General features: G+C 42.9%; 42 protein-coding genes. 37 read left to right on the forward strand and 5 right to left on the reverse strand.

What is annotated here, in order from left to right:
* Positions 1 to 82 precede the first annotated feature (82 nt).
* The 5 genes from rpe (at position 83) to glmM (ending at position 5466) form a co-directional block, all read left to right on the forward strand.
* The gene (rpe, locus tag AB7E53_RS01540) at positions 83 to 733 is read left to right on the forward strand and encodes a ribulose-phosphate 3-epimerase (protein ID WP_446772361.1); all 651 of its coding nucleotides are present in this window, start codon (positions 83 to 85) and stop codon (positions 731 to 733) included.
* 6 nt (positions 734 to 739) lie between these two features.
* On the forward strand, positions 740 to 2332 hold the full coding sequence (locus tag AB7E53_RS01545) for a ComEC/Rec2 family competence protein (RefSeq protein ID WP_446773757.1): 1593 nt from the start codon (positions 740 to 742) through the stop codon (positions 2330 to 2332).
* Between the two features lie 37 nt (positions 2333 to 2369).
* Positions 2370 to 3419: a bifunctional oligoribonuclease/PAP phosphatase NrnA gene (locus AB7E53_RS01550; protein ID WP_350456154.1), complete on the forward strand. Its 1050-nt coding sequence runs from the start codon at positions 2370 to 2372 to the stop codon at positions 3417 to 3419.
* 79 nt (positions 3420 to 3498) lie between these two features.
* Complete coding sequence (locus AB7E53_RS01555) at positions 3499 to 4068, forward strand: DUF4827 domain-containing protein (RefSeq protein ID WP_079681864.1); 570 nt, start codon at positions 3499 to 3501, stop codon at positions 4066 to 4068.
* 9 nt (positions 4069 to 4077) lie between these two features.
* Complete coding sequence (gene glmM / locus AB7E53_RS01560) at positions 4078 to 5466, forward strand: phosphoglucosamine mutase (protein ID WP_446771956.1); 1389 nt, start codon at positions 4078 to 4080, stop codon at positions 5464 to 5466.
* 71 nt (positions 5467 to 5537) lie between these two features.
* Here glmM and AB7E53_RS01565 read toward each other — a convergent pair whose 3' ends face one another.
* On the reverse strand, positions 5538 to 6038 hold the full coding sequence (locus AB7E53_RS01565) for an NUDIX hydrolase (protein ID WP_079681866.1): 501 nt from the start codon (positions 6036 to 6038) through the stop codon (positions 5538 to 5540).
* Positions 6039 to 6314: 276 nt separating this feature from the next.
* Between AB7E53_RS01565 and AB7E53_RS01570 the strand changes: the two genes are divergently transcribed.
* Positions 6315 to 6740 carry a VOC family protein gene (locus tag AB7E53_RS01570; RefSeq protein ID WP_079681867.1) on the forward strand — a complete coding sequence of 142 codons (426 nt, stop codon included), beginning with the start codon at positions 6315 to 6317 and terminating at the stop codon, positions 6738 to 6740.
* Positions 6741 to 7030: 290 nt separating this feature from the next.
* Positions 7031 to 7864 (forward strand): hypothetical protein, encoded by an 834-nt coding sequence (locus AB7E53_RS01575; protein WP_446773759.1) that lies wholly within the window; start codon positions 7031 to 7033, stop codon positions 7862 to 7864.
* A 68-nt stretch (positions 7865 to 7932) separates the two neighbouring features.
* On the opposite strand, the gene fldA is transcribed toward AB7E53_RS01575, so the two are convergent.
* The 3 genes from fldA to AB7E53_RS01590 all read right to left on the reverse strand — a co-directional run bounded on the left by fldA (position 7933) and on the right by AB7E53_RS01590 (position 10196).
* Positions 7933 to 8445, reverse strand: coding sequence for a flavodoxin FldA (gene fldA / locus AB7E53_RS01580; protein ID WP_179399287.1), 513 nt, complete (start codon positions 8443 to 8445; stop codon positions 7933 to 7935).
* Between the two features lie 155 nt (positions 8446 to 8600).
* Positions 8601 to 9425: a LytTR family DNA-binding domain-containing protein gene (locus AB7E53_RS01585; RefSeq protein WP_446773761.1), complete on the reverse strand. Its 825-nt coding sequence runs from the start codon at positions 9423 to 9425 to the stop codon at positions 8601 to 8603.
* A gap of 15 nt (positions 9426 to 9440) precedes the next feature.
* Complete coding sequence (locus AB7E53_RS01590; RefSeq protein ID WP_421467685.1) at positions 9441 to 10196, reverse strand: LiaF transmembrane domain-containing protein; 756 nt, start codon at positions 10194 to 10196, stop codon at positions 9441 to 9443.
* 293 nt (positions 10197 to 10489) lie between these two features.
* Here AB7E53_RS01590 and AB7E53_RS01595 point away from each other — a divergent pair, with 293 nt between their 5' ends.
* The 29 genes from AB7E53_RS01595 (at position 10490) to AB7E53_RS01735 (ending at position 45456) form a co-directional block, all read left to right on the forward strand.
* A complete protein-coding gene (locus AB7E53_RS01595; protein WP_446773763.1) occupies positions 10490 to 11218 on the forward strand; it encodes an SDR family NAD(P)-dependent oxidoreductase in 729 nt (242 codons plus the stop codon).
* A 206-nt stretch (positions 11219 to 11424) separates the two neighbouring features.
* The gene (gene kduI, locus AB7E53_RS01600; protein WP_079681873.1) at positions 11425 to 12267 is read left to right on the forward strand and encodes a 5-dehydro-4-deoxy-D-glucuronate isomerase; all 843 of its coding nucleotides are present in this window, start codon (positions 11425 to 11427) and stop codon (positions 12265 to 12267) included.
* 12 nt (positions 12268 to 12279) lie between these two features.
* Positions 12280 to 13725 carry an MFS transporter gene (locus tag AB7E53_RS01605; RefSeq protein WP_446773765.1) on the forward strand — a complete coding sequence of 482 codons (1446 nt, stop codon included), beginning with the start codon at positions 12280 to 12282 and terminating at the stop codon, positions 13723 to 13725.
* Positions 13726 to 13740: 15 nt separating this feature from the next.
* Positions 13741 to 14535: a gluconate 5-dehydrogenase gene (locus AB7E53_RS01610; RefSeq protein ID WP_079681875.1), complete on the forward strand. Its 795-nt coding sequence runs from the start codon at positions 13741 to 13743 to the stop codon at positions 14533 to 14535.
* A gap of 7 nt (positions 14536 to 14542) precedes the next feature.
* Positions 14543 to 15685: a DUF4861 domain-containing protein gene (locus AB7E53_RS01615; protein WP_446773767.1), complete on the forward strand. Its 1143-nt coding sequence runs from the start codon at positions 14543 to 14545 to the stop codon at positions 15683 to 15685.
* A gap of 148 nt (positions 15686 to 15833) precedes the next feature.
* Positions 15834 to 16871: a TraB/GumN family protein gene (locus AB7E53_RS01620; protein ID WP_446773769.1), complete on the forward strand. Its 1038-nt coding sequence runs from the start codon at positions 15834 to 15836 to the stop codon at positions 16869 to 16871.
* Positions 16872 to 17154: 283 nt separating this feature from the next.
* Positions 17155 to 17868 carry an ATP-binding protein gene (locus AB7E53_RS01625; RefSeq protein WP_446773771.1) on the forward strand — a complete coding sequence of 238 codons (714 nt, stop codon included), beginning with the start codon at positions 17155 to 17157 and terminating at the stop codon, positions 17866 to 17868.
* A gap of 3 nt (positions 17869 to 17871) precedes the next feature.
* Positions 17872 to 19089: a radical SAM/SPASM domain-containing protein gene (locus AB7E53_RS01630; RefSeq protein ID WP_446773772.1), complete on the forward strand. Its 1218-nt coding sequence runs from the start codon at positions 17872 to 17874 to the stop codon at positions 19087 to 19089.
* An 11-nt stretch (positions 19090 to 19100) separates the two neighbouring features.
* Positions 19101 to 20657 (forward strand): polyprenyl synthetase family protein, encoded by a 1557-nt coding sequence (locus tag AB7E53_RS01635; protein WP_446773774.1) that lies wholly within the window; start codon positions 19101 to 19103, stop codon positions 20655 to 20657.
* A 19-nt stretch (positions 20658 to 20676) separates the two neighbouring features.
* Positions 20677 to 21549: a prenyltransferase/squalene oxidase repeat-containing protein gene (locus AB7E53_RS01640; RefSeq protein WP_446773776.1), complete on the forward strand. Its 873-nt coding sequence runs from the start codon at positions 20677 to 20679 to the stop codon at positions 21547 to 21549.
* Complete coding sequence (locus tag AB7E53_RS01645; RefSeq protein ID WP_446773778.1) at positions 21546 to 23273, forward strand: prenyltransferase/squalene oxidase repeat-containing protein; 1728 nt, start codon at positions 21546 to 21548, stop codon at positions 23271 to 23273. Before AB7E53_RS01640 ends, AB7E53_RS01645 begins: the two co-directional genes overlap by 4 nt.
* A 17-nt stretch (positions 23274 to 23290) precedes the next feature.
* Positions 23291 to 24496, forward strand: coding sequence for an outer membrane protein assembly factor BamB family protein (locus AB7E53_RS01650; protein WP_446773780.1), 1206 nt, complete (start codon positions 23291 to 23293; stop codon positions 24494 to 24496).
* 40 nt (positions 24497 to 24536) lie between these two features.
* A complete protein-coding gene (locus AB7E53_RS01655) occupies positions 24537 to 25958 on the forward strand; it encodes an outer membrane protein assembly factor BamB family protein (protein ID WP_446773782.1) in 1422 nt (473 codons plus the stop codon).
* A gap of 17 nt (positions 25959 to 25975) precedes the next feature.
* Complete coding sequence (locus AB7E53_RS01660) at positions 25976 to 27019, forward strand: hypothetical protein (protein WP_446773783.1); 1044 nt, start codon at positions 25976 to 25978, stop codon at positions 27017 to 27019.
* A 7-nt stretch (positions 27020 to 27026) separates the two neighbouring features.
* The gene (locus tag AB7E53_RS01665; RefSeq protein ID WP_446773785.1) at positions 27027 to 27602 is read left to right on the forward strand and encodes a ferredoxin; all 576 of its coding nucleotides are present in this window, start codon (positions 27027 to 27029) and stop codon (positions 27600 to 27602) included.
* Positions 27603 to 27609: 7 nt separating this feature from the next.
* Positions 27610 to 28890 carry a 4Fe-4S binding protein gene (locus tag AB7E53_RS01670; protein ID WP_446773787.1) on the forward strand — a complete coding sequence of 427 codons (1281 nt, stop codon included), beginning with the start codon at positions 27610 to 27612 and terminating at the stop codon, positions 28888 to 28890.
* Positions 28887 to 30632 (forward strand): outer membrane protein assembly factor BamB family protein, encoded by a 1746-nt coding sequence (locus AB7E53_RS01675; protein ID WP_446773789.1) that lies wholly within the window; start codon positions 28887 to 28889, stop codon positions 30630 to 30632. The genes AB7E53_RS01670 and AB7E53_RS01675 overlap by 4 nt, the downstream gene beginning before the upstream one ends.
* A 1-nt stretch (position 30633) precedes the next feature.
* Positions 30634 to 33024, forward strand: a complete 2391-nt coding sequence (locus tag AB7E53_RS01680) for an NAD(P)H-dependent oxidoreductase subunit E (RefSeq protein WP_446773791.1) — start codon at positions 30634 to 30636, stop codon at positions 33022 to 33024.
* A gap of 67 nt (positions 33025 to 33091) precedes the next feature.
* The gene (locus tag AB7E53_RS01685) at positions 33092 to 34057 is read left to right on the forward strand and encodes a 2Fe-2S iron-sulfur cluster-binding protein (protein WP_446773793.1); all 966 of its coding nucleotides are present in this window, start codon (positions 33092 to 33094) and stop codon (positions 34055 to 34057) included.
* A gap of 28 nt (positions 34058 to 34085) precedes the next feature.
* Entirely contained in the window at positions 34086 to 35231 is a 1146-nt protein-coding gene (locus tag AB7E53_RS01690; RefSeq protein WP_446773795.1) for an outer membrane protein assembly factor BamB family protein, read from the forward strand.
* 17 nt (positions 35232 to 35248) lie between these two features.
* Positions 35249 to 35920, forward strand: coding sequence for an ABC transporter ATP-binding protein (locus AB7E53_RS01695; protein WP_446773797.1), 672 nt, complete (start codon positions 35249 to 35251; stop codon positions 35918 to 35920).
* A complete protein-coding gene (locus AB7E53_RS01700; RefSeq protein ID WP_446773799.1) occupies positions 35917 to 39048 on the forward strand; it encodes an FtsX-like permease family protein in 3132 nt (1043 codons plus the stop codon). The genes AB7E53_RS01695 and AB7E53_RS01700 overlap by 4 nt, the downstream gene beginning before the upstream one ends.
* Complete coding sequence (locus AB7E53_RS01705; protein WP_446773801.1) at positions 39045 to 40316, forward strand: glycosyltransferase family 4 protein; 1272 nt, start codon at positions 39045 to 39047, stop codon at positions 40314 to 40316. The genes AB7E53_RS01700 and AB7E53_RS01705 overlap by 4 nt, the downstream gene beginning before the upstream one ends.
* A 29-nt stretch (positions 40317 to 40345) precedes the next feature.
* Entirely contained in the window at positions 40346 to 41620 is a 1275-nt protein-coding gene (locus tag AB7E53_RS01710) for an outer membrane protein assembly factor BamB family protein (RefSeq protein WP_446773803.1), read from the forward strand.
* 95 nt (positions 41621 to 41715) lie between these two features.
* The gene (locus tag AB7E53_RS01715) at positions 41716 to 42036 is read left to right on the forward strand and encodes an MIP/aquaporin family protein (protein WP_446773805.1); all 321 of its coding nucleotides are present in this window, start codon (positions 41716 to 41718) and stop codon (positions 42034 to 42036) included.
* Between the two features lie 109 nt (positions 42037 to 42145).
* Entirely contained in the window at positions 42146 to 42535 is a 390-nt protein-coding gene (locus tag AB7E53_RS01720) for an aquaporin (RefSeq protein WP_446773807.1), read from the forward strand.
* Between the two features lie 13 nt (positions 42536 to 42548).
* Positions 42549 to 43640 (forward strand): GTP-binding protein, encoded by a 1092-nt coding sequence (locus AB7E53_RS01725; protein WP_446773808.1) that lies wholly within the window; start codon positions 42549 to 42551, stop codon positions 43638 to 43640.
* Positions 43641 to 43678: 38 nt separating this feature from the next.
* The gene (locus tag AB7E53_RS01730; RefSeq protein ID WP_446773810.1) at positions 43679 to 44701 is read left to right on the forward strand and encodes a sensor histidine kinase; all 1023 of its coding nucleotides are present in this window, start codon (positions 43679 to 43681) and stop codon (positions 44699 to 44701) included.
* Positions 44698 to 45456 (forward strand): LytR/AlgR family response regulator transcription factor, encoded by a 759-nt coding sequence (locus AB7E53_RS01735; RefSeq protein ID WP_446773813.1) that lies wholly within the window; start codon positions 44698 to 44700, stop codon positions 45454 to 45456. The genes AB7E53_RS01730 and AB7E53_RS01735 overlap by 4 nt, the downstream gene beginning before the upstream one ends.
* Before the next feature lie 512 nt (positions 45457 to 45968).
* Here AB7E53_RS01735 and AB7E53_RS01740 read toward each other — a convergent pair.
* Positions 45969 to 47981: a beta-N-acetylhexosaminidase gene (locus AB7E53_RS01740; RefSeq protein WP_446773815.1), complete on the reverse strand. Its 2013-nt coding sequence runs from the start codon at positions 47979 to 47981 to the stop codon at positions 45969 to 45971.
* A gap of 345 nt (positions 47982 to 48326) precedes the next feature.
* Here AB7E53_RS01740 and AB7E53_RS01745 point away from each other — a divergent pair.
* Positions 48327 to 49581: ligand-binding sensor domain-containing protein (locus AB7E53_RS01745; protein ID WP_446773817.1), on the forward strand; the 1255-nt coding region annotated here is incomplete at its 3' end.

The following is a 49581-nucleotide window of genomic DNA, read 5'->3' on the forward strand; positions in this document are numbered from 1 at the left end:
CCGGTGAAGACAGCAGACAAATGTGTTGTTTTTATGAATTAAATTCCTTTTTGTCTATCTTTGCAAAAAACAAAAGGAATTTATGAATCATAAAATTGCACCATCTTTACTTTCTGCCGATTTTTTGAATCTGCAGCGTGATGTGGAGATGATAAATAACAGCGACGCCGATTGGTTGCACCTGGATATTATGGACGGAGTATTCGTTCCTAATATCTCTTTTGGTTTTCCTGTATTAAATGCTCTGAAGGATGTTTGTAAAAAACCGATGGATGTGCATTTAATGATTGTTGAACCACAGAAGTTTATTAACGAGGTGGCAGCTACAGGTGCATATATGATGAATGTACATTACGAGGCCTGTACACATCTTCACAGAACCATTACTGCTATAAAGGAGGCCGGTATGAAAGCCGGAGTTACTCTTAATCCCCACACACCTGTATCCTTACTTGAAGATATTATTCAGGAACTGGATATGGTATTGCTTATGTCTGTTAATCCCGGTTATGGAGGACAGCGCTTTATTGAGCATTCGGTGGAAAAGGTGAAAGAGCTAAAAAAACTGGTTGACCGTAAAGGGTTGTCAACTTTGATTGAAGTGGACGGTGGTGTGAATGCCGAAACCGGAAAACGTCTGGTTGATGCGGGTGCCGATGTGTTGGTAGCAGGTAATTATGTTTTTAAATCGCCCGATCCGGTCGAAACTATCCGGCAACTCAAGGCAATATAAATAGCAATGATAAATGAAATCAGAAAGCGGCCTTTTACGAGGCCGCTTTTTTTATTGTTAACCGGAATCTTACTTCAAATCTATCTTCCATCCTCCATATTTACGTGGACGTTGTTGATTGTGGGAGTGGGTGGTCTGCAGGTCGCTATGCACCCCAAAATCAAACCTTTATACAAATATAAATGGGTATGGGGAGCAGCTTTCTCTTCTCTGTTGCTTTTCCTTGCCATGCAAAATATGAAGTTTCATGAAGATAGGCTAAGATGGAATTTCCCGGAAGAAAAAAGAATGCAGGTGTGGGCTCAACTTGAGGATTCTCCGGTCGAGAAGAATAAATCCATCCTGTGCGAGATGAAGTTACTCTCCACTCCATCCGCTCAAAAGCGAATTTTAGACCGGCGTGTTCAGGTTTATTTTCCGAAAGACACTCTAATATCTTCTCTTTTACCAGGCGAAAAGCTTCTTTTAAATATGCGGTTTACTCCCGTTGGTCAGCGAAACGAGCCACAGGGTTATTTGCATTACCTTCGTTCTAACGGAATTGTGGCCACCGGTTACTGTGCCGATTATGCGATTATTGGTGATTTGGAAGAGAGCTCGTTATCGCTAAAGCATAAAGCATTGCGTTTTCGGCAGCGTTTGGCCGACCAGATCAATCAGTTGTCGCTTCCTCAAACGGCAAAATCAACCTTGGCAGCACTGACCTTTGGTCACCGAGCTACACTGGATAAAGAGATCCTGAAGGATTTTTCTACGACGGGAGTAATGCATATTATCTCGGTAAGCGGTTTCCATGTAGCAATTTTCTGTACATTTATCTCTTTTATGCTGTCAGCCTTTCCCAATACGGTCGGATTTCGTCTGATTCGGTTTCTGTTCACCATAACGTTCCTTTGGGGATTTGTATATGTGTCGGGTTTGTCGGCACCGGCAGTGAGAGCCGGACTTATGCTCACGTTCTTTCTTGTTGGCCGATTAATTTCCAGGCGTGCCGATAGTTACAATATATTGGCTGCTTCGGCTTTTCTTATGCTTGTGTACAATCCCTGGTTTCTATTTGATGCCGGATTTCAGTTAAGTTATATTGCGGTTTTCTTTATTTTGTATTTGCAGCCCAGGTTAAACAGTCTGCTCACTATCCGAAATCCCTTGCTTGCGACTCCAAGAGACTGGACATCCGTTACATTGGCTGCTCAAGCTGGTACAACTCCGCTGTGTTTATATGTATTCGGTAGGTTTTCATTGGTATTTTTATTTACCAATCTTCCCCTTGCCGCTTTATCCACATTGTTGATCCCATTAACCGTGGCATGGTCGTTGGTTTCTGTTGGCATGGGATATCCTGTATGGGGACAGGAAATCATCGAGCTTTTATGCAGATGGATGCTTTGGATTGTAACGTCTTTTGGCAGAATACCAGGAGCATCCGTGAGTTTTTCAATTGGATTTTGGGAGATGCTGGTCAGCTATGGCAGTATCGGGTTTTTCCTTTATTACCTGAAACGCCGTGCTCCATATGCTCTGCTGGTGGCACTTGGCTGTTTACTAATTGTATTTGTATTAATGCTAAAAGCCCGATTCGTATACGCTGGTCCATAAAAAAGTAGTACCTTTGCCCTAGTAAAAACAAAACTCTATGATTACAAAAATCATTCACGAAGACAAGATACAGAAAGCTCATAAATATATAGAAAAAGGAGAGAGCTTTGTAATAGTAACCCATGTTTCACCCGATGGAGATGCGATAGGATCTGCTCTTGGATTGTTCCATTTCCTTAATGCCTATGGGAAGGAGAATGTTTCGGTGATTGTTCCCAATGATTACCCCAATTTTTTGAAGTGGATGCCGGGAACCAAGGATGTAACAATTTACGAGAAGTATCCCGAATTTTCTGAACAGTTGATCAGTGATGCGGATGTGATTTTTTGTCTCGACTTTAACGATCCCAAACGAATTGAGAAACTGGCAGACCCGGTATTAAAGTCGGAAGCCCGTAAGGTGTTGATCGACCATCACCTGCATCCGGTTGAGTTTTGTAACGTAACGATGTCTTACCCCAACATTTCATCAACCAGCGAAATGGTATTCAGGTTTATCTGCCGCATGGGCTTGTTCGACCTGATTGATAAAAACGCAGCCGAATGTATCTATACAGGGATGATGACCGATACCGGAGCATTTACCTATAATTCCAATCACCCGGAAATATATACCATAATCGGTGAACTGATAAAATTAGGCATAGATAAGGATTTGATCTATCGGCGTATTAATCAGGTTTATTCCGAAGGACGTTTACGTTTGATGGGCTATGTGCTGTACGAGAAAATGAAAGTGCACCATGATATGCAGGCCGCAATGATTGCCTTGTCGGTGGACGAGCTAAACCGATTTAACTACCAGACTGGCGACACAGAGGGCTTTGTAAACTTACCCCTCAGCATCGAAGGTGTATCTTTTTCAGTCTTTATCCGCGAAGATTCCGACTACATTAAAATATCTCTTCGCTCGGTGGGCGATTTCCCCTGCAACGAATTTGCTGCCAAATATTTTAATGGCGGAGGGCACAAGAATGCTTCCGGTGGCGAGTTTTATGGTACTTTGGAAGATGCAATAAAAAGGTTTGAACAAGGTTTAACGGAATTTAATCCTAATAATACCGAAGATTTTATCAAACATAAGTAAGATGTTACGGTGATTATTTATCTTTGTCGTTCAATGTTAATATAAACGGGCAATCAGTCCTAACGAATTTAAATTAGAGATGAAAAAAAGTTTTAATATTCTGTTGATTCTATGTGCGGTACTGGCAGTTGTATCGTGTGGCGATAAAACCAAATCGTATACCGATATGCTGAATGCTCAGGAAAAAGCTATCGAGGCATTGATCCGCGACAGTGGAATTGTTGTATTGAAAAACTATCCTGAGAATGGCGTATTTAAGGATAAAGAATTTGTTTTGTTACCCAACGATGTTTATATGCATGTAATTGATTCCGGTAACGGAACCCGGGCCGTGCTTAGTCAAACAACTGTGCTGACAAGATTTAAAGGCCTTTTGCTGGATACTGATACCGTTATACCCTTCGAGAACTTCAGCAGCTGGAAATTTCCTGTAGAATTTAAATATGGAAATTACAGTACACAAGTAGATAATAATGCATTTAACGCTTTCCTGAGCGAAGGTTTGGGAACTCCGCTGCAATATGTGGGCGACCGTGCCAGAGTGAAACTTATCGTACCTTTCCAGGTGGGAAGTACAATCGGTACCTATTCACAGCAGAGCGCCGGTACTCCTGTCTATTATGATTTAGTGACCTATCAATTTGATTAAATATAACTTATGACACTGATTAAATCTATTTCAGGTATTCGGGGAACCATTGGAGGCAAGCCCGAAGATGGATTAAGCCCGCTGGCAATTGTTAAGTTTGTTGCGGCATACGCTACCTTTATTAGAAAAAGCACAAAATTGAACACCAACAAAATTGTGGTTGGTAGAGACGCCCGTATTTCCGGCCCGATGGTAAAACAGATTGTTCTAGGAACGCTTACCGGAATGGGATTTGATGTGGTAGACATTGATCTGGCAACTACCCCCACAACCGAGATGGCTGTTACAATGGAAAAAGCCTGCGGAGGAATCATCCTTACCGCCAGTCATAATCCTAAGCAATGGAATGCCCTCAAGTTGTTGAACGAAAGAGGTGAATTCCTGAATGCTGCCGAAGGGAATGAAGTATTGGAAATAGCTGCTTCAGAAGATTTTACCTTTGCCGATGTAGACTCGTTGGGAAAAGTTACTGTAGATACAACCTATAAACAGAAACACATCGAAAGTGTGTTGAATCTTGATCTGGTGGATGTGGAAGCGATTAAGGCTGCCAATTTCAGAGTGGCTATCGACTGCGTAAACTCTGTAGGAGGGGTTGTTTTACCCGACCTGCTTTATGCACTTGGCGTAAAGGAGATATTCAAATTACATTGTGCGCCTCATGGAAACTTTGCACACAATCCGGAGCCGCTGCCACAGCATCTTACTGAAATATCAGAGTTGATGAAACATGCAAAGGCTGATATTGGCTTTGTTGTTGATCCGGATGTGGACCGTCTGGCCCTGGTATGTGAAAACGGAGAAATGTTTGGTGAAGAATATACGCTGGTTGCTATCAGCGACTATGTACTGAGTCATACTCCCGGTAATACGGTAAGTAACCTTAGTTCAAGCCGTGCCTTGCGTGATGTAACCGAAGCACATGGATGTACCTATCAGGCAGCAGCTGTAGGAGAAGTAAATGTGGTAGCCAAAATGAAAGAAACCAATGCCGTTATCGGTGGCGAGGGCAACGGAGGTGTTATCTATCCTGCCAGCCATTACGGACGCGATGCTTTGGTAGGTATCGCTCTTTTCCTGAGTCATCTGGCAAAGAAAAAAATGAAAGCAAGCGAGCTTCGCGCCAGCTATCCTCCTTATTTCATCTCAAAACAGAAAGTTGAGCTTACTCCCGAAATTGATGTGGATGCCATTCTAGAAAAGGTAAAGGAAAAGTTTGCAGGCAACGATATTACAGATATCGACGGTGTAAAGATAGACTTCCCGGACAAGTGGGTGCACCTTCGCAAAAGTAATACGGAACCGATTATCCGTATCTATTCAGAAGCCCATACAATGGAGGAAGCCGACGAATTAGGAGGCCAGTTAATTAGCATCATTCACGAAATGTGTAAATAACAATCCAAAATACAAATCAAAAAGGAGAGTACGCAAGGCTCTCCTTTTTGATTTACAAAGATTACTTAGTGTTATAAGTCGGGTAACACCCTATCCAATTCTCCTTCAAAGTTGGGCGTAAAGATTCCTTTACCCATACCAGCCTTAACTTCGGCCAGCGTCCAGAAGCGTCCTTCTTCAATCTCGTCTTTGTTTGGCAAGATAACTCCATTGTAAGTAGTTTTGTAGGTATGAACCAGTTCACGCTCAATTTCCGATTCAAACTCATAGCATGTTACAAGCTGGGGAGTAAAACCAATAATTCCAAGTTCCTCCATAGCCTCCCTTCTAAGAGCGTCTTCTACTGTTTCACCCCAATCTACATGACCACCTACAGCTGTATCCCATTTACCCGGCTGTATATCTTTGGATTCGGAACGTTTTTGAAGGAACAGATCACCAGCATCATTAAAAACATGCAGGTGGATAACCGGATGCAGCAACTTACTTCCGCTATGACACTCTTTACGCGTTGCTTTTCCTATAACGGAACCATCGGAGTCGACCAACGGAAACCACTCTTCTTTTTGCATAGCTAATTATTATATGTATAGTATACTTCCCTTACCTTCATTAGCAAGGAAACACTCATTGATAAAATGCAAAGATAATGAACTTTATCTTTTACGATAGAATGATATATGTTATAGAAGATGTAAGAAAATAAATTAGAAATCTACAATACCCCGCAACTATTTTACAAAGTAAGCCGTTTTAAATGTAAGTGTTTGATTTACCGGCAAAAGCCTGTAATAGCTCAGCACGTTTTAAAGACCCTTATTTGATGTTTAACTTTTAAATTTAGTAAAATGACTAAAGTAACTGCCTATTTGCTATTTAATGGAAACTGTGAAACAGCTTTCAATTTTTATAAAGACGTTTTTGGAGGCGAATTGCATATTATGCGATATAAGGATATGCCTCAATCGGATCAACCGGTTCCGGATTCGGAAAAGGAAAAAGTGTTACACCTCAATCTTGATGTGAAAGGCGAGATGCTGCTGATGGGCTCCGATTGCTCCGAAGCATTTAGTCCCCCGGTAAAGTTTGGAGATAACATTGCCCTTACCATTAGTCCCGACAGCGAAGAGGAGGCTCGCCGGATTTTTAACGAGTTATCCGAGGGAGGAACAATCCAGATGCCGTTCGAAATAGCTTTTTGGGGATCATGGTATGGTATGTTTACCGATAAGTTTGGAATTAGCTGGATGGTAAACTATGATATTCCTAAATAAGTGATTGGGAGTAGAAGGTGAGATTAGATAAGTAATCGCACATTGTAATATATGAGATCAGAATTGGGTCACATCCATATCCTGATCTCATCTTTTAGTAAATAAACATATCGAGGATGCTAATGAAGACAAGATATCACTTGTTTTTGCATAAAGATAGGTTCAGATTGAAAGAAGAAAATAAGATCGGATATATTAATTCGTACTAATTTTCCGTTATTTAATTGGTCAGCTTAATTAAAATTGTATTTTTGTCCAAACTAAAATAAATGCAAGGTAAATATCTATATATGCCATGGATATTATGTGGTCTGGTCGCAGTGGTGCTTCTGGTACTGCAGGGAATACTGCTTGGAAAGAGCTATGAAATTCTTTTTAAGCATTTCACTCACGACATGATACTCCTTTATATCTCATCGTTGGTAACATTTATGCTTTTTATTATGGGAGCTTTTATTCTTGTTTATTCTTTTAACCACCAGCGGAAGATAAACCAGATTAAAATGGATTTTTATACCAAAGTATCATCTACCTTGCATACTATATCTCAGTCGGCCGCCAATGCCAACAACTCCAAGCAAGTATTCTCCGAACTCAGAAAGGGCGAGAACCGGATCCAGGCCATGTTGTTTATCGAAAAAGAACAAGAGGGGTTCTACGTACGGAATGTTTCTGAATTTAATATTATTGAGGCTCTACAAGAATTAAAAAACACCTGCATCAACGAAAGTACGATGCCTCTTACCATCCGCATTACCGACAGAATGGATTCTCCCCTGATAAAAGCCGATAAAGAGCATCTGATACGTGCTATATATATCATTGTTGATCAGCTGGTAGCTCTCTCGCCGGGTAATACATATATTCAATTGATAACAGAGAAAAAGAATCACGTATTTTCCCTTACAGTGGAGGGCGATGGCGTTCTTAATATCAAGCAAGATAGCAGAGCTAACCACCGGGTAAAAGCTGATAGTCAGGACCCGGAAAAGGAAAATGAGGGACAGGAAGAGGAGATTGACTATGTAAACTTAGTTGTTAAAGCACAAAATGGCTGGATAGAGTCGGGAAATCATTTCGGTCAAGGCAATGAAATAAGTATCCACTTGCCACAGTCTTCCTAATTATAAGCTGCGAATACCTTCCTTTATTTTGCAGAACTAAACTGCAGCATAAAGGAAGGAATCAAATATCAGCTGGCAGGACAATCCTTTTTGAGTAAATCAATCCATTTGTCAATTCTGCCGTTGGTGAGGGTACTTTCATTTGTTTCATCCAGAACCAGACCTACAAACTTCCCGTCCACAACCGATTCGGAATCTTCAAACTCATACTCTTCCGGATCGCTCCATCCATAAAATGTAACGCCGCTGCCCTGTAATTCGCGATAGAGTATACCCATACCACTGCAGAAAGAGTCGCTGAATGATCCCGAATCCCCCAATCCGAATAAAGCCACAGCCTTACCCGAAAGATCCAGTTTTTTTACTTTACCGATGGCATTATCCCAGTCATCCTGCAGATCGCCGCTACCCCAGGTGGAAGTACCCAATATCAACAAATCGTATTGAGTCAACACATTCAGATCCACTGATGAGATATCATATACATGCTCGCTGCCCAAACCGAGTTTCTCAGCAATACGTTCGGCAATTTCGCCGGTTGTTCCTGTTCCGGAACCATAAAATATACCTATTTTTTTCATACGGAGTTAATTTAAAAATGTAAACATGTAAGCTTTGTAAGACTACAATCTTGTTATTTCACAAAGATAGCAGACAAGCAAAGACTATAAAATCCCTATTTATAGGTATACTTTGGTTGTAAAATCATTATATGTAGGTATGAGCTGTGAGCAAGTTAGAGCGACAACCTGTCCTTTAGCAACTTATAACCGGCACTGCTGGCACGCAGGCATTTACCGTTTTTCAGCAAAACATGGTAGCTCTCTTTACCATATAATTCGACCCTGAGAATCTGTTCCACATTGATAATGTACGATCTGTGGATGCGAACAAACCGATGAGGAGGTAAACACGTCTCGAAATACTTCATCGTCTGCTCTTTAAGGTATTGCCCGCTTGCGGAGAAAAGCATCACATAATCACCTTCCGCCTGCAGGTATAAAAGCTCGTCCAATCGTACGATATGAATTCTTGTTCCGGATTTAACCGCAATATGATCTGTAATCTCGTGCTTCAGCAGAGATTCCTTCGGTTCTTCATTATCAGGTAATCCAGACGGTTCTGTAGTTGTCTGACAATTTACTTCAATGGAATCGTTTACATCCTTTAGTTTGCATAACCGGTACCACTGCAACAAGATAACCCAACATAAAATACCCAAAAGAACCCTGATAGGTAGAGTTCGAATGAAGTAATGGTCTATTTGTCCGTCGGCATAATCAAAGAAATAGAGACTGGCAAAAGAGAGAGACAGCCAAAGTCCCAGTGTTAAAAAAGCAACCAGCGCTTCAAGTAAAGGAGCCCTTGTTACATCAACCATGTACCATAGCAGATATCCCAGACAGGCAAAAAGAAAAACAGAAAACAAACTGTCGGCCGTAATCACATTGAATGGCATATCTACGTATAGATACAACAAGATCCATTGATTGGTTACGGCCAACAAAGTAAGCAGACTGATCGATACTTTTTCTTTCTTTGAAGCAAGAAATGGATGCATGGTACGAGCGTCTAATTATTTAATCTCTAAACTTCCAAACGTAACCGTACCCTTTATAACCAATGTCCGATCCGAATTAGCACTTCCGTGGTCCATCCGTTTATCATCCGAAGAACCCAGAAAAGGATGTGCTTCGTTCCGTATATTCCACTCACCCGGAATATATAATTCGATGCTTCCAAAGTAACAATTCACATCCAGCACCGTGGTGCCCAAAGGAAGAGACGTCTTTCTGAAATCAATACGGGTGGCTCCAAAACCATTTTCAACGTATCCACCGTTAAAAACAGGATCCAGTACAATCCGTTTTACATCGCCAAAGGTGTTCCGAGAATCCACATAACCGCCGGAATTTTCGTTGACTGTTGTGAATTTATTTCTGTGGTAATATTCGGAATCCTTGCTGCCTCTTTTAATAAGTATGCCAACACCTATAATCACAAATATTATCGGCCAGAAGGTGAACATGAAGCCGGATGAAAGCATTCCTATTTTTTCTGCCCAGAAGGCCGATCCAAGAAAAAGGACTACCAATCCGCCGGGATAATTTTTATTGGCTAATAAAAATATCCCGATTACTACCATCAGCGTTTGCCACGAAATAAACATTCCGAACAGCGTATTATCGATCATATTCAGATTTCTGAAAAGAAAAAGAATACCACCTATTATAAATAAAACGGGTAGAAGAACAGATTTGGGCATTCCGGGTTTGGGCTGTTCAGAGCGTTCGGAATCTTTGCGGTCTTGAGGAGGATTAATAATTTCCATATTTTTTAGTATTAAAATGAATATACCACAAAACTATATGGTATCTTTTGCTATATCAATAGTAAATAGGTAATTAGCTGCAAAAAAGCGATGAATAGCCGAAAAAAGCCGACAAACAAAGCTCAATTGCAAAGATAATAAAATACCCGAAGGTATATTATGAAGCTGCTACTAATCCATACCGATCTAATATAAATCAAAAAAGGCTCTTGCATAAAGGCTAAATTCAATTAATTTTATAACCAAAACCGGAGCAGACTTCCGGATATCATATTATTAATATAAAAGTACAAATGAAAAAAGTAATCATAATAGGGGCTACATCGGGTATTGGATACGAACTTGCCAAAGGATATGTAAAGAAGGGTTGGCGGGTAGGTGTGGCCGGGCGACGTATTGAAACGTTGGAGATCTTCAAATCTTCGGCTCCCGACCAGATAGAGATTGAGCAGATAGATGTTACGGAAACAGATTCTCCGCAACAACTGCAGAGGCTTATTGATAATGTGGGAGGGATGGATCTGTTTATCCTGAGTGCGGGGGTAGGGAACCAGAACCGGAAATTGAATCCGGATATTGAGCTTGCCACGGCCCAGACCAATGTGGTTGGCTTTATACGCATGGTAACTTTTGCTTGTCAGTATTTTAAAGAACAGCGCAAAGGGCATCTGGCAGTTATCAGTTCCATTGCCGGTACCAAAGGATTGGGGGTGGCTCCTGCCTATTCGGCCACTAAAGGATTTCAGAATCTGTATATAGATGCACTTGCTCAACTTGCACACATGGAAAAGCAGCCAGTCGTCTTTACGGATATCCGCCCCGGATTTGTTGAAACGGCCTTACTTAAAACGGGCACCTATCCCATGTTGATGAAACCGGACCGTGTAGCCCGCAAGATCATGAAATCGATCAAACGTAAAGAACGTGTGGTTGTAATTGATAAACGTTATGCCATAATTGTCTTTTTCTGGAGACTTATTCCCCGATGGATATGGGAGCGCATTTCTATAAGCAATAAATAGGTTACCATAGGAAAATCCCGACACTTTTCCGGATGCATAATTGAGCATGCCGGTGTATCTTAAACAACCAACACAGACCTTCAGGAAGCGGCAGCATCCTCTAAAATATCAATTTATTATACTATTTTGATATTATTTGCATTGTATTGAGTTAATATCTACATTTGAGCAAACCATATCACGAAAACCATATTAAAATAGAACATATGAAACTAAATTATGAGGTACGCTACGCCGCGCACCCTGACGATGCCAAAAGCTACGACACAACACGGTTGAGAAAAGACTTCCTTATCAGCAATCTGATGGTTGCCGACGAAATTAATTTGGTCTACACTATGTACGACCGACTGATTGTTGGAGGTGCTGTTCCTGTATCCGAAACGATGGAATTAACAGCTATTGATCCCTTACGCGCTCCCTTCTTTTTGTGGCGCCGTGAGCTTGGTATTATCAATGTAGGAGGTTCTGGTTTTGTAGAGGTAGACGGACAAACGTTCGAACTTGATTATAAAGAGGCTTTGTATTTGGGAAAAGGCGATAGAAACGTACGATTCAGCAGCAAGGACAGTGCCAATCCGGCGCACTTTTACTTTAATTCGGCTCCGGCGCATTGTACGTATCCCGACAAGAAGATTACCAAAGCCGAAGCGAATATCCTCGAACTGGGTAGCCTGGAAGGTTCTAACCACCGTGTGATAAACCGCATGATTGTACAACAGGTTCTTCCAACCTGCCAGCTTCAGATGGGGATGACCGAACTTAAGCCAGGTAGTGTTTGGAATACAATGCCGGCACATACACACCCCCGTCGTATGGAGGCTTATTTCTACTTTGAAGTGCCTTCAAGTCAGGCTGTCTGTCATTTTATGGGCGAGACCGACGAAACACGTCACATCTGGATGAAGAATGAAGAGGCGGTGATTTCGCCTGTATGGTCGATTCACTCGGCTTGTGCAACCAGCAACTATACTTTTATCTGGGGTATGGCCGGTGAGAATCTGGATTACGGCGATATGGATGGTTGTGCTACCGAAGATCTTAAATAATCAGACTATACCATGAATACACAAAATGAAAAAATGACAAACTACCGTTGGGTGATTTGCAGCATGTTGTTTTTTGCCACAACGGTAAACTATATGGACCGACAAGTACTTTCCCTGACCTGGAAAGATTTTATCGCTCCGGAATTTCATTGGACGAATGCCGATTACGGAAATATTACGGCCACATTTTCAATTATTTATGCGCTTGCCATGCTTTTTGCCGGGAAGTTTGTGGATTGGATGGACACCAAAAAAGGATATTTATGGTCCATCGGCGTTTGGTCTTTCGGTGCCTGTCTGCATGCTCTTTGCGGCATCGGTACCGAATGGGTGGTGGGATTAGATAGTGCCGAGGCATTACGTATTGCAGAGGGAGCCGACTTAGTGGCAAAGATTGCATCCATCAGTGTTACCTTCTTTATCATCGCCCGCTTTGTTTTGGCAGTAGGTGAGGCCGGAAACTTCCCTGCAGCAATTAAGGCTACTGCCGAATTCTTTCCGAAGAAAGACCGTGCTTTCGCTACCAGCATTTTTAATGCCGGGGCAACTGTGGGAGCTTTGGCCGCACCGGTAAGTATTCCCTTCATTGCCGCAAGTTTCGGCTGGGAGCTGGCATTCCTTATCATCGGGGCTTTAGGTTTCGTATGGATGGGTTTTTGGGTATTTATTTATAAAAAACCCGAGGCTCACCCCAGGGTTAATGCTTCCGAATTAAGCTATATCCGTCAGGATAACGACCACGAACCCGCAGGAACTTCAGAGGCTCCGGCCAAGAAAATGCCTTTTATGCAATGCTTTACATATAAACAAACCTGGGCTTTTGCATTTGGTAAATTTATGACGGATGGCGTTTGGTGGTTTTTCCTTTTCTGGACTCCGGCTTACTTAAGCTCGGTATACGGACTGGACTCCACGCAAAGTGCACCTCAGATATTTGTTCTTTACCTCATTACCCTGCTGTCTATTGTAGGTGGATGGTTGCCAACCTACTTTGTAGAAAAGAAGGGAATGCATCCCTATGCTGGACGTATGCGTTCGATGCTCATCTTCGCCTTTTTCCCTTTATTGGCATTGCTCGCACAGCCTTTGGGGGGGATGACCGAGGAGTTTGGTGCTTTGGCAGTCTGGTTTCCTGTGGTGATTATCGGTATCGCCGGAGCGGCCCATCAGGCCTGGTCGGCCAACATATTCTCTACCGTAGGTGATATGTTTCCCCGTTCGGCTATCGCTACCGTTACCGGTATCGGAGGAATGGCCGGTGGTGTTGGAGCATTTGTCATCAACATGAGTTCGGGGGTATTATTTGACCATGCCACAAATACTCAGATGCAATTTATGGGTTTTAAAGGAATTGAAGCAGGTTACTTCATCATCTTTTCTATTTGTGCTGTATCCTATCTGATCGGATGGGTAGTAATGAAAATGCTTGTTCCTACCTATAAAAAGATTAACTTATAATTAAACGTAAAAACTATGGTAAATTTTTCATTAGAAGGTAAGGTGGCACTTGTAACAGGAGCTTCTTACGGTATAGGATTTGCATTGGCTATGGCCTATGCTCAGGCTGGCGCAACCGTTGTATTTAACGACATCAAACAGGAGCTGGTAGATAAAGGTCTTGCCGCCTACGAAGCCGAAGGTGTAAAAGCGCATGGATATGTATGCGATGTAACTAACGAGGACCAGGTTAATAACATGGTTGCACAGATTGAAAAGGAGGTTGGAGTGATTGATATTCTGGTGAATAATGCCGGAATCATTAAACGTATTCCCATGCATGAGATGACTGCTGCAGAGTTTCGCCAGGTAATAGATATTGATTTGAACGGACCGTTTATCGTGGCTAAGGCTGTTATTCCTTCCATGATTAAGAAAGGACACGGTAAAATTATAAATATATGCTCGATGATGAGTGAGCTGGGCCGCGAAACGGTATCTGCCTATGCTGCTGCAAAGGGGGGACTTAAAATGCTTACCCGCAATATCGCGTCCGAATATGGCGAACATAATATACAATGTAACGGTTTGGGACCGGGTTATATTGCCACTCCGCAAACTGCTCCGCTACGTGAACCGCAGGCAGATGGAAGCAGACATCCGTTCGATTCTTTTATCATCGCCAAAACTCCTGCAGCCCGTTGGGGAACGCCCGAAGACCTTGCCGGTCCGGCTGTATTCCTGGCATCGGATGCTTCCAACTTCGTAAATGGTCATATTCTTTACGTAGACGGTGGAATATTGGCTTACATCGGAAAACAACCCAATTAAATTGCGTATGAAGCTTATTCTTAGTTTTTTATGTGCAGCCATTCTGTTTGGCTGCACTTCAAATAAAATAGCCACGCTTGCCGTACAGAATGTTTCTTCCGAACCGCGCGAGAATGAGATGGTGGAAATAAATGTGGATCCGCAGTGGACAACCGCTCCCTTTATTCTGACCGATTCTACTGGAAAGGAGATTCCTTATCAGCTTACCTATAATAATAAGCTGATATTTCAGGCCAGTGTACCCGCACGCAGTGAAATGCGCTACCAACTAAAAGCAGGTGTACCCCAGAAGGTGGATACCATCGTAACAGGAAATCAATATCCCGAACGGGTTGATGATATTGCCTGGGAGAACGACCGTATCGCTTTTCGTACCTACGGACCGGCTTTGCAGGCCAGCGGCGAAAAGGCTTACGGTTATGATGTCTGGGCAAAACGGGTGTCGTATCCCGTTGTGGCCGAACGTTACCGATTGGAATTAAAGGAAGGAATAACCTATCATAAGGATAATGGCAACGGCTGCGATTTCTACAAAGTAGGTCCTACGTTAGGAGCAGGAACTGCAGCACTCATGGTTGCAGATACGTTGGTGTATCCCTATTGTTATGATACGTTCGAGATACTGGATAATGGTCCGCTACGTTTTACCGTAAAACTTACCTACCATCCGCTTAAGATTAATACAGATACCGCTGTTGTTGAAACACGATTGCTATCGTTGGATGCCGGATCGCAATTAAATAAAGCAACAGTTTCGTATGAGGGACTGTCTACAGCCACTCCTTTGGCAGTAGGTATTGTATTACATGATACAACTACTAATTTGCAAGCTGATGCGGATCTGGGGTACATAGCCTATGCCGATCCGGTGGATCGTGATAACGGACAGCTTTATCTGGCAGCTATTTTACCGGGCGGAGAGGTTAAGTCGGCACAACCAGTCTACTTTACTGCCCAAGAGCAAAAGACGCGGGGAGCCAACGGCCATTTGTTAGCATGTACTACTTACCAGCCAGACAGTAGCTTTACATACTATTGGGGTGCCGGATGGAGTAAATGGGGCTTTGCCACACAAGATGATTGGTTTAATTTTGTGAGAAAAGAATCCGCAAAGAAGGCCGAACCTATGATGGTGATAGTCGTAGAGTAATAAGCACATAGTTATAGCTGGAACATGTTATCTTCTGAAGCATTGCAGAGGATAACATGTTTTGTTTTTTTTATCCTGTTTATTCGAATCTTATTTGCTTCGTATTATAAAATAACTAACTTTGAAGCTTTAACGAAATCTACAGGTTATGAAAAACTATTTTCCCTTTCTTTTGCTGATCTTCTTTACTCTCTGCGCCTTTGGTAAGGCTCCCAAAGAGGGCCTTTTATGGAAAATTTCGGGCAACGGCCTAACCCAACCCTCTTATCTATTTGGCACATGGCACGGAGATACCGAGCTCCGCAATCAGTCTTTTCTTGACAGTGTTCCTGGTTTTCATGCCTCTTTTCGCTCCGTAAAGCAGTTTATGTGCGAAAACAGATTTGCTGTATTACCAAAAGCTACTAATTCTTCCCAAGATAAACTTAGGGCACTGATATTGTTGCCCACGGATACTACCTATAGCGATCTGCTGGATAAGTCACAAATAAATGTACTTGATACCTTTCTAACAAAGAAATTAAAGGTAACCTCGGACAAAATGAACCTGCGACCCAACGTCTTATCTTTTATGTTTTATCAGATGATATCTGAAGATACGGTTAGAAGCCGGATCCGGCAGAAGGTGATGATTCTTGAAAGTTCAACCCGTCTTCCTGATTCGGTTGTAATTGCCAGAAGAAAACAACTTTATAGTGAACAGGATATTATGGATATTGCCTTACTTAAAAAAGCAAAAGCAAAGGGGTTGGAATTAATAGGATTGGATGAACTTATTGGATATGAGCCTAACACAATATTCACTACTGATATGACATTGAAACAACAAGCCGATTCCCTTGTTCAATTCATAAATCGTTCAGGCTTTGATGATATTGTAAATACCAAGAATCTTATGGTCGGTGGTGTTCGGGATGCTTACCGCGAACAGAACATCTACAAAGTGAAAGATGAAAAACAGAAACTGATTGATGAGATTGTTAAAATGGATTCAGGGTTAAAAAATCAAATGGAAGAAACAAGACAATCATTGGGTCCAGATAGAAACAGAGATTGGATGAAGCATATTCCAACATACATTAAGAATAAATCTACCTTTATTGCTGTAGGAGCAGCTCATCTTCCCGGAGAGGAAGGACTTATCCAGCTACTTCGTGATGCCGGATATACGGTGGAGCCCATGTAGATGATTTAAAGGAATCTATGTTATAAGTAATTCTAATATGCCCAAGAATAGCAATCGATATAGATTGCTATTCTTGGGCATATTAGAATTACTTGACGGCCACTTTAGTTATTGAATTGTCAGAATTAGGATAAAATCTTTAGTAAAAGATTTAGAGACAATAAGCGCTGATTAATAGTTTTAGAATCTTTCGTGTTTACCCTTGCTTTTTTCCTTTTCATGAACGAATAGGTACATAGCTTTATGCTTTTTTACATATTTGTGTATCTAACTAATTCAAATCATGATACAAAATAAGAAAGTGACGATTTGTGCTTGCGCGTCGCGCTCTTTTGTCAATAAAGATAAAGTGGCCGTAATTGCTGCTATATTGAGAAATGAAGAATACTCAGTAACCGTTATACCTGATCTTTGCGAAAAAGTGATACAGACATCGTCCGAAATAACGGAAATAGCTTCCTCTCTTATTATTGCATGTTATCCCCGTGCCATTCGCTCTCATTTACACAGACTGAATCTAGTTGCAGAAAGAATTTTGGATATCCGAAATTCGGGTTGTGACGAAATTCTAGACCAATTACAGATAAAACCTTGTTCTGATAAAGAAAATTTACCCGGAAAAGAATCCACCCGAAAGGAAATAGATGCCTTTCCTGTAGAAAACGGTACGGATGCCTGGTATCCTGTTATAGATAAAGAAAGATGTTCGGAATGTGGAAGGTGCCGTGACTTCTGCCTGTTTGGTGTATACACTTTCGAAAATAGACAAATAAAGGTGGCCCAACCACAAAACTGTAAAAACAACTGCCCGGCATGTGCCCGCATGTGCCCAAGTAAAGCTATCATATTTCCAAAATACGAAAAATCTCCTGTAAATGGTGGTCTGGACGAAGAAGAACACTTCGCTTCCGAAGAAATGGACGCGATGTACAGAGAAAGACTTAAAATGCGCCTTGCCCAACGTAAGGCAGGCGTTTCACTACTCAAAGATCAGTAACGTATGACGTATAAAGAATATATAACAACGGCAAAGACTTCGCTGCGCGTTGCAAGGGAAAGCTCCCCCCGGCTGATATGGAAGTTTTTCTACAACTTCGGATGGCAAAGTGTAATGAATATGAACCGGTTTGAAAAGAGGCAGAAAGAAGGCAAACCTTTTTTTCCGGCTTTTGTGATGATTTCTGTAACGGAGACTTGCAACCTGGCTTGTAGCGGCTGCTGGGTATCGAAGGGCGGAAAACAATCATTGTCCATGCAACAGCTCGAAGGGGTTATTGAAAGCGGCAAAAAGAAGGGGTCCTATTTCTTTGGAATACTTGGTGGAGAACCATTGATGTATAAGGGTTTGCTGGAAGTGCTGGAGAGACATCCGGAATGCTACTTCCAGCTGTTTACCAATGGAACGCTGCTTACTGAAGAGTTGGCTATGCGTCTTAAAAAGGCCGGCAATATTACACCGCTTATCAGCATCGAAGGGCTGGAAGAGGAGAGTGATGCCCGCCGCGGAAAAAACGATGTTTTTGACCGGACATTGGCTGGCGTTAGGGCTTGCCACAAAGCAAAATTAATTTTCGGTGCGTCAGCCAGTATTTGCAAAAGCAATTACAACGACCTGGTGAACCGTAGCTATATCGAATTGCTTGCCAAAGAAGGTGTTCATTACCTTTGGTACTATATATATCGTCCTGTAGGAAGCGATCCACATCCGGAAAATGCGCTTGACAAGGAGCAGATTAGGGAATTTCGCCGTTTTATTGTTGAACAACGCAAGGATGCTCCGTTATTTCTTATCGAAACTTATTGGGACGACAAAGGCAATGCAATTTGTCCGGCTGCCACAGGAATGAGTCACCATATCTCTCCTTCGGGAGCTGTGGAATTTTGTCCTCCTTTACAGATGGCAAAGGATTATATCAATGAAGATGCCTCCAATCTGGCGGAGTTATTCGAAAATTCAACCTTTTTGGCTGACCTTAGAAAGATGACTGCCGAAACTTCAAGGGGATGTATCTTGCTGGAGAATCCTCAAAAGCTGGCGGAATTTCTCGAAAAACATCAGGCAACGGATACTACCAGCCGTGGTACCGTGCTGAAAGAATATAAGGAAATGACCTCTCTGGCTGGTCATAATATGGAGGGTGAAGAAATACCTGAACAGAGTATTTTCTACAAACTGGCTAAAAAGAAATATTTTTTTGGTTTTGGTGCTTACGGTTAATTTGAATAAGTATGAAAAACAAAATGTTACATACCGTACCGGATACATACAAAAAGCGCAGCGAACTGCGAACGCTTATTAATTCCTTTATCGGCAGCCGGTTGCTCAGACCTCCCTTGTCGATGGATGATCTGTCTTCCCTGGCCGACGGAATGATAAAAGAGCACTTACTTGATCCGGAAATTAAAGGCTGGATGATGGTTGAGATTAACAACTGTGTGTGGCAGGAGACTGTTTCGTCAGTTCCTTATGAAAAACGAATATTGCTGCTTCCCAAATGTTTAAGCAACTCTTCAAAATGCGAGGCTGAGGTAGATGAACTGGGATTGTTGTGCCATAAATGCAACCGTTGCTCTATACCAGATTTGCAGGATAAAGCTGACAGCCTTGGTATGATGAGTCTGGTTGCCGAAGGTTTTACCTCGGTGATCGGGTTGATTGAGAACAGGGTGGTGGATGTGGTCATTGGGGTGAGCTGCCTTGAGTCGCTGGAAAAAGCTTTCCCGCTACTCATAAACAATGCCGTTCCGGGTCTTGCCATTCCGCTGAATAAAGCCGGATGCAAGGATACGGATGTGGATTTAAATTACGTAAGTAGCCTGATGAGCATGCTTTCGGACACTGAAGTCACGTTACTGGATTATAATCACCTGAAATCGACTATCAGGGAATGGTTTTCGACCGACAATCTGAAGCGGTTACTTTCTCCCGCGATGGAGCAAACTTCACAAATTTCCGTTGATTGGCTTGGGGGAGACGGGAAACGGTGGCGTCCTTATTTGCTGGCGGCAACTTACCAGGCACTGAGCCACGACAACGAATTTCCGAATGCGGTTCAGCTGGCGGCTGTTGCTGTGGAATGTTTTCATAAGGCATCTCTCGTTCACGACGATATTCAGGATAATGACTCCGAACGATATGGTAAACAGACTGTTAATTCTGCCTATGGAGTTCCCGTTGCCATCAACGTTGGCGACATGCTTTTAGGGGAAGGTTATCGTTTGCTCGTAGAAACGGGAACAATGGAACTGATAAAGGTTGCTTCCGAAGCACATATTGCCCTCTGTAAAGGACAGGGTATGGAATTGGAATGGAGTCTTTCTCCTCGTTCGCTTACGATGGATTTTGTGATAGATATCTTTTGTAACAAGACTGTGCCGGCCTTTGATGTTTCTTTAATCATGGGCATCATTTGTTCCGGCGATGATTTAGCACTTCGCGGCGTTTTGCATAAATATTCCCGTGCGTTGGGAATTGCTTACCAATTGCTGGATGATATAGAGGATTTTGAAACGGATCAACCGGTAGAGTTGCGCCCGTCGTCGGTACTGGCTGCTCTTTGTGAGCAATCGGCAGATCCTGTGTTTATCGAAACGCTCTTACAAACAGAAAACCTGAAAGCCTTTTTGTCGCTTCCCGAGAATAAACCTTTGCTGCTTGCCGCTATCAGTCGGGTGGAACAAATGGCTGATAATTACCGTGATGAGACTTTAAACGCATTGCAGGAAGTATCCAATATTGAATTGAAACGGTTGCTTTTCAGAGTAGCCAAACGGATTTTGAAATAAAGAAGCCGACAATAAAGTGATGAAAGACACCCTATCCATAAAGCTATTCAAGACCCTGCAAAAGGGAAAAAAGAAGCTCAGCGAAGAAGCCCTCCACCGGATGGCGGACTTTGTTAATTCGCAAAGGACGGATGTGGACAGTTTTATGAATAAAAGTGGAAGGGAAGATATCTATTATACGTTGTTCGGCTGGATGCTTTCTTACGTGTTAGGAGTCAGGCTGGATACAAAAAAAATGACTGCTTACCTTACCAGACAAGATATGGGGCAGATGGATCTGATTCACTACGCTGCTTGTATGCATTGCCGTATGATGCTGACCCTGATGGAAGGGGGTATTTCCCGTTTGCTGTTTAAAAGAATCTCTTCGGTTGAGGTGAAGCCTTTGTCTGAATTTAATGGTGTGCCGCATAACGATCCGCAGTCGCCTTATTCCCAATATATCTGGTTGTCGTTGCTCGAGGATACGGGGAATTCAGTAAAAAACAAAGAGACTGTGCTTGATTCCTTGTCGGAATACCATGTGCCTCTGGGAGGATATGCAAATGTACCGGGCAGCGAAAGGGCAACTACAAATGCGACAGTGGCAGCTCTGGCTGTAAGAGGAGCTTTGGCGAATTACAGGAAAAACGAGGATATTTTATATTTACAGGGGCTTCAGGAGAAGACAGGAGGATTCAGTGCTGCTATAGGTTCTCCGCTTCCTGATCTTTTATCGACTGCTACTTCGCTTTTTATGCTGAAGTGTTACGAGGTAAAACCTACTTTTTCTCCCAGCCATTTTATAGAAGCCCATTGGCTGGATACAGGAGGTTTCTCTGCCACGCTTTTAGAGGGGAACAGTGATGTGGAATATACTTTCTACGGACTTTTAGCATTAGGAGCAATATGAATAAAAGAAACGAGATAGAAGAGATGATCAGAACGCTGCGTGCCGAACTTTTGCAGGCGCGTACACCGGGGGGAATGTGGAAAGGACAGCTGTCTTCCAGTGCCATTTCAACCTCTGTGGCTGTTTTTGCGTTGCATCTGATTGATGAGGAGAGGTATGCTTCCTATATCCGGAAAGGTGTGGAGTGGTTGAAAAACACGATGCAAAACAACGGTTCCTGGGGCGACAGTATGGAAAGTCCTTCTAATCTGACTGCTACGTTGCTTAGTTACGCTTGTCTTTATGCGACTGATGGTGCGCCATCGCAAACGAAAGAATACCTGTCGGTCCGATTTGGAGGAACAACAGATCAGGATATCATAAAGGGAGTACTGGCTTATTACGGTAAAGACCTAACTTTCTCGGCTCCCATACTTGTTATGTGTGCTTTGGCAGGTGTCATAAGAAGCTGGAAGGAGATTCCTCAGCTTCCCTTTGAGTTGTCGGTTTTGCCTCAACAACTGTTCCGTTTCTTGCAGCTCCCTGTGGTGAGTTACGCTATTCCGGCGCTGATTGCCGTGGGAATCATGCGGTACAGAAAGGGTAAGAAAGGGATTGATTCGCCAATACGTGAAGCATTTATAGGCAGGTCGCTGAAGGTATTGCTAAAGTTACAACCGCTTCACGGCGGATTTCTCGAAGCGGCACCTCTTACTGCTTTTGTTGCCATGTGTATGACCGGAGCAGGTTACCGGGAACATGTAGCCACACAAAGGGCTGCGGGTTTTCTTACAAATACGGTTCGTGAAGATGGTTCATGGCCTATCGACACAAATCTCTCAAGCTGGGTTACGTCATTAAGTGTAAGGGCATTGGGTGATGATATAGAAGATAAACAGGTATTGGCAAATTGCATCAAACGAAATGCTTTTGCTTCCCGGCACCCTTTTACCGGTGCCATGGAAGGCGGCTGGGGTTGGACAGATTTACCCGGTGCAGCACCTGATGCGGATGATACCTCCGGTTCACTGGTTGCATTACATATACTCATGGATGGAGCTTATTGTCAGGAAGTCGAAAAAGGAATTAAATGGTTGCTGGCTTTGCAAAACAGGGATGGTGGCATGCCTACTTTCTGTAAAGGATGGGGTAAGCTTCCTTTCGACAGGAGTTGTGCCGATATTTCCGCTCATGCGTTGCTGGCCATGCAGTTATGGATGGATAAACTCCCGGAAGTATTGCAAAAGAGATGCAGAAACAGTGTGCAAGATATGTTGCAATGGATGCAGAAAAACCAAGCGAAAGATGGTTCATGGATGCCGCTTTGGTTTGGAGATCAGCATGCTAAAGATGAACGTTCACCAGTTTACGGTACGTCAATGGTGGTCGAATATCTTGCCACTTCGGAAGAACCTCTGGCCCGTGAGATGAGAGAGAAAGGATTAAAATACATCCTGGCCGTACAAAACGCCGACGGTGGTTGGGGAGGAGCTAAAGGTGTACCCTCTAAAGTGACGCTCACATCCCGCGCGCTGAGTGCGCTTGCCTCTTACCTGATTTCCGAAACGGAAAGAGGAGCCATGGAGCAGGCTTTTGAATACCTCCGTCGTAAATATGAAGCCGGACAGTTGTTTCAGGCCGAACCAATTGGACTTTATTTCGCCCGTCTCTGGTATTCGGAGAGGCTGTATAATATAACATTCGCGCTTAATGCGCTGAAGAAGTTTCAGACAGTATTTGATTGATAATAAATAATAGAATCATGAAAAAAAGACTAATCGCAATTTTATCTCTTGCTTCGTTGACATTGTTTGCGCAAGACAACATTCAATGGAGAGGTACCGATCGTACGGGGATTTATACTGAAACCGGTTTAATGAAATCCTGGCCTGCTGCAGGTCCGGCAATGTTATGGAGTTACGATGCCCTGGGCGAAGGACATTCTTCGGCAGCCATTGCTTCGGATAAGATTTACCTGACAGGGATGACTGATGGCAAAGGTTATCTGTACGTATTCGACCTGAAAGGTAAGTTGCTGAATAAAAAGATGTACGGACCGGAATGGAATGAAAGTTACAACGGTCCCCGTGGCACTGTTACCCTGAACGATGGAAAGCTTTACCTGATGAGCGGGGTGGGCGATCTTTATTGTTTCGACGTAGCTACGCTGAATGTGGTCTGGAAAAAGAACATACTGAAAGAATTCAAGGCATCGAATATTGTCTGGGGTATAAATGAAGCTCCACTGATTGTCGGCGACAAGGTTATTGCAACCCCTGGAGGCAAAGAACACAACATGGTGGCTCTTAATAAGAACACCGGGGCTTTGGTATGGAGCAGCTTGGGTGAAGGTGATGCAGCTGCCTATTGCTCGCCATTATATATAAAAGACCAGCAGGTTCCGCTTATCGTAACGATGACAGCCAATCATATACTTGGTATCGACGCTAACACGGGCAAGGAACTATGGTCGCATGAGCACACAAACCGTTATTCCATCCATGCCAACACACCGGTTTACGGAGATGGTATGATTTTGTGTACCAGCGGATACGGATCAGGCTCTATTATGTTACGCCTCAAAAACGGAGGTAGAAGTGTTGAGCAGGCATGGTCATCCAAAGAAATGGACAATCGTATCGGGGGTATGGTGAAAATAGGAGCTTATGTTTATGGTTCCGGAGATAACAACAGGTTCTGGTTCTGTGCGGATTGGAAAACAGGTGCAATAAAATACAAAGAAAAAGGTTTCGCGATGGGTAATATCATTGCTGACGACGGTATGTTGTACTGCTATACGGACCGGGGAGACATGGTTCTTGCCAAAGCAAATCCAGTAAAGTTTGAAGTAGTAAGCCGTTTTCAGATTACAAAGGGAACAGAACAGCACTGGGCGCATCCGGTAATTTATAAGGGAGTTCTTTATGTGCGTCACGGCGATAGTTTAATGGCCTACAAAATCAAATAAAGGAGCATTGCTTTCAATTAATTAAATTCCGAAGTATATCGTGAAAGAAAAAAAAATAATTGTTAGTGTTACCGTCTTGCTGGTGCTTATTTATGCCGGAGCCATCATAGGCTGGCATCTGTATGCGCCCCGCGAAAATATATTTGTCCAGGCTCCGGGAGCCGACAATCGTCCGGAAGGGTCTGCACGGAAAGCTGATGACGTACTTATCGGCGAGTATTTTATGAAATATGGAGAGACCTCTTCGTCTCTTACCGGAAAATGGAGCAGCTTTCGGGGCGAACGTTATGATAATCTGATTGAGACTGCCGAAAAGATAAATACTTCCGCGAATGAATATCCTGTCTTATGGAGCTTTGAAACGGGAGAAGGTCATGCCGCCCCGGTTATTTACAATGGCAGGGTTTATCTGCTGGATTATGATGAGGGATTAAAATCGGATGCGCTTCGCTGTTTCTCTCTGGAAACAGGTAAAGAGCTTTGGCGCAGATGGTACCGTGTTCCCATCAAACGAAATCATGGTTTCTCCAGAACCGTTCCGGTGGTGAGTGATACGTACGTTATCACGATTGGACCGCAAGGGCATGTGATGTGTTGCGACCCGTTGACAGGCGATTTGAAATGGTCGCTCGATATGCAGAAGACTTTTAAAACAGAAGTGCCTTTTTGGTACACAGGACAGTGCCCGCGTGTGGAGGATAATACACTGATACTCGCTCCTGCGGGAGAAGAAACTTTGCTGGCAGGAGTTAATTGTGAATCGGGGGAGGTGCTTTGGCAAACCCCCAATTCGGTGAAGTATAAAATGTCGCATTCGTCTGTGATGCCTATGACGTTGGGAGGTAAAAAAACATATGTCTATGTTGGAGTAGGCGGTGTGTGTGGAGTTTCCGCAGAAGAAGCAGATCGTGGAACGCTGTTATGGGAAACCAGCAAATGGCAGCCGTCTGTTGTTGCCCCGTCACCTCTGAAAATTTCCAGCAACAGTCTCTTTCTTGTAGCCGGTTACGGAACAGGAGGAGCCTTATTGCAGGTAACAAATTCGGGTGGAAAATGGACAGCCTCGGTAACGGACCAATACAAGCCGAACGAAGGTTTATCAAGCGAACAGCAGACTCCTGTTCTCTATAAAAATATGATCATCAGCGTAATGCCAAAAGACGGTGGAGGTCAGCGGGAGAGATTGGTTTATTATTCGGCATCCGACCTGCACACTTTGGTGTGGAGTTCGGCATCCGACGAACGCTTTGGATTAGGTCCTTACGTGGTTATAAATAACCTGCTTTTTGCATTTAAGGACGACGGAGAACTTTACGTGTACGAATTACAGGCCCGGAGCATGAAACTATTGAAGAAGCAACGTATCATGGAAGGAGCCGACGCTTGGGGTCCATTGGCTTATGCCGATGGAATGCTGATCGTACGGGATGCTCATACGGTAAAGTGTCTGAAAATTGTATAAATCTACTAGAATATAATATGAAGCCTGAAATAAATAATAATCGCGAACTGTCTCGCAGAAAGTTTCTGCGTACTTGTGGTTCTGTAGTCGCAGGAGGAAGTATCCTGGCTGTTTCCGGAGTGTTGATGCATAGGGCATTAGTTCAGCCTGAAAATCATTCTGTAGGAAGTAATGGTAGCCAGTCGGATTCTTCCGTGCAATCAGGAGAAGGTGGCTTTAAATCGCCTTATAAATTAGCCTCTTCATTTAAAACCACTGATCCGATCGAGGGTTTTGAATTCTCCGGAGACCGGCTGATTGTGGCAACCTCAAAGAAAGTGTCCGTCTATGATCTGTCTGGTAACCTATTGCATCAATTTGCCGCAGGGGATACCATCCGTGATATCGTTGCAGAAAAAGAAATGATCTATGTTCTTTACCCTACCCGGATTGAAGTATTTAGTATGACGGGCGAGCGCTTGCGTGAGTGGGAAGCATGCAGCGAAGAATCTGATTACTGCTCGTTGGCTGTCGTTCCCGGATTTATATTTGTAACAGATGCATCTAATAAAAACATCTGCAAATATACAACCGAAGGAGGTTTTGTCAAATTCATTCAAAGTCCCGAAGGCTTTGTTGTACCCAGCTATTGTTTTGGTATTACCTATGCCAACGGAAGTATCTTCTGTTCAAATCCTGGCAGGCACCGAGTGGAAAATTACACCCTGGAAGGAGAATTTATAGCTTCCTTCGGAAAGTCAGGAGCAGCTCCAGGAAACTTCTGCGGATGCTGTAATCCCGTTTATCTTAGCTTTAATGCCGGCGAAATAATTACCTCCGAAAAAGGGATTCCCCGTATCAGCTGTTACAGTCCGGAAGGAGAGTTCCGGACCATTTTATTAGATAGCAAAAGTCTGGGTGGAGGGAATGTTGCCTTCGATTTTAGGGTAAACAAGGACAAGATATATGTTGCAGCAAAAAATAAAATATCCACATTCCAATACGATCTGCAAGCGGCGGAAGAAACGGCCTGTTCGTCATGCTCTGTCGATTGCCCGTTACGTAAAGGAATAAATATTTGATTGAAACATGGAACAGAAAAAAGAGAATAAAAACAGTCCGATAGCCCGCCGAAAGTTCCTGCGTGTACTTGGAACGGCTGTGGCAGGAGGATCCATACTGGCTGTGTCGGGTGTATTGGCAAGCAGGTTGAAAAACGAAAAAGAGGCCAGCTATTACTGGCAGATAGATCCTCAGAAATGTACCCATTGCGGACGATGTGAAACCGATTGTGTACTGCAGGTATCGGCAGTCAAATGTTTTCATGCAAACAAAGTATGTGGTTACTGTGACTTGTGCGGCGGTTATTTCCGCTCCAATGCCAAAGAACTGAATACAGCGGCCGAAAACCTGATGTGTCCTACAGGTGCTATCCAGCGCAAATTCGTTGAGGATCCTTATTTTGAATATACCATTGACGAGAGTCTGTGCAACGGGTGCGGTAAATGTGTGAAGGGATGCAGCTCGTTTGGGAACGGCTCGCTTTACTTGCAGATTAAAAGAGATCTCTGTACCGATTGCAACGAATGTAAAATTGCCAGAGTATGTCCGTCGGATGCCATCACCCGCGTTTCAATGGATACGGCCTATAAACTTAAAGACTAATAGAATTATGAATAAAATACTGTATATCTGTCTATTTCTTCTTATTCTTGGAGAAGGTATGGCACAAAACAGGTTTCCGAAACCTGATTTTGAGTCGGGATACAAGTATCCGGAAATTCACCACGCTATTCCCAATGAAGAGCTGCTTGTAGCGATAGATATCATCCTGCTGGTGGCGTTAATGGGTATCGTATCCTGGGCTGTAATCAAAAAGCGCACCCGGGGACCTATTCTCTGGGTTTCAGTTATATCTGTGGCATACTTTGGATTCTTTCGCAAGGGGTGTGTCTGTAGTATCGGATCGGTACAGAATGTAGCTCTTGCGCTGACGGACAATACGTATGCATTGCCCTTGTCCGTTTTACTGTTTTTTATCTTGCCAGTTTTGTTTGCCTTCTTGTTTGGCCGGGTTTTCTGCGCAGGTGTATGTCCTTTCGGAGCTTTACAGGAATTGGTTAACATAAAGAATTACAAATTGCCAAAAGCGCTCACTACCGTATTAGGCATGATGCCCTGGTTTTACCTTATTTTTGCTCTGCTTTATGCTGTAACAAGGAGTAGTTTCATCATCTGCCGTTTCGATCCTTTTATAGGTATTTTCCGTCTGGGCGGTGATATTGGCATGATTACATGCGGTGTCATACTGCTGATTATGGCCATGTTTACCGGAAGGCCATTCTGTCGTTTCTTTTGTCCTTACGGTGCTCTGCTCAGTATATTCTCCTCCGTATCCATATGGAAAATTAAATTGACGGACAAACCGTGCATCAATTGTGAACTTTGCCACAATGCCTGTCCGGTTGATGCTATCAGACCGCCCTATGCCAACAAAGCGAAAGAGAGCAGGCTGCGGGGAGTAAAAAGACTTTTAAATTATTTTGTTCTCCTGCCTCTCCTGATACTCTGCGGAGCTTTTTTAATGCGTTCAGTAAGCAGTGAACTCAGCCGGGCCAATAAGGAAGTAAGACTGTATGATATGGTTATGCAACACGAAGCCAATCCGGGGGATGTACTTTCGCTGGAATTAGAAGCCTTTTACGGACAAGGAGATTCCATTGAAGGATTAACGCAAAGGTATGAAAAGGTACAGGCTGATTTTAAACTATATACAACGATTGCAGGTGCCCTAATGGGATTGGTTGTAGCAATCACGCTGATTGGCCTTTCGGTGAAACGCACACGCAAACAATATGAAATTGATCATGCTGCCTGTGTAGGATGCGCCAGATGTTTTAGTTATTGTCCACAATATAAAATAGGAAACGAATCAGGAAATATAGCATTATGAAAAAAGCGATTCTAAGAAATATAGCCATTGTTTCGGCTCTGTTTATAGTAACCTTCTCAATCATGTTGATTACCAATTATTTTCAGGTAAGAGACACGACACCTCTCCAAACAGAAGTGGTGGAAACGTTGAAACAATTGAATGATGCGAATAACACTAATCTCGCACTGCAGGAGCAGATACGTCAACTGGATTTGTTAGCCAGAAAAGCCTATTTTGTGAGGCTTGATCATTTGATGGCTGGTGTTTATATACTTTTGGGCATGCTGGTTGTGTTCATTGTCAGCGCCCGTTTTTACTTTGCAAAAGACAAAAACATTCCGGTTAAAACAATAGATCCGGTTGATGAGTGGGTTGATAAAACCCAGGCACGCAAATATGTTGTTTGGGTCGCTTCGGGGATGACTGCCGTAGCCTTGGTTTTTGTATTGCTGAGTTCTCCTTATCTGACCACGAAAGAGAAAACATCGAAAGATGGTGCGGCTGAGACAAATCCGCAGGAAACAGCCTTGGTTGCAGAAGAATCCGCAGTACCTGAAGCGGGAGCAGATACGTTGCAAACAGCCGCTGAGGAGGCAGTATCGGAAGTCGCAGCCTCAAAAGTTACCCACAATTCTTTCCGGGGAAACAATTCCAATGGAATATCTGCGGCGAAAGGAGTTCCTGTTAAATGGAATTTAAGCAGTGGTACACATATAGCCTGGAAACAAAGCATACCTCGCAAAGGATTTAATTCGCCTGTTATTAATGGGAATAAAGTCTTTTTTTCCGGAGCTGATGATCAGGCCCGCGAACTCTATTGTTACGACCTGAATACAGGGGAAAAGCTTTGGTCACTGGCGGCAGTCAATATCAAGGGTTCTCCCAAACAGATGCCAAAAACAACGAAGGATACCGGATTGGCTGCATCCAGTGTGGCTACAAACGGCAAGCAGGTCTGCGCTATTTTTGCCACCGGCGATATTATATGTGCAGATATGGATGGAAAGCAATTATGGGCTAAGAATCTGGGTGCACCGAGCAACCATTACGGATATGCCTCCTCTTTGCTGGCATTTGGAAACGAGGTTTTTGTACAGTACGATAACCAGAACTCTCCCAAAGTGGTAGCATTGGATATGGCTACCGGCACTGAAAGATGGAGTAAAAGCCGTACGGAAAAGATAACCTGGAGTTCGCCTGTTATCGCTTATGTTAATAACAAACCTCAACTTGTTCTGATGGGTAACCCGGCAATCACCGCCTATGATCCCAATAACGGAAAGCAACTTTGGCGTGTTGAATGTCTGAGCGGAGAAGTAGGTTCCAGTGCTTGCAGTGCCAACGGAATCGTGTTTGGTGCCAGTGAATATGCTAAGTTGGTGGCAATCAATGCTACGGATGGAAGTGTGCTCTGGGAATCTAACGATTACCTGCCGGAGGTATCCAGTCCGGTAGCCACAAAAGACAATCTGTATCTGGCAACCAGCTATGGTGTAGTAGCGTCTTTTGATACCAAAACCGGACAAACCGGCAAAGTGCATGAACTGAATACGGAGTTTTATTCGTCTCCGGTAATTGCTGAGGGAAAAGTTTATCTTTTCAGCAACGATGGAAAGATGTTTGTATTCTCGGCCGACAAAGAATTCCGTCTGCTGGATTCGTTCGAAACGGGTGAGCATACTTTTGCAACACCAGCTTTTACCGACAATAAAATAGTGGTGCGTACCGAAAATAGTATTTACTGTGTAACTGCAAATTGATATGGCATGTAATTGTGAAAACAACATCGTTGAAGCTAATGAGGAGATGATAGCCAAAGTCGACGCTATTATTGATCGGATTGGCACATCACGGCAGATTATTATTCCGTTGTTGCAAGCTTTGCAGCACGAATTCAGTTATCTGCCTTCGGCTGCTCTCGAGCATATTTATGAACGGACGGAGATAGACCGGGCTCAATTGATCAGCGTTTCAACATTTTACTCCCAGTTCCGTCACATCCCTTACGGAAAGCATCTTATCAAGGTATGTACAGGAACCGCCTGTCACGTAAAAGGGGCTGGAAACGTATATGATTCGTTTCGCAGGGAATTGAAAATGGAAGGCGACAATATTACTTCGGACGATCAGCTTTTCTCCATTGAGAAGATAGCCTGTCTGGGTTGTTGTACATTGGCCCCAGTGGTTCAGATTGATGAGAAAATATATGGTCATGTGCAACCTGGGAAAGTAAACGAAGTGATAGAGGATTTCCTTGGATTTCAAAATAAAACAGAGAAAGAGGAAACTAAAAATAAATTACGAAAGATAGCCGGTGAAATCCGTCTCGGGATGGGATCGTGTTGTCAGGCCAGTGGTTCGTCCGACATATATAAGGAGCTGCAAAAAGCTTCTGGGGAGTTGGGTATCGATGTGAACATCAAGCCGGTGGGCTGTGTAGGTGTATGTAATAAGGTCCCCCTAATAGATGTGGTGCATGCTGATGGTTCAATTACCCGTTATCCGAATGTAAAAGCAGTCGAAATAAAAGAGATCCTGCATTATCATTTTAAACCATCGGGTTATCTCAAGCGTTTGAAAAACAGCTTCTTTAACCAAGTTGATACATTTCATACCGATTCCACGTGGGATAATGTGATATGGAAGCCCGAAAACGAACGAACAGGAGTGATAGACAGTTTTCTGTCTGGACAGAAACACATCTCAACACAGGGATTCGGATTTCTGGCGCCGCTTAACATTGACGAATACATTTCTTACAGCGGTTTCGATGCCCTCAAGAAAGTTCTCTTTACCAGTAGCACTACCGAAACAATTAATACCATTCTGAAAAGCGGCATCCGCGGACGTGGAGGAGGCGGCTTTACAACAGGAAAGAAATGGGAAATTGTGGCTGCTTCCGGGAAGAAAGATAAGTATGTTATCTGTAACGGCGACGAGGGCGACCCAGGTGCTTTTATGGACCGCATGATGCTTGAATCCTATCCATTCCGTGTGATAGAAGGCATGATTATAGCCGGATATGCCGTGGGAGCCAATAAAGGAATCTTTTATATCCGCGCCGAATACCCGCTTGCGGTTGTCCGAATTCGTAGGGCTCTCGAAATGTGCCGCGAACATAATCTTGTTGGTGAGAACATTGCCGGAAGTGACTTTTCATTCGATATAACCATCTTTGAAGGAGCCGGCGCGTTTGTGTGTGGAGAAGAGACTGCACTTATCGCCTCTATCGAGGGGGAACGAGGTTTCCCGAAACAACGACCTCCTTTTCCTGCTGTGGCAGGATTGCACGGTTTGCCTACACTGGTGAATAATGTGGAGACGTTGAGTCAGATTTCGTATATAGTAAATAACGGAGCGGATTATTATCGCCAGATTGGCACCCCAAGCAGCAAAGGCACCAAGGTTTTTGCGTTGGCCGGTAAGATTCGTCACGGCGGACTGATTGAAGTACCCATGGGAATAACCCTCAATCAGATTATCGAGGATATCGGAGGCGGACTGGAACATGGCGAGAAGCTGAAGGCCGTACAGATTGGTGGTCCGTCGGGTGGTTGTATTCCTGCTCATCTATGCGATGTTGAGGTGGATTTCGACGCCTTTAATCAGATGGGAGCCATGATGGGTTCCGGAGGATTGGTGGTGCTGAGCGAAAGCGATTGTATGGTTGATATGGCCCGTTACTTTTTGAGTTTTACTTGCGACCAGTCCTGCGGAAAATGTACATTTTGCCGGGTGGGTATCCGCCGAATGCTTGATATACTAGACAAAATATGCAGTGGAAGAGCGGAGATGGCCGATCTCGACAAGTTGGAACAACTGGCATTGAACATAAAGAAGGCTTCTCTTTGCGGATTGGGAAAAACAGCCCCCAACCCGGTGCTGACAACCCTGAAGTATTTTCGCGAAGAATACGAAGCTCACGTGAACGGAATATGCAAAACGGGAACCTGCAAAGAGATGGTTAAATACGTGGTTACGGAACAATGTATCGGATGTACCCGATGCGCGAAAGCTTGTCCGGTAGACGCCATACCTTATACGCCTTATGAGGTTCATACGATAGACGTAAGTAAGTGTGTTCTGTGCGGATTGTGTGTAAACGAATGTAATTACGATGCCATTCGGAAAGTGCCTTTAAAGGCAAACTGATGGTATGTCCGGTTTGGATAATACCTGATACGAAACAGAGAAAGAATCAATACAAAATAGAAATAATATGGTGATTACGATAGATAATACCAATGTTGAAGTATTGGAGGGCGAAACCTTGCTGGAAGTTGCCCGCAGAGCCGGATATACAATCCCTTCGCTTTGTTATGCAAAGGGAGCCAGGCATAAATCTTCGTGCATGGTATGCGCCGTAAAGAACTGTTCAACAGGACAAATTATACCCTCATGTACCACCACTCCTGTGGGAGGAATGCAGATCGAAACTGATAGTGAAGAGGTTCGGCTTGTACGTACCTTGTCGCTCGAATTGCTCCTAAGCGACCATAGGGCAGATTGCGAAGCACCCTGTACTTTGGTCTGCCCCCAGGGGTTAGATATTGAACGGATGCTGGGCTATTATGACGCGGACCGGAAGAAGGAGGCTTACGATACCCTTGCTGCTGCCTTTTCACTTCCGGAGATAGCCTGCGACAACTGTAAAGCTCCTTGCGAAAAGGCCTGCCGCCGTGGAACGGTGGATGAACCTGTATCAATCCGTGTGATTATCCGTGAGGTGGCAGGGATGGCCGATGCTGAGTCTGCAGCTATGGAAATGAGCTTCCCGAAACCGGATAAAAAAGCTTTTTTGTCTCGTTTGGGACGGTTTACGGAAAAAGAAAGAACCTTTCTAAAAGTGAACATTCATTCGGCGTCCAATTGCCTGCACTGTGCCTGTTCGGGACGAGGGGATTGTAAATTAAGGTATTATTCCACTTTGCAAGGAATAAAACGATCACGGTATGAAGCCAGTTCGGCTTTACCGGCCATGACCAAAATACATATTGTTGGAAATTTATGGTACGAACAGGCCAAATGTATTCGCTGCGGATTATGTGTTTATAACAGTGAGAACGGCTTTACCTTTAGAGACAGAGGGTTCGGGATGCAAGTAGTGCTTCCGGAAGAAAACCGGAAGAATATAAAGGAAGAATTAGCGGAATTGTGTCCTACGGGAGCATTGTACAGAATTTGAAAAACAAAACAAAATTCAGGTAGTAAATATGAAACGATTGGTTCTGTTTGCAGGAATGGTGTATTTATTGATGAGCTGTGCCGGAAGTCCCGGTTTCTCCGACGGTAAAGGCGACATGGACTGGCAGTTATTCCGTGGAGATGCCGCTTTGAGTGGGTATACAGATACCCCTCTTCCCGAGGATCCGGTGTTGTTGTGGAGCTACAAAGGGAATACCCGGACGGTCTCTTCGCCGGTAGTGGATAAAGGAACAACCTATTGGTGCGACAAAAAAGGTCACATCCAGGGGATAGATATAAAAGGAAATCCGGCTTTCAGTTATGATCTGAATACAGCCGTCGAAGCCACTCCGATGATCCACGATTCCATTCTCTATATTGGACGCATCGATGGCTTTTTGAGTGCTGTTTCTCTAAGTAAGAAAGACACCCTTTGGAATTTTGAGACCATGGGACAGGTATCAGCCACACCCAATACAGTAAATTTCGAAGGCAGGCAGTCGGTTGTGTTCGGCAGTTACGATAATTTCCTTTACTGTGTGGATGCCCGCGACGGGTCCGAAATAAACCGCTTCGAGTCCGGATACTACCTGAATGGAGCTGTTGCTGTCTGGAAGGAACATGTCATATTCGGAGGTTGCGACTCTTGGTTGCGCATCATAAACACCCGTACAGGTATGCCGACAGATTCGTTGTTGCTCGACGCTTATATACCTGCATCGCCAGCCATTATGGGCGATTTCTGCTATGTTGGCGATTATTCAGGCAACATCTACGAACTTCTGCTGGAAAAGGGAAAGATTGTCCGTCACAAGAAAATAATGAAATCAACGAATGAGAACAGCTCATTTGTTTCAGTCTTATCCATCACCTCCGAAACAGTGTACGCGCTTTCCTACGAGCGATATTTGTATTCGATAAACCGTAAAGACGGAAAGGTGAACTGGAAATATCTGTTGAAAGGAAATGTTGGCGAAAGCTCTCCGCTGGTCTGCGATGATAGAGTGATCGTATGTACCAAAACCGGTATTGTCACCATCCTGGACACCCAAAAAGGAACATTGGAATGGGAATACGATACGGGCGAACAGATTATAGGATCGCCGGCCGTTATTAGAGATCATTTTTTTGTGCTTACGACAAAAGGTACGCTTTTATGTTTTGGAAATAAATAGTCGAAATATGTAAATATATGTCATTAATCAAACTATCAAATGTAAAAAAAAGCTTCCGGGATGGAGAAAATCAGCTGAATAACGTGCTCCGTGGAATAAATATGGAGATTGGAAAGGGTGAGTTCGTTGCTATAAAAGGAGCTTCAGGTTCGGGTAAAACAACACTGTTGTCTATTCTGGGAACGTTGCTTCAACCCGATGGCGGTAGTTATTTATTGGATGATACGGAAATGACTACAGCAGGAGTCGATCATTCAATGGTTCGCAATAAACAGCTCGGTTTTGTATTTCAGGATCATCGGCTGATGCCTCAATATACTGTACTGGAAAATATTTTACTGCCAGCTTTGGCATACGCTTCACGCACTGGAAAAGAAGAAACTGAATATGCACTCAAATTGCTGGAACTAACGAATATATCCGGTGTTGCACATCAATATCCCTCAACCTTATCAGGAGGGGAAGCAAGCCGTGTGGCTGTTTGCCGGGCTTTGATCATGAAGCCCAAGCTTCTTCTTGCCGACGAACCAACCGGACAACTGGATGCCGATAATGCGTGGAATATTGCTTCGTTACTCTCGGAAATCAACCAGAATTTGCAGACAACGATCGTGATGGTTACACACTCGGAAGAAACCTCCTCAGTAGCGCACCGCATCTTAACTCTTAAAGAAGGTATTTTGAGATGAATATAAAAAATCTGGCTCGTAAGAATATCTCCTTTTATATACGCTATTATAAATTAATAGCAGTAGCTTCACTTATTACCGTTGCCGTAATCGTGGGTAGTCTGGTTGTAGGGGATTCAGTCCGGATGACTTTGGTCAGGCAGGTGGAGGAACGTTTTGGAGATACTGAAATTGTTATCTTCTCAAGAAACTCTTTTATGTCTTCCAACCTGCTTAAAACATCCCTTTTAAAAGAATCAGCCAGAGGTATCTTGCTGACAAATGGCTTTGTTTCGCAGGGACAAAAGCTAATTCCAGTATTTGTTTGGGGAGTAGACGATATGTCTATTTCCAAAGATTCTGTCATGATGAACTCTGCATTGGCTGATGAACTGAAGCAGGAAGGAACGGCTGATATCGTACTTCGTCTGCCGGCAAAAGGATTGGTTCCATCTGGTTCTCTATTTGTAACCGAAAACTACACAACCAGTCTTCGCCTATCATCTTGCGGGGTTGTGGATGCGAAATCCGGTGGCAACATCAGCATGAAAAACGAGCAAATCATTCCGTTTAATATTTTTGTAAACCGCGACAAACTGGCAGAAGTTCTTGAAGTGGAAGGGAAAATAAACCTCATACTGAACAACAAGCCCTTATCTGATGCAGATCTGGCCAAAGTCTGGGATTATACCAGTTCCGGACTAAAGGTGGACCGAAAGAACGGATATACGGAAATTACATCCGACCGGGTTTTTCTGCAGGAAGAAGTAGTGGAAACAATACGGCTAAATAACCGGGAGACAAATAGGATGTTCTCTTATTTTGCCAATTCAATAGAGTTGGACGGGGCTTCCATTCCTTATTCTTTCGTAACAGCGACAGACCGGTATAATGGAGATTTATTGAAGAAGAATGAGATTATTCTTTCCGATTATTCGGCCCGCAGGCTGCATGCCAGGGTGGGCGATACCATAAAGGTTTCTTATTTTACTTCCAAGGAATTAAAGATATTGCATACGGATACCATCCAATTTCAGGTGCGGCAAATTGTTCCATTGGCCCAATTGCGGCAAGACAGCACCTTGAGCGCCGAGTTTCCGGGCCTTTCTGATGTGGAACGGTGTACCGATTGGGATAGCGATCTTCCCATTAATATGGATCTGATAACTGATGAGGACGAAGACTATTGGAAACTTTACCGAAGTACTCCCAAAGCTATTATTGCTTACGATGCAGTGGCGAAGGAGTGGGGCAATGCTTATGGAAATGCTACAGCCGTTAGGGTGGCCAATGCGGAACCCGATCTGTCGGAACTTACTCCGGCCATATTTAGTATTCAACTTATTTCGCCCCGCGAAGCAGGATTGGATGCCGCAAAGAATGGCGTAGATTTCTCCGGACTTTTTCTTGCACTCGCTTTCTTTATTATAGTTTCCGCAATGATGCTGATGCTGATTCCGTTGACCGAAATGCTTTATCAGCGGAGGCATGAAATAGAACTGCTTCAATCACTTGGCTATACGCGGAAACGTATTGTTAAAATCCTTTGGATTGAATTGGCTCCTGTTGTACTGGTAGCATCGGTTGCCGGGGTCTTGGTCGGATTGCTATATACCAGCCTGGTGATGTGGATGCTTGGAAATGTGTGGATAGGAGCCACACAAACAGGTGGTTTTATTGTATATCCGGATTTGATTACTATACTTATTGGCTTTTTTGCAGGTATCACGCTGTCTTTGGTACTGCTTCGTCTGATGCTTGTAAAGATGATGAAGGAGAAACAGAAAGTATCCGGACGAAAAAAAGGAAGTATCCGAACTAAAAGAGTTTTGCTTATCCTTTCGGGTGTGCTGGCGATAGGTATGATAGGCATCAATGTGTTTTTTCTACATTCAGTAACCCTTTTTGTAACAACGGGAGTTGTGCTGATTGGAATGGCAGCTTTGTGGGGGGACTTCCTTATTACCCGCAATGCATCTGCTGCGAAGGATAATTTTCATGTTTCCAGCCTGACATGGTCTACCTTATATGCTGGCAAAAAGCAGGCTATGTTATCTTTTCTGGCTTTAGCAACCGGTGTGTTTATCGTCTTTTCTGTAGGACTAAACCGGAAAGGGTTTGCCGACAGTTCGCAGCTTCGTACCGGAACGGGAGGATATGCGCTCTGGTGTGAAAGCAGTGTGCCTATTTATCATTCCATGGCAACGCAGGCAGGCAGGGAAAAACTTTCGCTTACAGATTTGCCTCCTGATACGGAAATACTCCAGTGTTTACGGTATAGTGCCGATGATGCAAGTTGTCTGAATCTTAATAAAGTAAAGAACTCTACAGTGCTGGGGATTGATATGAACGCTTTGTCTGCCAGTGATTTTCAGATTGAACAAAGTTTGTATCCTCTGGAAAGAAAAGCCTTTTTCGAACAGATGAAGGCGCGTAATGATTCTGTTTATCCGGCATTAGTCGATGCCACCGTACTTACCTGGGGTTTGAGGCTAAATTTGGGAGATACCCTTTGGTATGAAGGAGACAAGGGACAACGGGTTGCCATACAGCTGGCCGGAACGTTATCTAATTCCATCTTTCAAGGGAATATTTTGATAGACCAGGCCTTGTTTCGGGAAATATGGGAGGAAACAACCGGCAGTGAGGTATTTCTTCTTAAAGTGGATGAAGCAGAGAAAGAAGAGGTTAAAAGTCTTCTCTCTCAAGCGTTGAATGAATATGGCGTGCGGATTTTAACTACAAACGACCGACTCAGACAATTCAATACCGTGACAGACACCTACCTGACCATTTTTATGACGCTTGGATGTTTAGGATTATTGCTGGGTATTATGGGCTTTGTTATCGTGATTCGTAAAAATCTTTCCATGCGGATGAGGGAAATAAATATGTACCGTACATTGGGGTTTACAGACAAGAGAATAGAGATGCTTTTGTATAAAGAAAATCTGCTTGTCCCGTTGTACGCACTTGCCACAGGTTTTATAAGTGCTTTAATAGGGGTAAGCAGTACATTTACAAATGCAGGTATTTGGATATGGTTATTAGCTTTGATCTTTATAATTGTCTTTATGGTCTTCGTATTGGTTTTTGTAAAGATATCGGTTAAAGAAGAAATTGAAAAATCAAAACGGTTGTTCGTATGAAGATATTATTTATCATACCCGGCTCCGGCGACTCCTTTTATTGCGGGAATTGTTTCCGTGATAATCTACAGGCATCGGCATTACGCAAAGCCGGACACAAGGTAATTATTATGCCGCTTTATCTACCCCTTAAACATAAATCGTTTCAGGCTGATGCCCCTTTGTTTTTCCCGGCGACTACTTTCTATACAGCACAAAAGTTTTTTTGTAAAAGAAAGATGCCCAAGTGGCTGGAACGTTTTACCGCATCGAATGCGATGTTGAATATTGCTTCTTCCATGTCGGGTACAACTTCGGCTCAAGGTGCGGAGGCGATGACATTATCCATGATCAACGGTGAGGATGCGGTGTTTCAAGAGCAGGTTTCCCAATTGATTCAATGGATCAAAGAGCAGGAAAAGCCGGATATCATCCACCTTTCCAGTTCGTTATTGCTAGGTATTGCCCGGATGATTCGCTTGCAGATGGATATTCCCATTATCTGTTCTGTGCAAGACGAAGAGGTGTGGATCGACAGCATGAATAAAAAGGATGCTTCGGCCGCTTGGCAGGGAATTATTGATAATAGCCGATATGTAGACCGATTTATTACAACCAGCCAATTCTACAAGGAGTTCATCCGGCAGCGCCTTCCTCAACTAACGGAGATAGATGTGATTTATCCCGGAGTAGACAGGCAAAAATATGCCTCCACGGGTTATCCCGAAGATCCGGTAATCGGTTTCTTCTACCGGATGAATCGTGAAAACGGACTTGATATACTGGCTGATGCGTTTATCAAGCTAAAGGAAAGGGGGACAATCAAAAACCTCAGACTAAAAATAGCAGGAGGTTATACCGGAAAAGACAAGCGCTTCATGAAGGAGATAAAGCGTCTGCTTTCGCCCTACAAAGAGGTGGTAGAGATAGTCGATGATTACAGTCTGGAGGATCATGCTGGTTTTTACAACTCAATATCCGTACTATCTGTACCTATCACCTTTGAAGAAGGAGTAGGACTGTATCTGTGTGAAGCATTTGCGGCTGGTCGCCCTGTCGTGGAGCCAGCAACCGGTTCCTTTCCGGAAATTGTGGGTGAGGCCGGTATACTGTACGAACCCAACAACTCCGACGCATTGGCAGATGCCCTTGAAAAGCTATTGACCGATAAGGAATTATATGTCAGTTACGCTGAGAAGGCTGTTGATTTATCCGCCTCACGATACAATGAACTTGTGATGGCAGAAAATTTACTCATGCTTTATACTCAATTTACAGGTAATCAATAATAATTTGTCTAACACTAATATAAATCAACATGAAGACATCAGATCAAAAAAAGAAGTTTTGTTATTTAGGAGTAGCCTTGGCTTGCCTGGTTACTGTCGAGGTAACCGCTCAATCGCCCTACAGTTGGAGAGGTCCGGAGCGTAATGGTAACTATTATGAAACCGGTCTGCTTAAAACCTGGCCAACCGAAGGTCCGGAGCTCATATGGGAAACCCTGGATGCAGGAAAAGGATATTCAAGTCCTGTAGTTTTTGGAGATCGCTTGTATGTAACCGGAATGAATGAAGATGAAACCAAGGAGATTTTCTCTGCCTATACATTGACGGGAAAAAAGATTTACGAGATTGTTTACGGTTCTCCTTGGGATAAAACCTATCCCGAAACCCGTACCACACCAACCATTGAAGGAAATAAGGCGTATGTAATCAGTGGAGCAGGTGAGATTGTGTGTATAAATATAAAAGACGGTGCCATCGTTTGGAAAGTAGATGGAGCCAACGAATTTAAAAGGAAAACCGGAATCTGGGGAACATCCGAAAGTCCGCTTGTATTCGATAACAAAGTGATTTATACCCCAGGAGGAGATGTAACAACTATGGTTGCCCTGAATGCGGAGACAGGCAAAGTTGTATGGAAAAGCAAACCATTGAGTGATAACGGCTCTTACGTTTCACCTCTGCTAATCATGAATAACGGCAAAATGAAGATCATTGCAGTTACGGGGCATAATGTGGTGGGTGTTAATCCGGAGACAGGTAACATTGAGTGGACATTTAACGATTGGGGCAGCAAGGACGCAGGAAGAGAAAACATTGCTACCAATACACCGATTTACGACAATGGATATCTTTTCTTTTCTTTTGGTTACGATATAGGAGCCTTTATGTTAAGACTGAATGTCGATGCCACGAATGCAAGCCTTGTATGGCGTAATAACGACCTTGACACTCATCACGGTGGATTTGTTTTGCATAATGGCATTGTGTTTGGTTCAAACTGGATTAATAATAACCAGGGAAACTGGGTGGCTGTTGACTGGAAAACTGGAAAGACTCTCTATGATAATCCCTGGAGCGGGGGAAAAGGTAAAGGTTCCATTGTCGCAGCAGATAACATGTTGTATTGTTACGACGAACGTCGCGGTACGGTAGGGTTGGTAAAGCCCAGTGTCGAAAAGTTTGATGTAGTAAGTGAATTCCGTGTTACTAAAGGCGAAGGACCTCATTGGGCGCACCCTGTAATACAAAACGGAGTGCTTTACATACGCCACGGCAATGCCCTGATGGCTTATAAAATCAAATAAAAATCGTACAGACTAACTTTTATAATTGAATCACAAAAGAGTTTCCGCTTTTTTGTGATTCAATTCAGATACTATTACTTAAATCGGATATTAATATGATGAAAGAATTTGTTGGCGAATTTTTGGGGACATTTATTTTAGTACTGTTTGGATGTGGTTCTGTAGCTTCGTCTGTTTTGTTTGGAGAATATAACAGTATTTTCCAGATTGGGATTGTATGGGGTATCGGTGTAATGCTGGCAATTTATCTGACCCGCCATTTATCATGCGCTCATTTAAATCCTGCTGTATCCGTAGCCATGGTAATCAGTAAAAGAATGCTTGCAAGGAAACTGCCGGTTTACTTAAGTGCCCAATTCCTTGGTGCTCTTTTAGCAGGGGGGGGTAGTTTTTATGTTATTCTCTCCTTCCATTGAGGCTTACGAAAGTAGCCGTGGAATTGTAAGAGGTACGGAGGCTTCGATAGAGACGGCGAAAATGTTTGGGGAGTTCTATTCCTTTTCTGGTTCAAAAGCTGTTGTATCTATGAATTTGGCAATGGGGGCCGAGGCGTTTGGAACATTTCTTTTGCTGTTACTAATTTTTGCGCTTACCGAAGGTTGTAACGTTGGACGTCCCAGCGATACGGTTGCACCGGTGTTTATCGGTCTCGCGGTAACATCCATAATTTGTCTGCTAGCTCCCCTCACCCAAGCTGGTCTTAATCCGGCGCGTGATTTCGGTCCGCGTATCGTGGCTTGGCTTACTGGATGGGGAAGTGCTGCGTTTCCCGACAATAACGGGGGCTTTTTCTTTGTGTACATATTGGCTCCGGTTGTTGGAGGAACAGCGGCTTCTTTGTTTTTTCTCCATATAATTGAGCCTCTAATGAAACAGACTTCAAAGGCCTGCAAATGTGATAAACATATAAACTGATAAATTAAAAAAGATGAAAACAACAAAACTTATACTTGTCGGAGGTTTCCTTGGTGCCGGAAAAACTACATTGCTTTGGTATGCAGCTCAGAAACTAATGAGAAAGGGACTTAAGGTGGGATTAATTACAAACGATCAGGCTCCCGAATTAGTTGATAGTAAACTGCTGTTCCTTAATGATATGCATGTCCTGGAGGTTAGTGGTAGTTGTTTCTGCTGCAACTTCAATGGTTTTACGAAAGCTATCCGCGAGATGCAAAAAGAAGCAGATGTCGATGTAATTATCGCTGAACCTGTAGGAAGCTGTACAGATTTATCTGCCACCATTATGCAGCCACTCAAAGAATTTTGGAACCGCGAACTGCATATCGCACCACTATCTGTTCTGGCAGATCCAAACCGTCTTGACTCCATGCTTAACGGTGGTAATGCAGGTTTGCATCCCGATGCAGCCTATATATATCGGAAGCAACTGGAGGAAAGCGATATTATCCTTATCAATAAAACGGACCTGTTGACTACAGAAGAGCTGAATCGACTGAAGCTGCGAACAGCCCAAGTATTTCCAGCAGCAACGATATTTGAAGTAAGTGCCATTGTAGGAAATGGTGTCGAACAATGGTTGGATGATGTCTTATCCCGTCGCGATGCAGGGAAGCAGATTGTTGAGATAGATTATGATATTTATGCAAATGGTGAAGCTATTCTTGGCTGGTTAAATGGAACTGTAATTATTAAGGGTGAAAATACTGACTGGGATGTTTTTACCCATAAATTTCTTGCTAGCCTTTCTTCCGAATTTAATAAGCAACGCCATTCAGTGGGTCATGTGAAAGTAATTTTAGAAAATGATAAGAAGTTTATTGTAGGTAATATTGTCGGGACTTCAAATGCTTTTTCCCTTCGTGGTTCAGTTGGACAAAGCAATTCGATCAGATTGACTATCAATGCGCGTGTTGAGATATCTCCAGAAAAACTTGATGGCATTGTGCGTAAAACTCTCGAATCGTTGACAATCGATAAATATGTTACTGATATATTGGCTTGGAAATATTTACAACCAGGACGTCCACAACCTACCTATCGTTTTACGAAAGTGCTATAAATCAGAATTATTGTTTTAATTTTGTAAAAAAAATATCGATGAATCTCTTTGACAGTTACAGCTCATTTAAGCTTATGCTAATCAGCATGGTTAGTGCTCTTTTTGTTGTTTATCCCAATATTGCCTGCCTTCCTTGGGAACTTAGTTTTCTTGATGGAGAGGAGTATACAAGACATATCGTGTTCTTTACTTTTAGATTCCTGTTTTTTGTTTCACTTATTTGGATCTTAATCAGCTTCAATTTGAGGAAAATTAAAATGCACTCTGCCAAAAAACGGTTCTGGTCCGTTTTCTCTATAACAATAATTGCTTACTTATTGTACGTAGCGATATCTTATCTATGTTGTACTAAAGCAGATTGTTTTACCAGTATTTTGTTATTCCAGTTTTTGGTGGTATGTATTGTTTGTACTTTTATAGGTCACGTTTCCTATCTTTATTCAGTACAAAGAAGGAAGGAGCAGGAAATTGAATTGCTGCGGATTGAAAATCTGGAAAGTCGCTGTAACGCCCTTGCTAACCAGATAAACCCGCATTTCTTCTTTAATTCGCTTAACGGACTTACGGCCTTGATACGAAGGCAAGATGATGAGGTAACACTGGAGTATGTGAATAAGCTGTCGGATGTTTTCCGCTATATTTTGCAGAGTGACAAGAAGGGGTTGGTTACTCTTAAAGAAGAGCTTGAATTTGTCGATGCGTTCCGTTATATGATGGAAGTAAGATTTGCAAATAAATTGGTTTTCGATATTGATATTGATGATGATATGATGAATCTCAAAATTCCCGTTCTTTCATTGCTTCCCATCATTGACAATGTGGTTGTTCATAACATGATAGACAGTCTGCATAAGATGACTATAACTTTCAGGTTTAATGAAAGTTTTGAATTGGTTGTGTCAAATCCAGTATATCCAAAGCTCACACCTCCCGTAACAAATGGAACCGGACTTAGAAATCTCGAAAATCGTTTTTTGCTATTAATGAATGAACAGATTAGAATTGAAGATAAAGGGGATACATTCAGCGTTTATTTACCTTTAAAGAGTACATTGAAATGAGGATATTGATTGTAGAAGACGAAACTGTTGCTTACGAGAACCTGGTAGATATTCTTGTCAGTATTGAGCCCGACGTAGAGGTTGTAGGTAATACTGAAAGTATATTTCAGACAGTAGAATGGCTAAAGAGAAATCCGTTACCGGATCTTATTCTGATGGATATTCATTTATCAGATGGCTTGGCCTTTTCCGTTTTTGAACATATTAAGGTTGAAATTCCTGTTATCTTTACTACAGCTTACGATGAGTATGCCATTGAAGCTTTCAAAGTAAATAGCATTGATTACCTGCTTAAACCCATCAAAGCGGAAGAATTACAGCGAGCTCTCGCAAAGTTCAGAAAATGGACGCAGTCTGACCTCATGCATTATTTTGCCAGGTATACGCAGCTTTCTGTTGAGCAAAAGTATATAGATAAACTATTGGTTCCTCTAAAAGATAAACTTCTCCCTGTAAATTTAAAGGATGTCTCCTGCTTTTATACAACCGACAGAAATACCTACATCTATATGAAAGATGGCAATATATACCCATATTCCAGAACATTGGAACAAATATACTCATTGCTAAACCCGGTTGATTATTGCAGAGCCAACAAACAATATATTATTGCCAGAGAAAGTGTAACAAATATTACCGTATGGTTTGACAGCCGACTTCTTATAACCTTGGATGTGGATGTTCTGGAGCGGATTTATATAAGCAAAAATAAAGCGGTTGAGTTCAAAGCGTGGATAGTAAATGGGATTCACTGAATCTCACAGACTTTCACGATTAGAAACTAGACGCAATACATTGCCCTACGTCATTGCCAAGCAGTTCTTTATTCAAATCCCTTAAGGAAAGTAATAGGTTTACTACGATGATCTAATTTTTTGTTAACGAATACTTATTCGTTTGACAGCTGTTAAACGCAAGTTCAACAGCTGTGTACTTTGCGTTCAACAATTGTCAAACGCAAAGTACACAATTGTTGAACGAATAGTTCCCCTAATAGAGGAAAATAGAAGTCTTAATAGAAGGAGCTAATTGATAGGGAGAAATTTTTAGTTACTCGCTATTAAAGCTTTAAAAGTGGTGGTGTTTTGCAAAATCAGCTCTAATTCCGTGATCGGGGGGATGTGACAGATGGCACATGCTGACAGATGTGAAAATGCCATCTATCATTTTATATATCTTTGTTAACCAGCTGTTTGGGTGGTAAAAATGATGGATGACAGTTTGTTTTGCAATAAATTAGTTTTGAAGCTGAGAAGTTTGTAATTTTCTATTTCCGCATCTCCGGCGAATAAATCAGTCCCTCTATGGCATCTTTACCATCGGGGGTAACAAGTGCAAACGAGAATCCCCAGCGGATTAATCTGACTTCCGGAGTTGTAAATGCTCCCACAGGGAGTTTTACGAATACGGTGTTCCATCCTTTCTTCAACTCAACGGGAATAGGTGCACGTGCGACCATGTTTTCGTTTTTAAGAGGTATTTCCTGATTGCGTACGGTATGGGTGTTTTCCCAGACAGGAGGTGCAATTTCAGCATCGTTTATCCAGATTCGGCTCTCTTTATTATCCCACTTACCCTGGCGGGGTGCAAGATCGGGTTCGGAACGGCTGTAATTCTGAAATTCAATCCAGGCTCCAACCTTTTGCACTTTGGGAGAATAGATATAGGTGTAAGCGTAGGCCGTAGAGTTGGGTTGTGGATTCTTAAACAATCCAGATACAATGGGGTCCCAAACGTGACGCAAGCAGATGCCGGATCCGTACACGGTCCGGGTGTTATAGCTTTTCCCTTCGTATGAATATGTGTCGGACAACTTATTCTCCGGAGGGAAGGAGGCCGTAAGATTGCCGGAATTTGGAAACGCGTCTGTAACTTTCCAACTGGCATCCACCTGTTTTACATAGGCAATGGGTTCGTTTTTCAGATAATTGTTCTTGTGGAAAAGAAGTCTCCGTTCAAAGTCGGGGAAATCTGATTGCGAAGGGTTCAGTTGAACGCCATTTTCCTGTATATATTTATCTCCTCCTCCTTTCCATGCACGTTCTGCAACGGCGAGCAGGGCAGGGTAGAAGTTGTTTTGTGTAAGCAGGGCATTATCATTTTCCATTATTCGATCGTTCCACATTCCCACGATCACACCCGCATATTGTTCGTTTCTTTTAGGCTGTCTTGCTATGTTGCTGTTATAGATGCCAATTAAATCGGAAAAGGTATCAAAATGGTTGATATAATGAAAACGTAAGTCGATTGCCGGTTTCCCGGGGAGTGGCCGGCCATGGTTGCTCCACATCATGATCATATCGATACCGTCGGAAGTATATTTGTATCCTGGATTCCATGAAATAACCTTTTTCCCTTTGCTGCGGATGTGGCTAACCATATCCGGTACGAAGTTAGGCATGGTGATCTTTACCTCATCCGTGCCGATATGCATCCATTCCGAATCTTTAAATACATCGCATATTTCATTCATCAACTCTTTTAAAGTCTCCAATCCTTGCGGTGTTTGCATGGAATAGCCAAATGCCCGTGTAAAGGCCTCGCTATGCCCCGGCATATCTATTTCCGGGATTACGATAATGTTGTGCTGTTTAGCAAAGGCTACCAATTCTTTTGCCTGTTCAATGGTGTAATATTTGCCGGGATGACGCGTGTAGCTGGATGGTGCATTTAGCTGAGGAAAGCGTTTGCTTTCCAATCTCCAACCCTGGTTTTCGGTTAGATGCCAGTGAAATACGTTAACTTTATAACGGGATAAATTGACAATGTGCTTTTTTATCTCATCATAATTCATGTAGCTTCGCCCGATGTCGTGCATGTAGCCACGTATGGGAAAGGCCGGCCAGTCGGTAATGGTGCATGCCGGTAATTTCCCCTTATTACCTTCTGCCAGCTGATGGAGGGTCTGTACTGCCCAGTAAGCCCCTTGAAGCGTTGTGGCCTGAATTGTTAGTTGCGAGGGGTCAATGTTTAATGAATAAGCCTCTTCCTGAAATTCGCATCCATCCACTTTGTCGGTCAGCTTTATACGGATAACAGCTTTTGAGGGTTTTTCGGTAACATTTCCTCCATTCATGCCAATGAACCCTCCAAGCTCTGATTTAATTGACGGATCACCAGAAGTGGTGGTAGGAAGAATAAGTTGTATGGTGCGGTTCAGATTAAAAACACCCTTTCTCTTTACTATTTTTTGTGGTTGGGGTAACAGATGATCAATTCCCGCATATACCCCTTGCACTGTACACAATGCAATGAATAATAATATTATTAATTTTTTCATTTAAACAGTTCTTTTGTATGTTGAAGTTTATAAAATATATTTGTGTTTTACGCGTAAATTCTTGCTATGAATGATTTAATCCGGTGATTGATTTGAAATATTGTAAATAACAATTGCAAATATATAAAATATTTATAATAACTGGAGCGGTTGGATAAAAATCGGTCTATTAGAATTTGAGCCTGAGATATAATAATTGTAGTATATTTGTACGAATATTTTACCGGATTGATAATGAATAAACAGCTCTATTTATTTATTTGCCTCCTTTTGTGCTTGTTGACGAATGCCCCTTCGGCGAGGTGTTCCGTTAATCAACAGGATACCAGGTATTATTTCCAGAGGTTGAATAGTAAAGATGGGTTGTCGCAAAATACGGTTCATGCTATTTTACAGGATAGTCAGGGTTTTATGTGGTTTGGGACCAAAGATGGTTTAAACCGGTTTGATGGTCTCACTTTTCGCGTTTTCAGAAAAGAAGGAGGTACCCTGGGGACCAACTTTATTACGACTTTGTATGAAGATACCGATGGAAATATTTGGGTGGGTACCGATATAGGGGTGTATGTCTATTCGAAAGAGACAGAGTCGTTCAGCAAATTCACAATTAATAGCAACCGGAACACGGTAATTACACAACCGGTAACTTCCATTTTGGGTGATAAATCCGGTAATATATGGATATCCGTAGATTCGCAGGGATTGTTTAGTTTTAATAAGAAAACCCGGAAATTACAGAATTATCAGTTTAACGGTCCCGGACAAATGGTTACGGGAAATGTGACACATTTCTTGTTCGATTCAAAAGGACGGTGCTGGATCAGTTTCTATTCCGATAACTTGTATTATTCCGACGACCAGTTTAAATCTCTTCATCCATTTTCGTCGGATACGGGAGAGAAGCCTTTCCGCGACGATATTATCAACAAATTGGTGGAGGGCCCGGATAATACGTTGTTCGTGGGGTCATCCAAAGGGGGACTGAAGAAGATTGACATCCAATCGAACAAGGTTCGCGATTTATTGCCGATGAAAGATGGAAAGTTACCCTATGTACGCTCCATAGCATACTACACAGACGACGAGCTTTGGATAGGTACCGAATCGGGGATTTATATTTATAATTTGCTTAGCGGTAAAAGAAATCATCTTGTGCATGACGAAGCGGATTCTTATTCATTGTCTGATAATGCGATTTACTCATTATACAAAGACAAGGAAGGTGGAATGTGGATCGGGTCTTATTTCGGCGGACTAAATTATTATCCCAAGGGATACTCCTACTTTGAAAAATATTATCCCAAAAAGGAGGATAATTTCAGATTGGGAAAGCGGGTACGTGAATTTTGTCAGGGGAAAGATGGTACCATATGGATTGGTACGGAGGATAAGGGCTTATTTCTTTTTGATCCTCAAAATGGAAAAATTAAGCCTTTTGTAGACAAGTTATTGTACAACAATGTTCATGGTCTGTGCATGGATGGAAATTTTCTGTGGGTGGGCACCTTTTCCAAGGGACTCAACCGCATTGATTTACGCACCGGAAGAGTTAAGAACTATCAGAAGGGAATGAGAGAGGATGACTTGAGTTCGAATGATA

It is taken from the genome of Macellibacteroides sp. (genome assembly GCF_050251695.1).
Lineage (GTDB): Bacteria > Bacteroidota > Bacteroidia > Bacteroidales > Tannerellaceae > Macellibacteroides > Macellibacteroides fermentans.

Bases quoted from the DNA above. Each gene is read 5' to 3' on its own strand.
- rpe (WP_446772361.1), top strand. From the start codon at position 83: ATGAATCATAAAATTGCACCATCTTTACTTTCTGCCGATTTTTTGAAT.
- AB7E53_RS01545 (WP_446773757.1), top strand. From the start codon at position 740: ATGATAAATGAAATCAGAAAGCGGCCTTTTACGAGGCCGCTTTTTTTA.
- AB7E53_RS01550 (WP_350456154.1), top strand. From the start codon at position 2,370: ATGATTACAAAAATCATTCACGAAGACAAGATACAGAAAGCTCATAAA.
- AB7E53_RS01555 (WP_079681864.1), top strand. From the start codon at position 3,499: ATGAAAAAAAGTTTTAATATTCTGTTGATTCTATGTGCGGTACTGGCA.
- glmM (WP_446771956.1), top strand. From the start codon at position 4,078: ATGACACTGATTAAATCTATTTCAGGTATTCGGGGAACCATTGGAGGC.
- AB7E53_RS01565 (WP_079681866.1), bottom strand. From the start codon at position 6,038: ATGCAAAAAGAAGAGTGGTTTCCGTTGGTCGACTCCGATGGTTCCGTT.
- AB7E53_RS01570 (WP_079681867.1), top strand. From the start codon at position 6,315: ATGACTAAAGTAACTGCCTATTTGCTATTTAATGGAAACTGTGAAACA.
- AB7E53_RS01575 (WP_446773759.1), top strand. From the start codon at position 7,031: ATGCCATGGATATTATGTGGTCTGGTCGCAGTGGTGCTTCTGGTACTG.
- fldA (WP_179399287.1), bottom strand. From the start codon at position 8,445: ATGAAAAAAATAGGTATATTTTATGGTTCCGGAACAGGAACAACCGGC.
- AB7E53_RS01585 (WP_446773761.1), bottom strand. From the start codon at position 9,425: ATGCATCCATTTCTTGCTTCAAAGAAAGAAAAAGTATCGATCAGTCTG.
- AB7E53_RS01590 (WP_421467685.1), bottom strand. From the start codon at position 10,196: ATGGAAATTATTAATCCTCCTCAAGACCGCAAAGATTCCGAACGCTCT.
- AB7E53_RS01595 (WP_446773763.1), top strand. From the start codon at position 10,490: ATGAAAAAAGTAATCATAATAGGGGCTACATCGGGTATTGGATACGAA.
- kduI (WP_079681873.1), top strand. From the start codon at position 11,425: ATGAAACTAAATTATGAGGTACGCTACGCCGCGCACCCTGACGATGCC.
- AB7E53_RS01605 (WP_446773765.1), top strand. From the start codon at position 12,280: ATGAATACACAAAATGAAAAAATGACAAACTACCGTTGGGTGATTTGC.
- AB7E53_RS01610 (WP_079681875.1), top strand. From the start codon at position 13,741: ATGGTAAATTTTTCATTAGAAGGTAAGGTGGCACTTGTAACAGGAGCT.
- AB7E53_RS01615 (WP_446773767.1), top strand. From the start codon at position 14,543: ATGAAGCTTATTCTTAGTTTTTTATGTGCAGCCATTCTGTTTGGCTGC.
- AB7E53_RS01620 (WP_446773769.1), top strand. From the start codon at position 15,834: ATGAAAAACTATTTTCCCTTTCTTTTGCTGATCTTCTTTACTCTCTGC.
- AB7E53_RS01625 (WP_446773771.1), top strand. From the start codon at position 17,155: ATGATACAAAATAAGAAAGTGACGATTTGTGCTTGCGCGTCGCGCTCT.
- AB7E53_RS01630 (WP_446773772.1), top strand. From the start codon at position 17,872: ATGACGTATAAAGAATATATAACAACGGCAAAGACTTCGCTGCGCGTT.
- AB7E53_RS01635 (WP_446773774.1), top strand. From the start codon at position 19,101: ATGAAAAACAAAATGTTACATACCGTACCGGATACATACAAAAAGCGC.
- AB7E53_RS01640 (WP_446773776.1), top strand. From the start codon at position 20,677: ATGAAAGACACCCTATCCATAAAGCTATTCAAGACCCTGCAAAAGGGA.
- AB7E53_RS01645 (WP_446773778.1), top strand. From the start codon at position 21,546: ATGAATAAAAGAAACGAGATAGAAGAGATGATCAGAACGCTGCGTGCC.
- AB7E53_RS01650 (WP_446773780.1), top strand. From the start codon at position 23,291: ATGAAAAAAAGACTAATCGCAATTTTATCTCTTGCTTCGTTGACATTG.
- AB7E53_RS01660 (WP_446773783.1), top strand. From the start codon at position 25,976: ATGAAGCCTGAAATAAATAATAATCGCGAACTGTCTCGCAGAAAGTTT.
- AB7E53_RS01665 (WP_446773785.1), top strand. From the start codon at position 27,027: ATGGAACAGAAAAAAGAGAATAAAAACAGTCCGATAGCCCGCCGAAAG.
- AB7E53_RS01670 (WP_446773787.1), top strand. From the start codon at position 27,610: ATGAATAAAATACTGTATATCTGTCTATTTCTTCTTATTCTTGGAGAA.
- AB7E53_RS01675 (WP_446773789.1), top strand. From the start codon at position 28,887: ATGAAAAAAGCGATTCTAAGAAATATAGCCATTGTTTCGGCTCTGTTT.
- AB7E53_RS01680 (WP_446773791.1), top strand. From the start codon at position 30,634: ATGGCATGTAATTGTGAAAACAACATCGTTGAAGCTAATGAGGAGATG.
- AB7E53_RS01685 (WP_446773793.1), top strand. From the start codon at position 33,092: ATGGTGATTACGATAGATAATACCAATGTTGAAGTATTGGAGGGCGAA.
- AB7E53_RS01690 (WP_446773795.1), top strand. From the start codon at position 34,086: ATGAAACGATTGGTTCTGTTTGCAGGAATGGTGTATTTATTGATGAGC.
- AB7E53_RS01695 (WP_446773797.1), top strand. From the start codon at position 35,249: ATGTCATTAATCAAACTATCAAATGTAAAAAAAAGCTTCCGGGATGGA.
- AB7E53_RS01700 (WP_446773799.1), top strand. From the start codon at position 35,917: ATGAATATAAAAAATCTGGCTCGTAAGAATATCTCCTTTTATATACGC.
- AB7E53_RS01705 (WP_446773801.1), top strand. From the start codon at position 39,045: ATGAAGATATTATTTATCATACCCGGCTCCGGCGACTCCTTTTATTGC.
- AB7E53_RS01710 (WP_446773803.1), top strand. From the start codon at position 40,346: ATGAAGACATCAGATCAAAAAAAGAAGTTTTGTTATTTAGGAGTAGCC.
- AB7E53_RS01715 (WP_446773805.1), top strand. From the start codon at position 41,716: ATGATGAAAGAATTTGTTGGCGAATTTTTGGGGACATTTATTTTAGTA.
- AB7E53_RS01720 (WP_446773807.1), top strand. From the start codon at position 42,146: ATGAATTTGGCAATGGGGGCCGAGGCGTTTGGAACATTTCTTTTGCTG.
- AB7E53_RS01725 (WP_446773808.1), top strand. From the start codon at position 42,549: ATGAAAACAACAAAACTTATACTTGTCGGAGGTTTCCTTGGTGCCGGA.
- AB7E53_RS01730 (WP_446773810.1), top strand. From the start codon at position 43,679: ATGAATCTCTTTGACAGTTACAGCTCATTTAAGCTTATGCTAATCAGC.
- AB7E53_RS01735 (WP_446773813.1), top strand. From the start codon at position 44,698: ATGAGGATATTGATTGTAGAAGACGAAACTGTTGCTTACGAGAACCTG.
- AB7E53_RS01740 (WP_446773815.1), bottom strand. From the start codon at position 47,981: ATGAAAAAATTAATAATATTATTATTCATTGCATTGTGTACAGTGCAA.